Consider the following 57,671-nt stretch of genomic DNA (forward strand, 5'->3'; position numbering starts at 1 on the left):
AGCAGCTGCTTCTTCCATTCGGCAATCTGGTTGGGGTGCAACTCGAACTCACGGCACAGCTCGGCCATCGTCTTATCTTCGCGCAGCGCGGCCAGCGCTACGCGTGCCTTGAATGCCGGATTGTGGGTGCGGCGGGTGCGCCGCGCCGATTTCTTGACCATCAAATACTCCTTCTCGCCAGACCGCTTCCAGTCCAGCATCATGCCCGGAGTTTCCACTTATAGCGCTGTGCAGATTTGCGGGGCAACTTCTAACGTCCCAGGGGAAAGGTGCAATCTTCGACATCCCGGCAACCTGTTCATAACCAGCCCCCGACAAAACCTGCTCGCCGCAAGCCGCTGGCGATATAAGAGCAATCTCGCATCACTCGCCACAACAGACCCGTGCGGTAGTTCTCGATCATCAAAACGATCGGCCCTTGATTCAGGCCGTAATGCCACGGCGATACCCAGCCGTAGGGATTGCTGCCCTTGTTCGGGTAGGTCGGATTGAACGTTGCCTTGAAGCCGCAGGGATTACCCGTTTTCAGGTCGACCTGATGCACCAGATAGTCGATTGCCGGCAACACGATCTCCGGCGCGAACGGTAGCGACGCCACCACCGCCCATGGCGCGACGGTGCCGTCGTCCGGGCCGTACGGTACGCCGCGGCCCAGGTAACCGAAGAACTGCCGCTCGATGCCATTTATCTTGAGGGTGCCGGGGCCGGGTCCGTCGCTTGCGGTGATTCCCCAGCAGTCTTGGCCATACTCTGCAAACTTGAGCGGATTGTCGATCGCGTATTGTCGCTGCGCATAGGTAGCGCGACGGGTGTTCTCGAAGTAATCGATACCTTTTTCGCGCATGAACGCGTCCTGAATGCCACGAAAATCGATCCAGAGATGCGAAATCTGATGCGTGAATAAAGGCCCCGCGTAAAGATAATCGTATCCGCAGTTATTTTTCCACTCGTAAGTAGAAGCCCAGGCTGCATAGCTGCTCTCCGGCAGCGGATGGGTGGGCGAGCCGAGCCCCAGGATATACAGCACAAGCGCCTCGTCGTAGCCTTCCCAGCGGTATTTGAGAAATCCGCTTTCGGGTTTCCAGCCGTGCGTAACCGTCAGGCCACCGTTTTGTGCCCACGGCCAGTCGGCCCGGCAATAAAGAGCGTTAGCGACGTCGCGTATTTCCTTTTCTTCAGCCGTGTCCGCGTCAAAATATGCGCCGGCAGTCAATGCACCGGCGAGCAGAATGGCGCTGTCCACGGTCGACAATTCGCATTGCCACGCGCGCCGTCCGGTCTGCATGTCGAGAAAATGATAATAAAAGCCCTGGTAACCGGTGGCGTCCGGCTCGGGGCCTTGCGGGCTGTCCCGGAAAAACCTCAGTGTGGCGAGGACTGTCGAGATCGCCGCCGCGCGCGTGATGAAGCCGCGCTCGACCGCGACCGGATATGAAGCCAGGGCGAGGCCGGTAGCGGCAATGCTGGCGGGCCAATCGGGCTCGGTCTTGTCGCGCACCAGTCCATTTATCGGATTGGTCCAGAGCAGAAAGTATCTGAAGGTATCGCGCTGAAGCGATTCCAGCTCGGCGTCGACCGTGGGCTTGTCGGTGTTCATGGTTTCACCGGGTCTGCGATTCGGGCGTCAACGCAATCGTGACGGAAGCGACCGCATGCGGCGGTAGCACGGCATCAAGCGAATTTTTTGGTTCGATCATCTTCTTTCCTCAAGAAATTGCCTCTCAGCGGCACCCGTTCAACAGTATCGTTGACGAGGGCCTGCGCCTCATCAAGGTCTAGCCGAGCACAACGCGCAGCGTATGGGTTTGGCCGTCATCCGCCAGGGCAATCGCGTCTGCGGTAGTGAGCGCTTTGGCGTCGAGTTCGACGCGAGTTATCCCGCGACAGACATGGCCTGGATTTTCGACCGTGATGACGTAACGGGTGATGGCGTGTTGCCGGCCGCGCCGCTGGTAGGTGAGCTGGAAGCCGGCCCAATGTTTCGGAATGCACGGATCGATGCGCAGTTGGTCGCCGCGCAACTGGAAGCCGAGTACGGCCTCGAGGCCGGCGCGGTATAACCACGCGGCGGAGCCGGTGTACCAAGTCCAGCCGCCGCGGCCGAGGTACGGCGCAACCGAATAGACGTCTGCGCTGACGACATAGGGTTCCACCTTGTAGCGTGCCACTGCGTCGGTACTGTCGCTGTGGTGGATCGGGTTGAGCAGGTCGAACAGCGCACCGGCGCGATCGCCGTCACCGAGCCTGGCCCACGCAAAGACCGACCAGATCGCACCGTGTGTGTATTGGCCACCGTTCTCGCGTATGCCAGGCGGGTAGGCCTTGATATAGCCGGGATTCTTCGTGCCGTTGTCAAACGGCGGGGTGAGCAGTCGCGCGATCTGGTGCTGATGATCGACCAGCAGGCGATCGACCGAGGCCATGGCCTGCACCGCGTGATGCGGGTTCGCTGCGCCAGCCAGCGCGCTCCACGATTGCGCGATGGTATCGATCTGGCATTCCCCGCTTTCGTGCGAGCCCAGTGGCGTGCCGTCGTCGTAGTAGCCGCGGCGGTACCACTGGCCGTCCCACGCCTGTTCCAATGCAACGCGCATGTCGGCGGCATAGTCGCGCCAGCGTTTGACGCGCTCGGTTTCGCCGCGCTGCTCGGCATAGGGCGCGAACGCCGCGATGGTGGCCAGCAGAAACCAGCCAAGCCAGCTGCTTTCGCCGCGGCCCTGTTCACCGACGCTGTTCATGCCATCGTTCCAGTCGCCGGTTTCGATCAGCGGCAGTCCGTGCGCGCCGCGGGTCAGGCTGGAGTCGAGCGCGCGGACGCAGTGTTCGTACACGCTGACTTTCCGGTCAGACTCGGTCGGCTGAAAGAACGTAGTGGTGGCCTCGGCAGGAATGACTTGCCCGGCAAGGTATGGCAACACTTCATCCAGCACCGCGGCATCGCCAGTCACGTCGACATAGTGTGTGGCGACGTAGGTGAGCCAGATGCGGTCGTCGCTGATCTTGGTGCGGATGCCCTGCCCGCCCGGCGGCAACCACCAGTGTTGCGCGTCGCCTTCGGCAAATTGGCGGCCGGCCGCTCGCAGCAGATGTTCGCGGGCGAGATCGGGCCGGCTTACGCACAGCGCCGTCACGTCCTGCAACTGATCGCGAAAACCATACGCGCCGCTGGCCTGATAGTAGGCGGTACGCGCCCACAAGCGGCAACTCAGCACCTGGTACAGCAGCCAATCGTTGAGCATGATGTCCATCGCCCGGTCCGGCGTGCGTACCTGTACGGTGTCGAGCAGGCCGTTCCACTGGGCGGCCACTTCGCCGAGTACTTGTTCGATGTCGGTCACGCGATATTTCTCGATCAATGTCTGCGCTTCTGTTTCGCCAGCGGCATCACCGAGCAGGAAGACGATATCAATCTGTGTATTCGGCGGCAGTTCGATCCGCGTCTGTAGTGCGCCGCATGGATCAAGACCTGCGCCAAGGCGACCCGACAGCGGCGTGTTGTCTTGCAGCGCGGCAGGTTGGTCGAGCGCGCCGAATGGACCGAGAAACGCGCCGCGATCGCCGCTCATCGAGCGTTGCTGGCCAGCCAGATCGACGAACGCGACGTGTCCGTCAAAATCGCTGCGCCACGGATTGCGCGCGAACAGCGCACCGGTTTGCGCATCGCGCGAGGTGATCACGAACGGCGCCGGTGTGGTGCCGTTTGCGCCCAACGCCCATTCGACATAGCCGGTGACCGACAAGCGCCGCGTGCGCGCCGAGCGGTTGCACAGACGCAGCCGCGACAGCTTGATGGAATCGGCCACCGGCACGCACACGGTCAACTCCGACTCGATACCGTGCGCATCGTTCGTAAAGCGGCTGATGCCCTTGCCATGCAGGGTGTGGTAGGTCGCGCCCGAGACGCGAATCGGCAGCGCAGTGGCGCTCCACAATGCGCCGCTGTCTTCGTCGCGCAGATACAGCGCCTCATGCGGACTGTCGCTGACGGGATCGTTCGGCCACGGCGTGATCGGATTCTGCTGACTGTTGAGCGACCACGCATAACCGCCGCCCTCCGCCGACACGAGGAAGCCGAACGCAGGGTTCGCGATCACATTGACCCACGGCAGCGGTGTGCAGCGCGCGTCGTCGAGATGGATGCGATACGAACGGCCGGCCTGGTTGAAACCGCCGCTGCCGTTGGCGAATTCCAGTGGGCCGTCCGGCGCACCGGCGGCTTGTGCCGGCGTGCTGGCGCGGATGGGCGCGCCAGCCGTGCCTGGCGCCGGTGCGGCAAGATCCGTGGTGCGTCGTGGTTCGTTGGCGTCGATCAGCACGCGCGCCGCCGTCAGCAGGCCGTTGCGCAAGTCGTCGCTGATCGCGCTGTCACGCAATGCAATCAGTTCAGCCTTGACCGCTGCGGTGTCTGTTTTCAGCTGCGTCTGCTGCACACTCACCAACGGCTCAAGCGCACGGTGCAGCGCATCGCCGACGGTGCCGGCAGCCGTATTCAAAAGCACCACATCGACGGCTAACTGCCTGCTGCGCCAGTTGTTTTGCGCCCGCAGCACCTCCTGCACGCGCGCCAGTTCGGCCATGTTGTCGAGGCGCAGCAGCATGATCGGGCGATCACCGGAAATGCCGGCCGCCCACAGCGTGGGCGGGCCGCCGCGACCGCGCGCCAACGCGTCGGCTGCAGCACGTTGGTGCGGATCGCTGATCAGCACCGCACTCAGCCAGTGCGCAGAACGGGCGGCTTGCGCCGTGTCGGTGCCGAGGGGCGCGTATTCGGCCGCGGCGTGGTGCGCGGCGCTGGTGAACAACTCCCCAGCAGCGTTCGCGTTGTCCAGCTGTGCGGTCAATGCCAGCGCACCCTCTCGCGAATCGGCCAGTCGCGTCCACAGCAACAGCCCCGCGCTGGCGCCGGGCGCCAGCGTAACGCGTTGGCGCAGGCTGAAGACAGGATCGAGCACGTAGCCGGTGGTGTTCGACAAGGTGGCGCCCGGCTGCATCGCCTGCGCATTACGCAGCGTGCGGCAGCGGCCGAGAAAACGCGCGCGATCGGTTTCATGTTCAAGCGCGCCGTCGGCCGGCTGGCCCTCGATCTGCAGTGCGTGTGCTGCCCAGATATCCGGCTCACTGTCCGCGCGCCGCCGCCGCGTGGCCAGCAACACGCCATGTCGCGCATCCCATTCGGTTTGCACGAACATCTTGGAGAACGCCGGATGCGCGTTGTCGGGGCCGGCCGGGCCGACCACCAACTCGGTGTAGGAGGTCAGCGATAACGTGCGCGGTTTGTCGCCATGGTTGTTCAGGGTGAGGCGGCGCAGCTCGATATCGGCCTCGCCGGCCACGGCGATTTCCAACGTGCTGTCCAGCGTGCCATCGCGGCGGACAAACTCGGCGCGGCCGGCGCTGAAATTCACCACAAAATCCTGCGATGCCGCGCCCAAGGGTTGCCGCGTGGCCGACCACACCGCGCCGCTGTCCTCGTCGCGCAGCAGCAGATAGCTGCCCCAGTTATCGCGGGTGACATCTTCGCGCCAGCGCGTTACCGACAGGTCGCGCCATCGGCTGAAACCAGAACCGCTGTTGCTGAGCATGACGCTATACGTGCCGTTCGAGAGCAGGCACAGCCGGCGTGTGGCGATGGCGGGAGGAGGCGTGAGAGAGGGCACGGGCGATCCTGTCCGCGGCGATGAAAACCTCAACGTGCCGCAGCGCCAGTACGCACGGCGTCGCTTGAGGCTTCCTGATGGGGCTGTGTCGGAGGGCCGGAGATCGAGGCCAGCAGCGCCCTGGCAAGCGCGACTACATTGTCGACCGTGAAGCCGTATTCGCGCAGCAGGACACCGGCCGGGGCCGAGGCACCGAAGCGCTCGACGCCGAGCATGTCGCCATCGGCGCCGACATAGCGGAACCAGCCCTGGGACACCCCCAACTCGACCGCCAGTCGTGCCCTCACGTCCGGCGGCAACACCTGATCGCGATAAGCCTGTGGCTGGGCGTCGAATAATTCCTCGCTCGGCATCGACACACAGCGCACGGCGATATTTTCGCTTTGCAGGCGCTCGGCAGCGGCGAGAATCAGGCTGACCTCGGAACCGCTGGCAATCAGGATCAGCGCCGGCTTGTGATCTTTCGCATCGCTCAACACATACGCGCCACGGCGCAGGCCATCGGCACCGGCATAACGGCCACGGTCGAGCGTGGGGACATTCTGCCGGGTCAGCACCAGCAGCACCGGGCGGCCGCGGGTTTCCACGGCCACCTTCCACGCCACCGCGGTTTCGTTGGCGTCGGCGGGACGGATCACGGTGAGGTTGGGAATCGCGCGCAGGCTGGCCAGCTGCTCCACCGGCTGGTGGGTCGGGCCGTCTTCACCAAGCGCGATGCTGTCGTGGGTGAAAACGTGCACCACGTGCACGCCCATCAACGCGGCGAGGCGGATCGCCGGGCGCATGTAGTCGGAGAAAATCAGGAAGGTGGCGCCGTACGGGATGAAGCCGCCGTGCGCAGCGAGACCGTTGACGATGGCGCCCATCGCATGTTCGCGCACGCCGAAGTGCAGGTTACGCCCGGCATGACTCCAGCCGCCGCCGTCGGATCCTTCAGTGTCCTCGCCGGATGCCATTGCCGGGTTGAAATCGCCCAGCCCCTTCAGTGCGGTATGGGTGGAGGGATCCAGATCGGCCGAACCGCCGAAAAGTGCAGGCAGTTTCGTGGCGAATGCGTTCATGATTTTGCCGCTGGCGACGCGGGTGGCCATGCCCTTGCCATCGGAGGGGAAGACCGGGATATCGGCATCCCAACCCGATGGCAGTTCGCCGTGCAGTCGGCCTTGCAGTTCCTTTGCCAGTTCTGGAAATGCCCTGGCATAGGTTTCCATTCGGCCATTCCATTCGGCTTCTGCCCTGGCACCCCGGTCCAGTGCCTCGCGGTAATGTGCCAGCGCCGGCTCCGGCACGAAAAACGGTGGGGCGAGAGGCCAGCCAAGCGTCTCCCTGGTTTTTTTCATATCCTCGGCGCCGAGCGGCGAGCCGTGCGCCCGGTAGCTGTCCTGCTCGGGCGAGCCGAAGCCGATGTGCGTGCGCACCAGAACCAGCGACGGCCGGGAAGTGTCGGCGCGGGCGGCATCCAGCGCGGCGCCGATCGCAGCCACGTCGTTGCCCTCGGCCACGCTGATAGTCTGCCAGCCATAGGCTTCGAAGCGTTTGGCGCGGTCTTCAGAAAATGTGATGTCGGTCCCGCCCGACAGCGTGACGCTGTTGCCGTCGTAGAGGCAGATCAGCTTGCCAAGTTTCAGGTGCCCGGCCAGCGACGCGGCCTCGGAGGCGACGCCTTCCATCAGGTCGCCGTCGCTGACGATGGCCCATGTATGGTGGTCGATCACCGTGTGACCGTCGCGGTTGTAGCGCGCCGCCAGATTCGCTTCGCCGATCGCCATGCCGACCGCATTCGCCAGCCCTTGCCCGAGCGGACCGGTGGTCACTTCGACGCCGGGGGTGTGACCGCGCTCGGGGTGCCCTGGCGTTTTGCTTCCCCATTGGCGAAACTGCCGGATGTCGTCCAGCGACAGGTCGTAGCCAGTCAGATGCAGCAGGCTGTAGAGAAGCGCGGATCCGTGTCCGGGCGACAAGACGAAGCGGTCACGATCAACCCAGTGCGGGTTGGCCGGATGATACTTGAGCTGGCGCATCCACAACGCGTAAGCCATCGGCGCGGCGCCGAGCGGCATGCCGGGATGGCCGCTGTTGGCGCGCTGAATCATGTCCAGTGACAGAAAGCGCACGGTGTTGATGCAAAGCTGATCGAGTGGGTCTGACATGGTCACTCCTTGACATATGTGCAAATAGTGCGACGCGCGTCAATGCTCTGTCAGCGCGTGGTCGACGATGGCCTGCGCCTCGCTCAACAGGCTGCGCAGGTGGTCTTCGCCGCGAAAGCTCTCCGCGTAAATTTTGTAAATGTCTTCGGTGCCGGACGGCCGCGCAGCGAACCAGCCGCTGGCGCTGACCACCTTGATGCCGCCGATCGGCGCGTCGTTGCCCGACGCGCGGTCGAGTACGCGGTCGATCTTCTCGCCGCCCAGCTGCGTGATCTGCACTTGTTGTGGCGAGAGTTTTGACAGCATCACTTTTTGCGCCGGCGTGGCGGGCGCCTCGACCCGGTCGTAGGCAGGTTCGCCGAACTCGCGCGCAAGATCAAAGCAAAGCCGGAATGATGCCGTCTTTGTCCGTCGTCCAGACGCTGCCGTCATGACGCAGGAAGGATGCGCCCGCACTCTCTTCCCCGCCAAAGCCAAGCGAGCCGTCGTGCAAGCCTTCGACAAACCATTTAAAACCAACCGGCACCTCGTAGAGCGTGCGATTGAGCCTCGCGGCGACGCGATCGATCATCTGGCTGCTGACCACCGTCTTGCCCACCGCCGCATCCTTGCTCCATTTTGGCCGATGCTGGAACAGGTAGGAAATAATGGTTGGGCGGCAGCAAACCCGCATTACGGGTGACAATGCCGTGCCGGTCATGGTCGGTATCGCAGGCGAAAGCGATGTCGAAGCGGTCCTTGAGTTCGATCAAGCCCTGCATCGCGTAGATTGATGACGGGTCCATGCGGATCTGGCCGTCCCAGTCGACTGTCATGAAGCGGAAGGTCGGATCGACGGCTTCGTTCACCACAGTGAGGTTCAAACCATAGCGTTCGGCAATCGGCCCCCAATAGTGAACGCCGGCGCCGCCCAGCGGATCTACGCCCATACTGATGTTCGCGCCGCGAATCGCATCCATGTCGAGCACATTGCCGAGATCGCTCACGTAAGTGTTGAGGTAGTCGTGCCGGTGCGTCTTGGCGGCACGCAGCGCCTGTTCGAAAGGCATTCTTTTCACGCCCTTCAGGCCGTCTTTCAGAAACTCGTTGGCCTTGGCTTCGATCCCGCCCGTGACGCCGGTATCCGCAGGCCCGCCATTGGGCGGGTTGTACTTGAAGCCGCCGCTGTCGGGCGGATTGTGGGAAGGCGTGATGACAATGCCGTCCGCCAGCCCGGCAACACGGCCGTGGTTGTATGTGAGTATGGCGTGTGAAATCACCGGCGTGGGTGTGTATTCGTCCTTATCCGCAAGCATGACGTCCACACCGTTGGCCGCCAGCACTTCGAGCGCACTGGTAAAGGCGGGCTCGGACAGCGCGTGCGTGTCGATGCCCAGAAACAGCGGACCATCTATACCCTGCTGTGTGCGGTACTGGCAAATGGCCTGGCTGATGGCAAGGACATGTCCTTCGCTGAAACTGTTTTCGAACGCGGAACCGCGATGCCCTGAGGTGCCGAACTTAACCCGCTGCTCCGGCACGGAAACATCTGGCACGTCAGTGTAATAGGCCGTAACAAGTTTAGACACGTCGACCAGCATCGCTGACGGGGCCGGCTTGCCTGCCAGGGGGCTGACTTTTACCGGCACATCTTTTGCGTTACTCATTCGGCACCTGAAATGCTTGCGAGCGGCGTTTGCGATCGACTTGGTAGCGCATATTCATGAACGTTCGTTCTTGAGCCGGCGGTAGTGCCGGATGAGCGCGTTGGTCGAGCTGTCATGTTTGAGCGGCGGTTCGTCCACGCCTTCAAGCTCAGGAGCCACGCGTTGCGCCAGTTCTTTGCCCAGCTCAACGCCCCATTGATCGAATGAATCGATGTTCCAGATCGTTCCTTGAGTGAAGACGCTGTGTTCGTAAAGCGCGATCAACTGCCCCAGCGTCTCCGGCGTCAGACGTTCGGCGAGTATGGTGTTGGTCGGGCGATTTCCTTCAAAGACGCGGTGCGGCGCCAGCCACCCTGGCGTGTTCTCGGCCTTGACCTCCTCCTCCGTCTTGCCGAACGCCAGCGCTTCGGTCTGCGCAAACAGATTCGCCATCAGCAGATCATGCTGATTGGCGATTGGATTCAACGCCTGGCAAAAGCCGATGAAGTCACAGGGGATCAGTCGGGTTCCCTGGTGGATAAGCTGATAGAACGAGTGCTGGCCGTTGGTGCCGGGTTCGCCCCAGTAGATGGGCCCGGTTTGCCAGGCGACGCACGTACCATCGAGCGTCACGTGTTTGCCGTTGCTCTCCATTGTCAGTTGCTGCAGGTAAGCGGGAAAGCGTTTGAGATAACGCTCGTAAGGCAGTACCGCGACCGTCTGCGCATCGAAGAAGTTGTTGTTCCATACCGTCAGCATTCCCATGAGCACGGGCAAATTCTGCGCGAATGGCGCGTTGCGGAAGTGCTGATCCATCGCGTGAAAGCCGGCGAGCATCGCACAGAAGTTCTCCGGTCCGATGGCAATCATGGTCGACAGCCCTATTGCCGAGTCCATGGAGTAGCGCCCGCCGACCCAGTCCCAGAAGCCGAACATATTCGCGGTATCGATGCCGAATCGGGAGACGCCTTCGGCGTTGGCAGATACGGCGACGAAGTGCCTGCGCACGGCCCGGTCGTCACCGAGTTTGCGCAAGTTCCAGGCGCGGGCGGCGTGGGCGTTGGTCAGGGTCTCGAGCGTCGTGAACGTCTTTGAGCAGATGATAAACAGGGTTTCTTCCGGGTCGAGATCGCGCGTGGCTTCCTCAAAGTCGGTGCCGTCCACGTTCGAAACGAAGCGGAATATCATGTCGCGTTGGCTGTAATAACGCAGCGCTTCGTAAGCCATCACCGGGCCGAGGTCGGAACCGCCGATGCCGATGTTGATGATATTGCGGATGCGCTTGCCGGTGTACCCCTGCCACTCGCCGCTGCGGACCTGGAGCGAAAATGCAGCCATCCGTTCGAGAACGGCATGCACCTCGGGCACGACGTCGACACCATCGACGACAACCCGCGCGGTCTCAGGCGCGCGCAGGGCGGTATGCAGCACGGCGCGTTTTTCCGTTACATTGATCCGTTCACCACGAAACATCGCGGCGATACGCTCACGCAAACCGCATTCCTCGGCCAGTTGCACAAGCAGTCGTATCGTTTCATCGGTGATGTGCTGCTTGGAGTAGTCGAGATAAATACCTGCGGCTTCGGCGGTCAGGCGTTCGCCGCGGCGAGGATCTTCGGCGAAGAGCTGCCGCAGATGCAGATGACGCATCGTTGCGTAATGGTCTTCGAGCGCCTTCCACGCCGGGCGCTCTGTCAGGCGTTGCGCCGGCGCGGCCGAACCGGTGGTCAGCGTCGCACTGCTCATGTCTGCCCGGCCTTCGTCAGCACGTCGATTTTTGAGGCGATGCGGTCCATCAGATCGCGCCATGACTTGGCGAAGGCTGCGGTGCCCTCGCGCTGGAGGTCGGCGGCAAGCGCCGCATTGTCGACCCCGGCCCGCACAAACTCGGCGAGCAGCGCTTCGGCATCGCCGCCATCAAGCGGCAAGGCGGCCTTCACTTTGCCGTGCTCGGCGAAAGCGAGCAGCGTTTTCTCGGGGATGGTGTTGATGGTATCCGGCGCCGCCAGCGCCTCGAGGTACAGGGTGTCCGAGGCGGCAGGATCCTTAGTGCCGGTGCTGGCCCACAGCAGGCGTTGCGGCCGCGCGCCGGCGTCGGCCAGTTTTTGCCAACGGGCAGAGGCCAGCAGCTCGCGGTAGGCCATGTAGGTGCGCATGGCGATGGCGATACCGAGGCGGTTGCGAAGGTCCTGCGGAACCTTGTCCTTGATGGCGACATCCCAGCGGCTGACGAAAAGCGACGCCACGCAACTGACCGCCGGATCGAGTCCGGCGGCGATGCGCCGTTCAATACCGCGCATGTATGCTTCGGCGGCGGCGATATAGTGCTCGCGCGAAAACAGCAGCGTGACATTTACCGGCACGCCGGCAAAGATCGTCTCCTCGATGGCGGGTAAACCGGCGCGGGTACCCGGGATCTTGATGAAGAGATTGGGGCGTTGCGCACGCCCATGCAGTTGCGCCGCCGCCTTGATACTGCCTGCCGTGTCGTCCGCCAGCAAGGGCGATACCTCCAGCGACACCCAGCCGTCAACGCCGCCGGTCCCTGCATGGACCGGAGCAAAGAGATCGGCGGCCTGGGTCAGGTCCTCCAAAGCCAGTTCGAAAAAGAGTGCTTCGCCCGACTTGCCGGCCAGCGCCTTTTGGCGAATGGCATCATCGTAGAAATCAGCCTCTTTGATGGCGTGCTCAAAGATCGTGGGATTGGAGGTCAGCCCTGTCACGGAAAGTTCATTGATATAGCGGCCCAGTGTGCCGCTCGTCAGCAACCCGCGCGTAATGTTGTCGAGCCAGAGACTTTGACCGAGATCGTGCAGTTGTTGTGTGGCTTTCATGACGCCTCCTGTTGCGTGCGGCTGACTTTGGGGGTGCCGGGCAAGGTGAGAAAATCGACATTGGTCAACTCGCCGATACGCTCAATCGTTATATCAGCCGCTGGATAGGCGGCGATCTTCCCGGGGTCGAGCGCATAGTGTCCCTGGCGCGGGAAGACGGTTGTCAGACGCTCTCCCCAGATTTTTTTCATCGCCGCCAGAATGCGCAGCTTGTCGTCCACCATGACGTAATGGCGAGCCGGATAACGCTGCTCGATCTCATCGAGCATTTGCTCCTTGTGCAGATAAATCAGCACCCTGCCCTCAACTGCATCCCACAATCCAGATCGCTGCACCTTGCGCGGCTGGAACACCACGTCGCCATCCGTCAGAATCACCGTCGGCCCCCTACGGCGGAGATGCGCAATGACGTCGAGCGCGCCGGGATACAAGCGCTCGGCAAACGGATAGTCCACCAAAAATGAAGACATCATCAGCAGGCGCGGATCATTCATGGCGCCGACACGGTAGCGCTGCAAGGCGCCCAGATAATCCGCATAGCCGAGTTCAACGCGCAGCGCCTCGAAGATTTTCCAATACCGATCGCGGCTCTCAGCGCCAAACGACTGAGCAAGATGCTCGCTCAGGTCGGCGATGATGCGATCGTTGTCGAGCAGCGTGTTGTCCACATCCAGCAGGAATATCATCGGGACCGGCGCCGTCATACGGACCCTTCCAGGATGGGATTGTTCCAGCCACCGTCCGCCGCGATGAGCGCGTCCGCTGCTTTAGGTCCCCAACTGCCGGGTTTGTACCGCGTCGCCTGGTGATGCTTCGTCAGCACAGGATCGACCACTGCCCAGGCGGCCTCGACGTTATTCTCACGGGCGAACAGCGCGCCTTCGCCGGCCATGGCATTGCCCAAGAGCCGCTCGTAGGGCGATTCCTCTTCCAGCTGCTCGTCCAGCAGGAAGAGCTCGTGCTGGACGCCGGTGAACTCCTTGCCTGCACGCTTGACGCGCGCGGCCAGGGCGACGGCGGAGTTGGGAGAGAGCCGGAAGCGCAGATAATTAGCCCGCCCTTCCACCGGCGCCGAGTCGTCGAAGAGTCTCTGCGGCGGCGGTTTCAACTCGACCAGGACCTCGGCCGCCGTAGTGGCCAGATTTTTGCCCGCGCGCAGATACCAAGGCACTCCTTGCCAGCGCCACGAGTCTATGAATAGCCGCATGGCGCAGAATGTCTCGACATCGGAATTCTTCGCCACACCCGGCTCCTTGCGGTAGCCGGCGTACTGGCCGCGCACCAGGTCGTCGGGCTGCAGGGGGCGCATGGCCCGGAACACCTTGTATTTTTCGGCGTGCACGGCGCCGTAGTCCTGATAGCCCGGCGGCTCCATGGCCAGCAACGCGAGGATCTGGAACAGATGGTTCTGCACGACGTCGCGCAGAGCGCCGGCGCTTTCGTAAAACGCGCCGCGACCCTCCACGCCGAAATCCTCGGCTAGGGTGATTTGCACGCTGGCCACGTGGTCGCGGTTCCAGATCGGCTCGAGGAACGAATTGGCGAAGCGGAAGTAGAGGATGTTCATGATCGCCTCCTTCCCAAGATAGTGATCGATGCGAAAGACCGCGTCTTCCGAAAACACCGACCGCAGGATGCGGTTGAGCTCGCGCGCGGAGGCCAGGTCGCGTCCGAACGGCTTTTCGACAATGACGCGCGCCTGCTCGGTCAGGCCCGCGGCGTCGAGCCCCTGGACGACCGTCTCGAACAAAGAAGGCGGGATGGCGAGATAGTGCGCCGGACGACGGGCCTCGCCGAGCGCCTTTTTGAGCGCCTCGAACGTACTCGGGTCATTGTAGTCGCCACTTACGTAGCCGAGCAGGGAGAGCAGATGATCGAGGGCCGGCTTGTCGTCGATCTTGCCGGACTCCCTGATGGCGTCCCTGGCGCGCTTGCGCAACTCTGTCACGCTGAGCTTGGAAGTGGCGACCCCGACCACCGGTACTTTGAGAACACCGCGCTTGGCCATCGCGTAGAGCGCCGGAAAGATCTTCTTGCGGGCGAGGTCGCCGGTAATGCCGAACAGCACCAGTGCGTCGGATTGCCTTGCGGCATCGTCTGTGTGATCCATCTCAGCGTCCCTCTTTCTTCTCATCATGCCCGCCAAACTGCTTGCGCATCGCCGACAGAATCCGGTTGGCATAGTCGGCATTGCCGCGCGAGGAAAAGCGCTCGAACAGCGCCGCGTTGATGACCGGTGTCGGTACGCCTTCCTCAATGGCCGCCAGTGCCGTCCAGCGCCCCTCACCCGAATCCGACACGCGACCCGAGAATTCGCTGAGATCCGCATCCTCAACCAGCGCCGCTGCGGTCAGATCGAGCAGCCATGACGCCACCACACTGCCGCGCCGCCAGACTTCGGCGATCTCGGGCAAGTCCAGCTCATACTGGTAAAACTCCGGGTTGCGCATCGGTGTGGTCTCGGCATCGCTATCGTGCGTGCGCTTGCCGGCGTTGGCATGGTGCAGAATACTCAGGCCCTCGGCATACGCCGCCATCAGCCCATATTCGATACCGTTGTGGACCATCTTGACGAAGTGTCCGGCGCCATGTGGCCCGCAGTGCAGGTAGCCCTGATCTGCGGTGGCGGCGGGTTTGTGCCGGCCCGGGGTCGGGGGGGCCGTGCCTGCGCCGGGGGCGAGCGTGGTGAAAATCGGATCAAGGTGCTGAACGATGTCTTTCTCACCCCCCATCATCAGGCAATAGCCGCGCTCCAGGCCCGCGACGCCGCCGCTGGTGCCCACATCCACATAATGCAACCCATGTGGTTGCAATTCAGCGGCACGCCGAACATCGTCACGGTAATAGGAGTTGCCGCCATCAATGACCATGTCGCCGGCTTCAAGCAGGGGTACCAGCTGCGCCAGCACCTCATCTACCACCGTCGCCGGCACCATCAGCCAGATCGCGCGCGGCTGGGTCATGTGGGCGACAAAATCCCCCAGCGAAACCGTGCCGACGGCACCTTCGCCGCGGAGTGCGTCGACGGCTTCTGCGCTACGGTTGTACACCACACATTTGTGCCCTCCCCGCATCAGGCGCCGCACCATATTGCTGCCCATACGTCCCAGGCCTATCATGCCGATCTGCATCTTGTACCTCCTGCTTTGTAGGGGGTGATCCTGACGCCGCGAATCGCTCATCGTGAAAGACTCAGCTCGCTTTAACGCACAAGAAACTGGAACTTATTCTTAATCTTTGCCCACTCATCGGCAGCGGGAAGAGCGGCCTTCGTATCAATGATCGGCTTCCAGCCTCGTGCCAATTCGAGATTGAGCGCAATGAAATGCAGCTGGTCTTGCGGAACGTCACACTGCGCGAAAATCGCGTCAACCGGACATTCGGCAACGGCGCATTCAAGTCTGAAGTGCAACAGTCTGGTTGCTTGCCCGGAATTTCTCAAGGCATGGTGAAAACAGGATTCGCACCCGTCCAGCTTAGACGCTGGCGCCAGGCTTCCGGATCGTCATTGCCGCAGTGCATCAGCAGCACGGTCTTGCCATCCATGATCGCCTGATGAAGGATCTTCAGTTTGTCATCGGGAATACCAAGACGATGCAGGGCAATGGTCAGGTGCGTTGCAGCGGCGCCAGCGGTCATCAGACCGGCACCCACTGCCGCACCCGCGATGGCATCGATCAGGGGTCCGGCGATAAGCACAGGCCCGATGCCGGGCAGCATAAGCAGGCCGACAGCGCCGACCAGCAGTCCGCCCAGCGATCCCCATAGCGCGCCCTTGGCGCCCCAGACCTTGAACCGTTCTTTTTCATTGGTATAGGCGATGCCGAGAAAGTCATCGCCCTCGCCGCCTGCCTTGTGCAGGAGGGAGACCTGATCCATCGGAAAATCATGTTTGATCATCTCCTCGACCTGCGCCTGTGCGTGGTCTGGGTTGTCAAACACGGCACCTACTAAATGATCGGTATGCGTGTTCATGCTTATCTCTCCTTGCCGAAATCAGAATAAATTCGCTTCTCGATGAGGCGCAAATCGTCATCGAATGTATACAGATGGGGGGCGCCGGTCGCCATCTCATAATCGATAATCTGCTGCGGTGTCATCTGCTCGATGTGCATGATGATGGATCGCAAGGAATTCCCGTGGGCGGAAACCAGCACGCTCTCACCGTTCTGAAGATGCGGGACAATGCGCTCCCTGTAATAAGGAAGCGTTCTTGCAGCGGTCATTTGCAGGCTCTCGCCATTGGGCGGGGGAATGTCGTAACTGCGGCGCCACAAATGCACCTGCTCTGCACCGTAGTGCTGGCGGGCCCAGTCCTTGTTCAGGCCTTGTAGGTCGCCGTAATACCGTTCATTGAGTTTGTCTGACACGAATATTTTCAACTCGTTCACATCGCCTTCGGCCGGGGTGAAATGTTCGTACCATTCGCTGTTTTGCTCATGCACGCGCGCGTACTGCGCGCAGTGACGATTCCGCCTGAGTATCTCGTATAGGCTGTCCTGTGCCCGCAGCAGGGTGGAAGTAAAAGCCACATCAAAGGCCTCATCGATCAACCATGCCGCCGCCTGTTGCGCTTCAATCACGCCCTGCGGGCTAAGGGAAACATCCACCCAGCCGGTAAAGCGGTTTTGCAGGTTCCAGACCGACTGACCGTGTCTGACCAGGAACAACCGGCTCACGTCGCTTGCTTCCACGGTTTACGCACACAGGTGACCGTGCCTGCAAAAGTGTGCGCTGCCCCGAGGTGCGGTTCGATGCGTAAAAAGGGATGGGCTTTATCAACCCATCCTCTACACGCAGCCACACCAATCTTGAGGCGGCTCATGATGACTTGCCCTTGCGTAATGCCCAGCCGATCATAACCAGCGCCCATCCATCGAAAAACAGGCTGATCCCGACATACAGGCCCACCAGCCACAGGGAACTGGATGGCCACCCGATCAGAAACAGCAAGGCCATCAGGAACGAGAGGACGCCATTGAAGGTCATCCAGCCCCAGCCTTTGGCAGGGTGGAGCGTCTGGGCGAGCGCGAAGCTGCCATAGGCATCCAGCAACAGATAAATGGCCAGCAACAAGCCCACAGCCGCCACGCCGGATGCGGGATAGACGAGCATCAGACCGCCGGTAATGAACAGCAGGGCCGGTTTGATCCAGTCGATGACGTGCGTCGGATTGTGTTTGTAGGTGTGAACACCCCATATGGCGCCGCCGGCCAGCAACAGCCAAGCGACAAAGATCGCGGTGCCCAGGGACATCAATCCGGGCAGGACAATACCCGCCATGCCCAGCACGATCAGCAGGATCCCCGTGATCAGGGTATAGGGCCCGAATTTATCGAGGATTTTTTGATTCATGGGCAGGGTGTTCATTTTTTTCCTTTATTCGGTTTTGGAAGGGGCGCAACGGTGTTCCACCGACATGACGTTTCCATGGCTTGTAACGATTCTGACCTGCTGGTTCATGATGCGTTTCCGCGCTAACCGGTTTTACGATTTGGGCTTAATGGACAGACGTTTTTCCACCTCCAGTACATGTCGGGTGGTGGCGAGGACCGAGTCCGGATTGAGGCTCATTGCATCGATTCCGATCTCCACCAGGTACTCGGCCATCTCGGGATAGTCCGATGGCGCCTGGCCACAGATGCTGGAGTGGCGCCCGTTGCGTTTTGCGCCCTCCACGGCCAGCCGGATCATCTCTTTGACGCCGGCGTCGCGCTCATCGAAATCGAAGGCGACGATTTCCGAATCGCGGTCCACGCCCAGGGTCAACTGGGTCAGGTCGTTGGAGCCGATGGAGAAGCCGTCGAACAACTTGGCGAAGGCGTCGATCAGGATGACGTTGTTGGGAATCTCGCACATAACGTAGACCTCCAGTCCATTTTCTCCGCGCTTGAGTCCATGGCTGGCCATCGCCGCCAACACCTTTTCGCCTTCCTCCACCCGACGGCAAAAAGGGATCATCAATATCACATTGGTCAGTCCCATCTCGTCGCGCACCCGTTTCATCGCCGCGCACTCCAGCGCAAAGCCTTCGGCATAGGCTGGGTGGGCATAGCGTGATGCGCCGCGAAAACCTATCATCGGGTTGTCTTCATCCGGCTCAAAAAACGTACCGCCCAGCAGGGTCGCGTATTCATTGCTCTTGAAGTCGCTCATACGCACCACGCAGGGTTTCGGATAGACCGCAGCGGCAATCGTGGCGACGCCTTCGGCCAGGGTCTTGACGAAGAAATCCGCCGGATCATCGTAGGCAACACTGAGTGCGGCGATTTTTCCGCGCGTGGCTGCGTCGACTTTTTCCGGATGTATGAGCGCCATCGGGTGCACCTTGATGTATTCGTTGATAATGAATTCCATGCGTGCCAGTCCAATTCCATCCACCGGCAGCGAGGCGAAACTGAAGGCCTGATCCGGATTACCCAGATTCATCATGATCCTGGTTTTGGGGTGTCCCAACTGGCTCAGATCGGTTTGCTGAATATCGAAGTCCAGCACGCCCTCATAGACATTTCCGGTTTCGCCTTCGGCGCAGCTGATGGTGATCGGCGTATCGGTTTTGATGACTTCTGCTGCGTTCCCGGTTCCCACGATGGCGGGAATGCCCAGTTCGCGTGACACGATGGCGGCATGGCAGGTACGGCCCCCCCGGCTCGTCACAATCGCGGCGGCGGTTTTCATGACCGGTTCCCAGTCCGGTGTCGTGGTATCGGCGACCAGCACCTCTCCCGGCTGGAAATCGCTGAGATGTCTGGCATCGTTGATGACCCGCGCCTTGCCGGCGCCAATCTTGGTGCCCACCGCCTTGCCTCTGAGCAGGACAGTCGATCTTTGCTTGAGATGGTAAATCTCCAGCACGCTGCCTTTCTTCTGCGACGCTACCGTTTCCGGTCGTGCCTGCACCATATACAACTGCCCATCGATCCCGTCTTTGGCCCACTCCATGTCCATGGGCTTGTAATAATCGGCTTGCTTGGAATAGTGGTTTTCAACCTTGATGGCATAGTCGGCCAGCACCATGACATCTGCGTCGGAGATGCAAAACCGGTTTCTTTCCTCGGCGGGCGTGTCGATATTCTCGGTGTATTCCACCGCGATATTGCCGATGTTGAGCGTGTCGGTAAAAATCATCTTCTTTTCTTTGCTGCCGAGGCTGCGTTTCAGCACGGCCCGATACCCTTCAACGAAGCTGGGTTTGTGCACATAGAAGCTATCGGGATCGATCGTGCCCTGCACGACGTTTTCGCCCAGCCCCAAGGCGGCATTGATGAAGACGACGTCCCTGAAGCCTGTTTCCGTGTCCAGCGAAAACATCACGCCACTGGCCCCGATGTCGCTGCGCACCATTTTCATGACCACGACGGAGATATGCACCTTGTAGTAATCGAAGCCATTGTCGAATTTGTAGTGGATGGAACGGTCGGTAAAGTTGGACGCCAGACAGCGTTTGTAGGCATCGAGCAGGGCGTCACCGCTGGCGATGTTGAGATAGGTGTCGTTCTGGCCGGCAAAAGAGGCCTCCGGGGAGTCCTCGGCGGTCGCTGACGAACGCACCGCCAGTGAAATGCTTTCGCCGTATTCCTGTTTGAGCTGGGCATAGCTTTGCAATATCGCCGTCTTCAGGTCTTCCGGCAGTTCACAGCCGTATACGACCGCCCTCGCCTTCTCACCTCGCGCCTGCAAATCCTTGATGTTGTCGGGGTCGAGTCCGTCAAGTACCGCATGCAGGCGCTGCCAGGCCTTGTTGTGTTCCAGCACATAACGATATGCCTCAGCGGTAACGGCAAAGCCGTTAGGGACGCGTACACCCTCAGCCGTCAGGTTCTGGTACATCTCCCCCAGCGAGGCGTTCTTGCCGCCGACCAGCGGCACATCGTCGATGTCAAGCTCGTTGAACCAGCGGATGTGTGTGATCTTGTTCATGTTTTTCTCCTTATGTAATAGGGGTATCCGTGATCAACTCAGCTTGCTGTGCATTTCATTCAGCATCTCCATCTGGATCTGCTGGATTTCCATGAAACGGCGCATTTCCTGATGCAGCAGCTGATCGAGCTTTTCACTGATGATGCGGACTTCCATCTCGGATTTGAGATTGACCTGATAGTCGTTTTCCGCCCGAATGCGATCTCGGTCTTCCTGCCGGTTCTGGCTCATGAGGATGATCGGGGCCTGGATTGCGGCCAGCAGCGATAACAGCAGGTTGAGAAAGATGAAGGGATAGGGATCAAGCGGCCTGAGAAACACGAGCACCGTATTGGTGAGGATCCAGACAGCAAAAAAGACAAAGAACCAGATGATGAATTTCCAGCTGCCGCCAAAGGCAGCCACCTTGTCGGCGATGCGATCACCGAAGGTCAGGGTTTTTTCGTATTCCTCGTTGAGGTTTTCGGAGAGCAAAGCATTGTCCTGCAGGCTCTTGACGACTTCCTGCTCCAGCTCATCGAGCTCGCCCAGGTCCTTCTCCATCAACTGCTGGACATACGCGGTACGGTATTGGTTGAGGCAGGTGTAACAGATGTAACCGTCATTTTTCCAATCCGGATGCTCCTTTGAAATCAGGTCCAATACGCCGCCACGCACCATTCTGGCAGGCAGGAGCTGGCTCAATACCTTGTTCTGTTGACAGACCTGGCAGGTGCCGAGGCTGTGTGGGTCTTTTTTCGTCGTATTCATTTATTGATCGCTGGCTGCATCGAGAAGGCTGCCCTGTGGGTCATCGAGTAACTGGGACAAGCTTGCGAGAAAGCGCGCCGCATCGGCGCCAAATATCACCCGATGGTCGCAGCTCAGGGTGAATTCAGCCTTGCCGTCTTGTTCCGCGCCCAGCGAGAGAATCGCGGCAGCTCCCGGCGGCACGAGGGCGTCAAAATGGCTGACCTGTTCAAAGACGCCCAGGTTGGAGAGATAGAAGGTGGCGCCCTGATAGTCATCCGGAGCCAGGCGATTTCGTTTGATCTTGTCACGCAGGATGCGCCAGTCCTCGGCCAGTTCATCGAGGGGGCGCCGGGCGGCGTCGCGCAGTACCGGCGTAAGTAACCCACCCGGGACATCCACGGCAATGCCGATGTCCACCTGTTCACGCACGGCCAGCGCGCTCGTGGTATAGACGGCATTGAAATGCGGGTGCTTCTGCACGCACAGGGCGCAGGCCCTGGCCAGCAGCAGCGTGAGCGATTGCTGTTGCGCATGCGCCAGCGCCTTGAGCGGCGCCAGCGGCAAACGGGCACTGACGCGGAAAGTGGGGGTGCCGAGGGTGGCGATCATATTGTTCGCCACCGCCTTGTGCATCGAGGTCAAGGCCTCAAGGCGGTAGACCGGACCAGCATCCAGATTGGGAATCGGTCCCGCCAGCGCCGCAGCGAGCACCTGAGGTGCATGGATCACCCCATCGCTGGAAGCGCTGATCTGATGCAGCTCAATGCCCAGTTCGCGTGCCAGGCCGCGCGCGTAGGGCGAGGCCTTGATGCCCTGCTGGCCGATGGGCGCTGGTGCTGGTGCTGGTGCTGGTGCTGGTGCTGGTGCTGGTGCTGGTGCTGGTGCTGGTGCTGGTGCTGCTGCTGGCGCAGGCGCAGGCGCAGCTGCTGCTGTGTCTGGCGCCGGAACAGAAGGAACCACGGGCGCGGCCGGCTTTTCCTCCGTCACGGATTGATCCGCTGGCGAGGTTGGGCTGCGCGCTTTGTTTTCTACGCCCTCTTCTTCGCTCTCTTTTTCTTTTGGCGCAATGGGCGTCTTTTCACTGCTCGTTTTTTCGGGGACGCCGGCCTGATCCTCGTCCGCTTGCTGCGGGGAATCACTGATATAGCCGATCACGGTGCCGACCGGTATATCAGCGTCCACCTGTGCCAGAGGGCCGAGCAGGTAGCCGCTGTGGAACGCCTCCAGATCCATGATGGCCTTGTCCGTTTCGACTTCGGCCAGCACGTCGCCCTTTTCGACCGGATCGCCCGGTTGTTTCAGCCACTGAACCAGGCGACCGGTTTCCATGGTGTCCGACAAGGTGGGCAGCGTAATGGGTTCTCGCATGGTTTCCGCTCCGTTCAGATTCAGTGGGCGCACAGCTTTTGCGCGGCGGCGACAATATCCACCGTGCGCGGGATGCTGGCCGCTTCCAGCGCGGCATTAAAAGGCGTGGGCAGTTCCAGCGCCGCCACCCGTTGTGGCGCGGCATCCAGGTTGTAGAAACAGCGCTCGGTCAGGCCGGCGGCAACCTCGGCGCCCGCGCCGGCAAAGCGTGAGTCCTCCTCGACCACCAGCAGGCGATGGGTTTTTTCCAGCGAAGCACCGCAGGTGTCCCAATCGATGGGGCGCAGGCTGCGCAGGTCGATCACCTCTGCCGCGATGCCCTTTTCGGCAAGCTGCTCCGCAGCGCGCAATGACAGATCCAGCATGTGCGAGTAGGTCACGATGGTGAGGTCATTGCCTTGACGGCGTACCTGGGCGCGGTGCATGGGGGGCGCTTCGAGGCTTGTGTCCAGCGTCCCCTTGCCGAAGTAGAGCAGTTCGTGCTCCAGCACGATGATGGGTTCGTCGCTGCGGATTGCCTGGCGCACCTGCCAATAGGCATCCTGCGGCGTGGCAGGCACGGCGATGCGCAGGCCGGGCACGTTCATCAGGGTCTGCTCCAGACGCTGGGAGTGCTGGGCGGCCAGCTGTTTGGCCACTCCGCCGGGCATGCGCACCACCAGCGGCATGGGAAACTGTCCGCCGGACATGAAGGGGATCTTGGCGGCCATGTTGATAATCGCATCCAGTGCCAGTAAGGCGAAGTTGATGGTCATGAGTTCCACCACCGGGCGCAGGCCCACCATCGCCGCACCAACAGCCAAGCCGGTAAAGCTGCCCTCGGAGATGGGCGTGTCGCGCACTCGCCATTCACCATACTTGGCGTACAGGCCTGCCGTCACACGGTAGCTGCCGCCAAAAAGACCCACATCCTCGCCCAGCGTGATGACCGATTCATCGGCGGCCAGCTCGGCATCCAGGGCGCGATTCAGCGCCTGCCAGTAATAAACCTGTTCGGCCATCAGACCAGCACCTCTTCATGACGGTTGCAGTTCAGTGCCGCCTCGGCGTCGGCCAGCGTGGGCTGGGGACTTTCGCTGGCGAAACGTACGGCCGCTTCCACCACCTCGGCGACTTCAATCCTGATGGCATCAAGTTGCCCGGGGCTGAGATGGCTGCTGCTGTCGACATGGCCCATCAGGCGCTCAATGTTGTCGGGGCCTGCGGCGGCGATCTGTGCGGCGCTGGGATACGCTTCGACGGTCTCGGCAATCGCTACTTTGACCGGGTCCTCGTTTTCAAAGGCTTGCAGTTCCACCTTCGGGCGATAGCTGCCGGGATCGGCCATGGAATGGCCACGGAAACGATAGGTCTCGAATTCGAGGAACTGCGGGCCATTGCCGGCGCGGATCTGTGCCAGTGCCTCCTGCGTGGCGCGATGCACCGCCAGCACATCCATGCCGTCGATTTTTCTCGCCGGGATACGATAGCCGCCAGCGCGCTTGTAGACTTCTGCCACCGCCGAGTGGCGATGGATTTCGGTCCCGATCTGGTAGTGGTTGTTCTCGCACACGAACAGCACGGGCAACCTCCACAGCGCGGCCATGTTCAGGCTTTCGTGGAAGGTGCCCTGATTGACCGCACCATCGCCGAAGAAACAGATCACCGCCTCCGGCAGTTCACGCATGGCGATGGCATAGGCAATCCCCGTCGCCACCGGAAAGGTCTCGCCCACGATGGCATAGCCCCCCATGAAGCGGCGCTCGCGATCAAACAGGTGCATGGAGCCGCCCATGCCGCCGCTGCATCCGGTCTTTTTGCCGAACAACTCGGCCATCACCACGTTCGCCGGGATGCCCCGCACCAGGGCATGCACGTGCTCGCGATAGGTGGTGACAATGTAGTCGGCCGGCTCCGCCGCGTGCAACACGCCCACCGCCACTGCCTCTTCACCGGGGTAGAGATGCAGAAACCCGGCGATGTTACCCTGGGTGTATTCCTGCGCGGCACGCTCCTCGAAGGCGCGCGCCAGCAATATGTCACGCAACATTTTCTTCAACAGGTCCGATTCCATTTAGCGCTTCCTCAATGTCTGTTCCAGCGGTAACCGGGGGGATGGCGACGCCAGTAAAGCAGCAGGATGTAACCAAACAGCATGCCGCCAAGATGCGCGAAATGGGCCACGCCCGCCATAGTGCCGGTGACGCCGGCCCATAACTCGATGGCACCGTAGATCAGGACAAACCATTTCGCTTGCAGCACCACCGGTGGAAAGATCAACATCAGCCTTTCAGTGGGGAAGGTCAGACCGAAGGCCAGCAACAGACCGAACACCCCGCCCGAGGCGCCAAGGGTTGGATAAATTCCACCCTCGCCTGTGCCCAGGGTGGCGACGAACAACTGCACCAGCCCGGCACCGATGACACAGACAAAATAATAGAGTGTGAAAGCCTCCGAACCCCACACGTTCTCCATGCGCGATCCAAACAGCCACAAGGCATACATATTCAGCAACAGATGCATGATGCCGCCGTGCAGGAATGAATAGGTCACCAATTGCCATAACTGGAAATGAGGCGCGGCCAGCCCAAACGCAGCCGTACCTGACAACCCTAAAGGCCAGAGCGCCAGCGCGTCGATTAACGGGGCGCCGGAATATAGCTCCAGTAAAAACAGGGCGCCATTCATGACCAGCAGCGCCTGAACCATGGGTGGAATCGCGGAATAAGGTCTAACTCTCGCCACCTGTCACAGTTTCTTTTGACGCTGTAGCGGGAAGAAACTCGTCCACCGCCTCTACCAGCGGGGTCATGTACATCAGGGCCGGCCCACCATGCATCACCACCGCCATGAAGCCGGCTTCGATTACCTCGTCGCGGCTGGCCCCGGCCTCGATGGCATGCTGAACGTGTATGGCGATGCACCATTCGCACTGCGCCGCCACCGCCAAGCCCACGTTGATCAATTCTTTTTCACGTACCGTCAATGCCTTGCCGCCCTCCGCCTTGCTCATGAAGCTGAGAAAGGCGTTGGTTTCAGCGGGATAATCCGTCCGCAGTTTCCCGATCAAACTTGATATTTCGTTGAGTTTTTCGCGTGTATTACCCATGGCATCGCTCCCTGGGTTCATGATTCATCTCCTGCGATAGGTGTAGCAATAACCGATACGCCATCACCGTCCCAATGCTGGTGCAACAACACGGCAATGGCGGCGGAGATCAGACGGGCGGTGGGTGGATCGGAGCGGGAGGTGAGCATCAGCGGTACCTTGGCGCCGATTACGATGCCTGCCAGGGTTGCCCCGGCGAGGTATTCAAGATCCTTGGCGAGAATGTTGCCGGCATCCAGATCCGGCGCCAGCAGAATATCTGCATCTCCCGCCACCGTGCTGTTGATCTCTTTGATTTTGGCCGCGTCGCGCGAAATCGCGTTGTCGAAGGCCAGCGGGCCGTCCACCTCGGCGTCGGTGATCTGGCCGCGCTGGGCCATCTTGCTGAGGCAGGCGGCGTCCAGCGTGGAAGGGATACTGGGTTTAACCAGTTCTATCGCCGACAGCGCTGCTGCTTTCGGCCTGTCCACACCCAGGATGCGCGCCAGATCGATGGCGTTTTGCAGGATCGCCGCCTTGGTGGCGAGATCCGGCGCGATATTGATGGCTGCATCGGTGATGAACAGCAGTTTGTGGTAACTGGGCAGATCAGCGATGAAGACATGGCTGACGCGCCGCGCCGTGCGCAACTCGCGCAACACCGGGTGCATCAGCTCGTCGGTGTGTATCCAGCCTTTGACCAGGGCTGCCGCCTTGCCTTCCAGCACCCGCCGCACACCCGCCTCGGCTGCTTCCGAAGCCGGCGCGATATCGAGGATGGAAAAACGGTCGATGGGGCAACTCAGTTGCCGGCACACGGTTTCGATCTGCGCCCGCGGCCCCAGCAGCACCGGCTCGATCAAACCGTAATCGCTGGCCTCCACCACCCCGGCCAGCACATGGGCCTCTTGCGCATCCACCACCGCCACCGGCAAGGGAGGATGGCTGCGCGCCTGGTCAAGAATCGCGGCGAGGCGGGGCGACAATCGTGCTATCTCATTCATTGTGATTCATTGCCTCGGCCGCCAGCGCGGTACGCGCGGCCATTACAAAAGATTCAGTCAGGGTAGGATGGGGATGAATCGCCCCGGCAATGGCCTCCAGCGGCAACCCGGCCCGAACCAGCAGCGCCGCCTCGCCCATCAGGTCCGCTGCCCCTTCCACCAGCGCGTGGACACCGATCACCCGCCGGCTGCTTTTATCGTAGATAATTTTCAGCAAGCCGTTGTCATGACCGCCGATCTGGGCGCGGGCATCCTGGGCGAAATCGTAACGGGCCACCCGCACCTCAATCCCGGCCTTGACAGCCTGGGCTTCGGTCAGGCCCGCCATACCCAGTTCCGGGGTGCTGAAGATGGTCGCCGTGTTGTGTTCGGATTTTGGAAATGGGCCGGGCAGGCCAAGCAGGTGCCGCGCCAATGCCAGACTCTGAGCGGTGGCCCAGTGGGCAAACATGGGCTGGCCGATCACATCGCCGACGGCGTAGATGCCAGGTTCGGCAGTCTGCAGCGTTTCGTCCACTTCGATGCCGTGAGGTCCGGCCTTCACTGCGGTGTGCTCCAGCCCCAGGCCTTCCACCCGCGGGTGGCGACCCGCAGCGGCCAGCACCGCTGTAGTAAAGATCTGATCAGAGCCCGCCTCGGTATCGTATTCCACAAACACGCCCTGACCGCTGTGACTAATACTCTTGACCTGACATTTGACGTGCAGATTGATTCCCTGTTTGATCAGATGCTGTTCCAGAGCCAGCGCCATTTCTTCATCCACGCCACCGAGAATATGCGGTCCCCGCTCCATCAGCGTGACCTGGGCGCCCAGGGCGTGAAATATCTGCGCCAGTTCGACGCCAATGGGCCCACCACCGATCACGACCAGTTGGTCTGGCACGCAGTCGATATCGAGAATGCTGTCGCTGCTGTAGACCTGGCGCAAATCGACACCCCGCACCGGCAACGCATTCGGTGCGGAACCGGTAGCCAGGATGCATTGTTCGAATGTGATCTCGACACCATCATCCCCAAATGGCTCGACGAATGCCGCGCGGGCACCACGCAACTGCGCCCGGCCAAAGAGTAGATGGAAGATGCTGAACTGCTCTGCCTTGTGGATCGCCGCATCACTGCGGCGCTGCAATATGGCCCGCTTACGCGCCTGCACCTGCCGCCAGTTGAGGTGCACCAGTTCGTGGGGAAGCTGGATGCCAAACGCCTCCGCATGGGAAATGTCGCGCAGGCGCTGGGCTGTCTCACGAAAAATCTTGGAAGGGATGCAGCCCTCGAACAGGCAGGTTCCTCCCAAGCCCGCACCCGCTTCCACCAGCAAGACCTTTTTGCCCGCCTGGGCCAGCGCCATCGCAGCCGGGGTGCCGCCTGGGCCGCCGCCAATCACCAGTACATCGTAGTGCTTATCCATGACCTATCCATTTTGATTGCATTGAGAATGATCTTCACTGTTTCATCACGAACTCCGCAAGGTTCCAGCCAACTCGCAAGAATCCGCGATCGTGTAATGGATGGTGTCGAACTTGCGGTTGTTTATGATATGAAGGCTAGCACTTGGTGCTGTGTAGTGTTTATCGGTGCGAGAGCAGGCCGCGTCAGACAACGAAACGGGAGTGACTAAAACAATGCTATTTGGAATCATTTTTATGTGGCTGATCACTGCCATGGGACTGTGGGTGGTGACCTTGGTCGTCCCCGGGGTGCGGGCGCGCTCGACAGGCGGGCTGTTATGGGCAGCCTTTGTGCTGGGCCTGGTCAATGCCTTCATCCGTCCGCTGCTATGGCTGCTGACCCTGCCCATCACCGTACTCACCTTTGGGCTGTTTGCGCTGGTCGTCAACGCCTTCACTCTGTGGCTCAGCGCGGCAATGGTCAAGGATTTTGAAATCGACGGCTTCGGCAGTGCCTTGCTGGGGGCGCTGGTGATGGCCGTGCTGGGTGCGATTGGCTTCGCCTTGATGGTCTGGCTCATGATGGGAGAGGTGCAGTGGATGTTCCATCAAAGTGGGCCGGGGATTTATATTTGATCGAAGCCAATACTGCTAGCGGACGCAGACCGCCGGTTTGCAGGGTCCTGACGATAGAACAACACCAGCTGGTCATAGACCGCCGAGGATTGGTGGTGCAGCGTTTGCGGATCGGTGAAGAAATATTCACTCGCCACTGCAAAAAATTCTGCCGGAGCGGTCGCGCCATAAGAATTGATGCCAGGGCGATGATGATGCGCCAGCTGTTGCTGCAAGTGATCAAACGCATTGCTAAAAGCCGCCGTCCATTGCTGCCGCACCATGTCAGCGTGCAGAGGAGGCATGCCGTTAGCGCTGCCGTTAAGCATGTCCAGCTTGTGGGCGAATTCATGCACCACCACATTGTGGCCGGGATGGGACGCCGCCAGGTCGGCGGCGATATCATCCCAGGAAAGAATCACCGGCCCCTTTAACCAGGATTCGCCGCTCAAGGCGTGCTCCTCGTGCGAGACCAGTCCGGTTGCATCGGTACGGTCTCTGTCCACCCGGAAAGCGCCGGGATAGATCACCACCTCAACCCAGCCGTCGTAATAACCCAGCCCGAGTTTCAAAATCGGCAGGCATGCTTGGGCGGCAACAGCCGCCGCCATCTCGATGGACACGGCCAGGCCCTGAACCCCGCTGAGGTCCTTGCGGTGCAGGAACAAGGTAGCCAGCTCCCGCAAATGGGCTCGCTCCACGGCGCTCAGGCCTCTGAAGATATCGGCCTCGTGCATCAAGCCTTCCCACGCCTCATGAGGAATGGGGTGATGACTGAGCGTATAACGAACACGCTGATGTTCGAGCCACTTCATGCTATACGGATGTTGTCCACACCCAACAAAAAACCACCTCGTTCGCTGCGGTCATTTTGTCGCCTTCCCCAGTATCGGGTCGTGCCGATTTCCGCCTGCGGCGATGAGTGCATCAGCCTGTTTCGGCCCCAACCGCCAGGCTTGCAGGCGCGAGTCTGGTGGTGCGTATCAAGGACAGGATCGACCACCGCCCAGGCGGCCTCAACCGCGTCCTCACGGGGAAGGAGGGCGCCGAAGCAGGCCGTGCCTGATCGGCCAAGCGCAGAAGCACCGAGTCCTCTGACAACCGTGGCGAACAGCGCAAGCGGGATGGCGTGGCAGGGCGCCGGGCCGTTTGGCTTGCGCATTGCGCTGGGCGTGTCCTTGCTGGCTACGCGCCTCACTTCTTCGGCGTGCCCTTCCAGTGGAAATACAGGTCCTTGCCTTCCTTGCCGCGCAAGGTAACTTCCTGCGACTCGGTCAGGCCCTTGAACCGGGCGCTCACCTTGTACTTGCCGTTGGGCAGCATCACATAGAGCATCGGGCCGGCCTTGGACAACTCGAATACCGGATTGCCGCGCGCATCGGCGATGACAACCGGAACGTCGACGATGAACTCGCCATCCTTGTACACGGAGAACGTGAGGCGTAACGGGAACTCTTTGGCAATGCGCCGCATGGCATCGGCTTCGTCCTTGCCGATACCGCCGTTGAGGTAAGTCGTTGCGCTGATGGTCTCGACAACGATGATTTCCTGCGCGCTGGCCGCAAGCGGCAGTGAGGCAAGCAAGCTGGAACCGGCCAGCACGGCAGTTAGAAGGGTACGGCTCTTTATGATGAAGGTCCTTTGGAAAAGTGGAGAAATGATTCAGTTGCGATCGATTGCGGCATTGATGACGCGGCCACCCGGGAGTTGACACTCTCCCTGGCCGCCGCCCGACATGCCGCCCGCCGGGTCGACGAGATGGAAGCGACAGCACATGCGTTGACCGCCACTGGTTTCAAGATTGGCTACGACCTTAGCGCTATCGCGGATTGTTTTTATCAATTGCAAAAGCGGTAAGCAAATCAGGCGCTCACGTTCCCCCGTTTACCGGGGCCGCCTTCTTGCCGCTGCCAATCTTCTGGCCCAATGCATTGATGGCATTGCCCAGCGACTCGAAGCCTTTGGCGACTTCATCGCGCGACCAGGCCGCACCGGAGACGATCTTATCGCCCAGTGCCCGTGTGCCGGCAACAGCTGCGGAAGCACCTGCCTTCGCTTCCTGTCCGGCCCAAGCCGCAGCGCTTTCCAGCCCGTGGGCTGCTGCCTTGAGTTCGTAACCGGCCTTGTTGTACTCCTTGCGCGCCCACGATTCAGTCGCCTTGGTGCGATGCGCCAGGGCGAGCGCGTGGTTGGCATTGGCGAACGCCTTGTCCATGATCTTCTCGCCCTTGATCGCGCCCTTCTCGACGGAAGCAGCGAGCTTGTCGAGTTCCACCACGGAGCTGTCGAGCGCCTGCTTGGCGTCACCGGTTGCGCGGCCGGCTTCCAGACGCAGGTAGCCAGTCGCTTTGCGGATCTCGGTGGCCACCGCTTTGTAGTCTTTCTTCGCGTAGGCTTCGACGGCGCTGCCGAAATGCCGTTGCGGCTCTTCGGTCACCGGGTACCAGGTGGTCACGTCCGTCACCAGCCAACGCTGCTCCATGTCGGCGCGGGTGGCCTTATCGATGGCTTTGTCCAGATCCGCCTTGGTCTTGATTTTGCCGTTCTCGATGCCGGCGGCGGCGGCACTGACCTTGCTGGCCACCGCATCCATGCGCTTGAAGGTGTTATGCGCAAGCTCCATTTCGGACTTGGTGCGGGCCTTTTCGGCCTTGGCGGCTTGGGCGGCCTGCGCCTTCAGCTCGGCGGCCACGGCGCGCATCTCTGCTGCCGCTTTCTTATTGTCCTTGGCATCGAAAGCTTTGCGTGCTGCATCCAGATGAAGGCTGATCGAATCCGCGACCGGGGTGAAGGTCGTTTCGTCATAGATAATCCAGTCGGTGGGGGACTTGATCGCAACCGGTGCCTTCGCCTCAGCAGGTGCTGCTTGCGCAGTGGGCATTTTCGGGGTTTGTGCGAACGCCACGCTGGAGAGTTGCGCGCTGGCGACCAGGACGGCTACGGTCAGGTGCCTGGGGGTGAGTTTCATTTCCGTTCCTTTTAGTGATGTGAGGCCGATTGACGAAGGAAGAAGTAACTGCGCATATGCTCATATGCGCAGAAACAAACCTGTCTACAGGCTGGTGCGTGGGAATTGCAGAACGCCAAACCGCCAACCAGAAAAGTCTCCCTTTTACTGTAGGTTATTTGTAGCCGCAAACGTGCCTATATCAATTCTTGGTTCGACTGACTACAAGGGAAACGATTGATTCAGCTCAGGCATGATCACCTCGGTGTCATGCAACTGCGGGGCAAAGGACTGCATGACCTCTTCTTCGCCATGGACCAGGAAGGTGCGTGCCGGGTTACCCACCTGCCGGTGCCAGGCCAGCAACTCGTCGCGGTCGGCATGGGCTGAGAAACCGCCAATGGTGTAGATGCGGGCACGTACCTGGATTTCCTCACCGAAGAGTTTCACCATTTTTGCGCCATCGATAATGATTCGCGCCAGGGTGCCCTTGGCAGCAAAGCCGACAAACACCACGCTGCAGTTTTCTTTCCACAGGTTGTGCTTGAGATGATGGCGCACGCGACCGCCCGTGCACATGCCGGAGCCGGCAATGATCACTGCGCCGCCACTCACTTTATTCAGCGCCATGGAGTCGGCGGTCTGCCGCGTAAAGTGCAGACCCGGCAGGTTGAAGGGATCCGTTCCGCTGCGAAACACCTTGCTGGTCGCTTCGTCATAGCATTCCGGGTGATGCCGGAATATTTCGGTGGCGGAGATGGCCATCGGTGAATCCAGAAATACCTGCATGGAGGCAGGCAATTTGCCGGCATCCACCCCTTCGCGCAGGTAGTAGAGAATCTCCTGTGAGCGTTCCAGCGCAAAGCTGGGGATGATGACATTGCCGCCGCGGCGGAAGGTGTCGGTAACGGCCGCGTACAACTCTTCGATCGAGGGTTGCAGCTGTTTGTGCGCCCGGTCGCCGTAGGTGGTCTCGATTACCACGACATCGGCATCAGGCGGCGGGGTCGGGTCACGCAAGATGGCCCGTCCGCTGTAGCCAAGATCGCCGGAGAACAATACCCGCCGCTGTTGGACACCTTCTTCCAGTTCCAGCAGGATGCAGGCGGAACCAAGGATGTGCCCGGCGTCCAGAAACGTGGCCTGAATGCTGCCGTCCAGCGTCAGCGCCTTGCCGTATTCTGCTTTGCGGCCGAAATAATCCAGGCTGTTGAGGGCATCCAGCGTGGTGTAAAGCGGCGATATCTCTTCTGCCTTGTGGGTGTTCTTGTAGCCGTGGCGCGCCATCTTGCGGGATTGCCACTCCGTCTCCTCCTCTTGCAGATGGGCGGCATCCAGCATGACCAGTTTAGCCAGCTCGCGGCTGGCGGCGGTGGTAATGATCTCGCCCTGGAAGCCTTGCTTCACCAACAAGGGAATGCGGCCACAATGATCGAGGTGGGCATGGGTGAGCAGCAGATAATCCACCGCCGCGGGATCGAAGCCAAAAGGTTCGTGATTTTCCTCCGCCAGTTCGCGCCCGCCTTGATACAGTCCGCAGTCGATCAGTATTTGCTTGCCGCCGCAGCTCACCCTATGGCAGGAACCGGTGACGTTGTGATCGGCGCCGTGGAAGGCAATTTTCATGGTCTATTTCTTGTTGTCGTTCAGCAGGGGTTTACCGCTGGCCCGGTGCCAGTTCTGGATACCCTGCCAGATTTCCGCCGCAGTCTCGGCGTACCAGAACAGCTCCCGGTCCTCGGCGTCGATGACGCCCTCGGTTACCAGGAAATCCATATTCACAGCCTGTCGCCACCAGGCCTCGCCCACCAGCACCACCGGAAGCGGCGCAATGCTGCGGGTCTGGATCAGGGTGAGGGTTTCAAACAGTTCGTCCAGGGTGCCATAGCCGCCGGGGAAAGCGACCAGCGCTTTGGCGCGCTTGAGAAAGTGCAGTTTGCGCATGGCGAAATAATGGAAGCTGAAACAGAGCTCAGGGGTGACGTAGGGGTTGGGATACTGTTCCTGGGGCAGGGTGATGTTGAGGCCGATTGATTTGACGCCCACATCGAACGCCCCCCGGTTGGCGGCCTCCATGACGCCGGGGCCGCCCCCCGTGACCAGGGTTACGCTGCAATCCTCCGGACCTTTGCCTGACGCTGCCACTAGGCGGCCGAATGCCCTTGCTTCTTCGTAATACCGGCTCTTTTCCTGGATGGACCGCGCCACGTTCAGGCGCCGCTGCAGTTCCGCATCCGCAGGGTCGCCGGCCAGCGCATGCTGTATGGCCTCTACCTTGCGTCGCGCAGCCCCCGGTTCCTGCAGACGGGTGCTGCCGAACACCACGATGGTATGTCCTACCCCATGTTGGCCCAACAGCAGTTCGGGTTTCAGGTAATCAATCTGGAGCCGTACCCCGCGCGTTTCGTCCTGGTTCAGAAACGCCACATCCTGATCCGCCTGGCGATAGCCCGGGCTGGCCATGATGGCCTGCACTCGCGCCATGGCCTGGGGGTCATCCTCGAGCGCCTTGGGTGTCTGCCAGGGCAACGGTTCCCGCCGTATGCGGGGATGGGCCGGGGCTGGCATTAGCGGTGATGAGAAGCCGTTTTTTGACATGCTCACTCCGTTACCTTTAGTTTGTTATGGGCATCCGCACCTATGCATGACTAGCGTTCAATGCGCTCAAGCAGTTTCTCCAACTGCTGGGCAAGCGCATCCCACACACCCATAGGACCAGCGTCCTCAATCATTTTTTCCTGCATGTCGGCAGTAGACCCCTGTTTCAGCGTGTCAATGTGCTTGGCGAGCTGATCGCGTTCATTTTTCAGGGTCGTTATCTGTGCGTGGATTTCAGCGTGCTCCGGACGGTTCGTAACGCCTTTGCTGGATCGTTCCAAAAGCTCATCGATATGCTTCAGATGTGATGCGTAGAAATCGATTTTCTGTTCGATACGCTGGTTTTGGGTCATGGGTCGACTCCTGTAGCTGATTTCATTATTTAGAATAGCCTACGAAATCTCACATTGATTTGTCCAGCGTCAATCAGCATTTCCATACAGGGTGCGCACTCAAGCCAGCACAGGAAACATTCCCTTGATGCCGGTGGCGATGAACTCAACTGCAATCGCTGTCAGGATCAATCCCATGATGCGGGTAAAAATATTGATCCCCGTGGCGCCGATGTGACCGGCTATCCACGGCGACAATCGCAACACGCCCCACACCACCAGACTCAACACGACGATGCCCAGCGCGATGACCAGGTAGTGGACGACGCCGCTTGACTTGTGCGCCGCCAGAATCACGGTGCTGATGGCGCCCGGGCCGGCCAGAAGCGGCATAGCAAGCGGGACGATGGCGACCGACTCCTTGTCGATCGACTCGCATGCCTCTTCATCGGTCTGCCGGATCAGGCTGGTTTTGGCATGCAGCATGGCGATCGCCATCAGCAACACCAGGATGCCGCCGCCGATCCTGAACGAATCGATGGTGATGCCAAAAAACTGCAGTAGCAACTCGCCGAAGAACAGTGCAACCAGCAGGATGATGGTGACGCCGACGGCCACCAGGTTGATCGTCTTGCGGCGTTGGCGGGCACTCTCGTCGACGGTCATGCTGATGAATAGCGGGATGGCCCCGAACGGGTTGACGATCGCCAGCAGGCCGACAAACATTTTGAGGTATTCCGCATAATGCAGCATGGCGTGTGTTCTCTGACGTGCGATAAGAAATGTGATGGGCCAAGCCGGAGCGAGACGGACTCAATGCGCCAAAAGAATGGTGCTGGATCGGGTCTCCAGACGGTAAGTGCGTGTGTTTTCCAACAGGGTGGTCCCGCTCACTTCGAACAGGTCCTGCGGGGATTCGCGCGCGGTATCGACGGCCAGACGCCATCCCTTCTTCGCTGCGAGTTGGGGCAAAACAAAATCAACTGCCTCGGCACCCGCATTGAACATCATGAAAAGCGCGCGTTGACTGTCTTCCTGGATCAGGCAGCCGAACTGCTTCGCTTCCGGGTTGGCCCAGTCGGGCAAACCACCTTGCGGGCCAAACCACTGGACCTCGGCGTCCGTGTAGAAGTGCTCCGCACTCAGCACAGGATGGGCACGGCGAAAGGCGATCATGCCGCGCGTGAAGCGGAAGATGTCCTGGTGTTGTGCCAGACTACGCCAGTCAAGCCAGCTCGTTTCGTTGTCCTGGCACCAGGCGTTGTTGTTGCCGCCCTGAGTGCGGCGCAATTCGTCCCCGCCGAGCAGCATCGGCACCCCGCGCGAGATCAGCAGCGTCAGCAGGAAGTTCTTGATCTGGCGTTTGCGCAGGGCCTCGATTCCGGCATCCGCCGTCACGCCTTCGACGCCGTGGTTGTCGCTGTAGTTGGCGTCGGTCCCGTCATGGTTGCTTTCACCGTTGGCTTCATTGTGCTTGGTGCCATAGCTCACCAGGTCGTTGAGCGTGAAGCCATCGTGGCAAGTGATGAAATTGATGCTGGCCTCGGGGCCTTTGCCCGACGCGGTGTAGATGTCGGCACTGCCGCAGATTCGGCTGGCAAACACCCCGAGCATGCCCGCGTCGCCGCGCCAGAAACGCCGGACATCGTCCCGGTAGCGGCCGTTCCACTCCGCCCAGCGCTGCTCGGAGAAACTCCCCACCTCATAGGCGCCGGCGGCGTCCCACGCCTCGGCGATGATTTTTACGTCTCTTAGAATCGGGTCCTCGGCGATCTGTTCGAGCAGCGGGGCATTGGTCAGCAGCTTGCCGCTGCTGTCGCGTCCGAGCACGGACGCCAGATCAAAGCGGAAGCCATCCACATGCATCTCCACCACCCAATAACGCAACGCAGCCAGGACGTGATCCCGCACCACAGGGTGATTGGCGTTGATAGTGTTGCCGGTGCCCGTGTAGTCCTTGTAGTGGCGTTTGTCGTCCGCCAGTGTGTAGAAGATCGCGTTATCCATGCCGCGAAAGCACAGCGTCGGGCCCAGCTCGTTTCCCTCTGCGGTGTGGTTGAACACCACATCCAGGATCACTTCGATCTCGGCATGATGGAGTGCCCGCACCATTTCCTTGAACTCCAGCTTCTGCTGGCCGAGTCCGCCCGCACTGCTGTAGGAGGCTTTCGGCGCAAAGAAGGCCACGGGATCGTAGCCCCAGAAATTGGTGCGTGGCTCGCCGGTTTGCGGGTTGATGCCCGGCGCCTGGTATGCGTTGAACTCGTGTACCGGCATCAATTCCACCGCCGTCACGCCCAGTTCGTTCAAGTAGGGAATCTTTTCAATCAGGCCGCGGTAGGTGCCGGGATGCGCCACGCCAGCGTTGGGATGAACGGTAAAACCACGCACATGCGTTTCATAAATCACCGTCTTCGACCATGGATGCCGGAGCGGGCGGTCGTCATGCCAGTTGAAATGCTCATGGGTGCACACGCATTTCGGCATGGCACCGGCATCATCGACTTTTGAACAAACCAGGTCTGGCTCCGGCGCCGCTGGATCGTATCCCCGCACCGCGCCAAAATCCCAGGCAGGCAACGGCGAGATCGCTGTCGCAAAGGGGTCAAGGAGCAGCTTGCTGAAATTGAAACGATGGCCATCCCGGGGCTGGTACGGGCCGTCGACACGATAGGCATACAGCTGGCCCGTTTGTATCCCCTGGACCCAGACGTGCCACACGTCGCCCGTGCGGTTGCTCGCCGGATCCAGATCGATGGACCGGGCTGGCGCAGCGTCGCCCGCCTGTTCGAACAGTTCCAGCCGGACGCGGCTGGCGTGGCGACTGAACAGGGCGAAGTTGATGCCGCCTTCGGCTTCATGGGTACCCAGTGGCAAAGGTGCGCCTCGCCGAACTTCGGCGCGTTCGCAAACCTTGGTCATATACGCATGCAGTGGACGTTCAGGAGTCTTCATGCTATTGCTGCCTTGTTGCCATCATTCCTGTGTCAGGATTCAACTAGATTACGATCCGCGGCGCGCGCGCCGAGGTAGCCTTTGACCACTGCGATCACCAATGGCACGGTGCCCAATACGATGAACACCAAGTCGCCTGGCATACGCAGCCATTCGATCAGGCGCGATCGATCACTCCCGATATAGTCAAGGCTGCGAGCGCGCCAGTACCCATTCTGCATCACGTCCCAGACTTGCAGCACGCCGCCGGGGAACAGGCTCATCGTCACCATCATCGCCAATCCGATGTTGGTGCCCCAGAAGGCGACCTTGATGTATTTCTCGATGCCAGCCCAGTGCGCATCATCGTTGGTCTGGCGCAACACGAACACCATCAGCGCGATCGCCAGCATGCCGAAGACGCCCATCAGCGCAGCGTGGCCATGATTCGGCGTCAGCAGGGTACCAACTTCGTAATAGCTCACGATCGGCAGGTTGATCAGAAAACCGAACATGCCGGCACCCAGGAAGTTCCAGAAGCCCACGGCGATCAGGAAATAGAAGGTCCATTTGTGTGGTATCGCGATCTTTTTTCCACAGACGTCGCATTCGCCGCGGGTGGTTCGAACGAAATCCCAGGCATCCAGCGTGAGCAAGGTCAGCGGGACGACTTCGAGCGCAGAAAACAGCGCCGATAGCGCCATGTTGACGTTGGTTTGGCCGGTGAAATACCAATGGTGACCGGTGCCAATCAACCCGCCGAGGAAATACAGGATGGCGTCGAGATAGATCACGCGCAGCGCGACATTGCGGCGCGTCAGACCAAGTTGATAGAACGTCAGTGCCACCACCGTCGTGGCGAAGAATTCAAAGAAGCCTTCTACCCACAGGTGGATGATCCAGAAGCGCCACGTATCGACCACCGTGAAGTTGGTCCTGGCGCCAAAAAACAGGGTGGGCACATAGAAAACCGGAATTGCCAGCGCTGCCACCAGGAACATCTTGACGACCGGCTTCGCCGCCGGGTCCGCCAGCGTGTTCGGCCGTACCAATGTCCATAGCAGCGCAAACCACATCAACAAACCCGCCACGAGCAGGTATTGCCACAGCCGACCGAGTTCCAGGTACTCCCACCCCTGGTTGCCCAGCCAGAACCACCACTGACCGAGCTGTTGCGAGATGCCCAGCCACTCACCAATCAAGCTGCCGCCGATCACGACCGCGAACGCGGCGAACAGTACGTGTACCCACCCTGCGAACCCGCGTGGTTCGTCGACCCGCAGCGAGCGGCCAAGGAACAGTGCCGCGGCGACGTAGGCGGTGGCGATCCAGAAGATCGCGAGTTGCAAATGCCAGGTGCGCAGCAGATTGCTGGGAAAAATACGCTCCAGCTGGAAGCCGTAAAAACTGCCGGGATCGGCGCGGTAATGCGCCACTGCGCCGCCCACCAAGGACTGCGCCAGCAACAGCAGCGCTACGACCACGAAGAATTTCACCAGCGCGTTCTGTCCCAGGCTGGATCGCCCCGGCAGCAGGTGCGGGTGCACGTGATGGCCGCGCGTAATCCAACCCAGGTAATCGAATTTCCCGAATGCCAGCAGTACGGTCGCAGTACCGGCCAGCAACACCAGCAGGCTCAGCGCGCTCCACAGCAGGGCGCTGGACGTGGGCAGGTTGCCCACGCTCGGATCGTACGGGAAATTGTTGGTATAGGAATAGTCTTCGCCCGGACGAACGGCCACCGACGCCCAGGCCGCCCAGGTGACGAAGGCGGTGAACTGGCGCAGCTCGGTCGGGTCGGTGATGAGGTCGGCCTTCAGACCCGCATTGCGCGACGGATCCCGGAAGTACTCGGTCCAGTAGCCGATCTGCTGGCGATAGGCCGCAGTTTGCGGCACGGTCAATCGCAGCGTTTGGGTGGCGCTGTCATACCGATTGGTTTTGAGTTCGACCGCTGTTTCTGCTCGGACTGCAGCCTGCTGCGACGGTGTCAACGCGGCCAGGGGCTGTTGATAGTGTTGTTGTGCGATTGCCTCGGCGGTGTCCATCCCGATGCGGTGCAGCGCCTCGGCCGAATAATCCGGGCCAAGATAGGCGCCATGGCCCCAGATGCTGCCGTTGTCCATCAAACCGTATTTGAGAAAAACCGTCTGGCCGTCGCGGACGTCGTCGCCGCTGAATACTGTGTCACCTTGTGCGTCCACCATCAGCGCCGGGATCGGCGGGGCATTGCGGTAGGAGAGCATCGTGATCGTGATCAGGCCGGCAAAACCTAATACCATCACAATCAGTACAGCGCGTATCCACCAGGGCGAAAGCGAGTCATCGTCTTCGGCGGCCAATGCTTGCGTCTCAACACTCATGGATGCACTTCCTCAATCGATTGTTTCGCGAGCCATGCGGCAATGTGATTCGGTCGGTCACACAGGCATCGTCCGCAATCGAATCAGCGCTGCCACAGGATGTGGGACGCTTCCAGGGGAACCGCTACGCCGTCGCGGTGCGGGATCACGCGCGCCGTATAGTCGGTTGCCGGGCGGATTGAAGGCACCTCAGCGCGATAGACGTAGCCGTTTTTTGCGCCCACCAGTTGCCGCACGCGCTGCATCTCCACCCGCACCGGTAGCGCACCGTCAACACCATTGGCATATAGCTCGACCCGCACGGCCTCCGGGTCAAGGTCATCGAGATACACCTGCGCTTCGAAACCGTGCTGCTCGGCCCTGGTTTCAAGCTTCACTTCGCCGAAGCGGAGCGCGGCCCATTTTTGCGCCAGCGCATGCCGCCAATCAACCAGTTCCACGCCAATGGCGCCCTGGTTGGCCGCCCGCTCCCGGTAGGCTGCGGCGGCCGGGAGGTAGTGTTGTTCGGTGTATTCGCAAACCGCGCGGTTGGTGGAAAAACGCGGCGTCAATTGCGCCATGCTTTCCCGCATCCGCGCCACCCAGGCAGTGGGAATCCCTTGCGCGTCGCGGGTATAGAACTCGGGGATCACCTCGCGTTCGAGCAGGTCATAGAGGGCTTCCGCTTCGATGGCGTCCCAGGCGGGATCGCTATCGTGTTCCTGACCATCTCCCAACGCCCATCCGACTTCAGGCGTGTAGGCTTCGGCCCACCATCCGTCCAGCTCGGACAGATTGATGCCGCCATTGACCAGCACCTTCATGCCGCTGGTTCCGCACGCTTCCCAGGGACGACGCGGCGTGTTGAGCCAGACATCCACGCCCTGCACCAAATGCTCGGTCAGATGCATGTCGTAGTCGCTGAGGAAGATCACATGCGGACGTACCTCGGGCCGCCGGATGAAATGCGTCCATTGCTGGATGAGCGCTTGTCCCGCCCGGTCGGCGGGATGCGCCTTGCCGGCCATGATGATCTGTACCGGGCGTTGCGGATTCGTCAGCAGGCGCAGCAATCGCTCAGGGTCATGCAGCAGCAGGTTCGGTCGTTTGTAGCTTGCAAAACGACGTGCAAAGCCCAGCGTCAGGGTGTTGCAGTCAAACAGATGTCTCGCCGCTTCAACCGCCTCGGGCGTGGCACCGGATGCGGCCAGTTGCCGGGACAAGCGTTCGCGGGCGTAATCAACGAGCGTCCCGCTGGCGGCGGTCCGAAACTGCCAGAGCCGGGCGTCGGAGACACGGCGTATGTCCTGCTCCAGTGTGTCCACCATTCCCAGCCAGCGGTTCTTGCCGCAGGCCTCCGTCCAAAGCGCATCGGCCGGGGCCGAGTCCCAGGTCGGCATGTGAACGCCGTTGGTCACGTGTCCGACCGGGACTTCTTCGGTCGGCCAGTGAGGGAAGAGCGGCTCGAACAGGTGCCGGCTCACCCTGCCATGCAGACTGCTTACGCCATTCACCGCGCCGCTGCTGCGGATCGCCAGATGGGCCATGTTGAAAGCTTCCGTTGCGTCGTTCGGATTCTGGCGACCCAGCGCCAGCAAATCGTGACGGCTTATACCGAGACGCTGCTCGGCATACCCCCCGAGGTATTGCTCGATCAAAGCCGGCGCGAAACGATCAAAGCCGGCCGCCACCGCCGTGTGCGTGGTGAAGAGGTTGCCCGCACGGGTGACGGCCAGCGCGGCTTCGAAGCTCAGCCCGTTTTCCTCCATGAAGCTGCGCGCGCGTTCCAGCACGGCAAAGGCCGCATGCCCTTCATTCAGGTGGCAGACTTCCGGTGCAATGCCGAGTGCGGCGAGCAGCCGCCAGCCGCCGATGCCGAGCAGCAGTTCCTGTTTGAGGCGCAACTCCGGCCCGCCGCCATACAGCTCGCTGGTAATGCCGCGATGCGCCGGGTAATTCGCAGCGTCATTGCTGTCCAGCAGGTACAGCTTCACGCGCCCCACCTGCACCTGCCAGGCACGGAGCCAGACCGAGTAACCGGGCAAGGCAATTTCCAGGCGCAACCACTCGCCATTCGGTTTGCGCAGCGGCGTGATCGGTAACTGGCCAGGGTCGTTGTATGGGTAAAGGGCCTGTTGCGCGCCATCCTTGTCGATCACCTGGCGAAAATAGCCTTGCTGGTAGAGCAGCCCCACACCGATCACCGGGACGCCCAGGTCGCCGGCGGCCTTGAGTTGATCGCCCGCCACGTTGCCCAGTCCGCCCGAATAAATGGGTAAGGCCTCGCTCAACATGTATTCCATGCTGAAATAGGCAACACAGTTGAGGGGAGATTGCGGGTGGGCTTGCTGGAACCACGCAGGTGCCTCCGCCGCGTCACGCCGGGCTTGCACCAGATCGTCAAGGTGTGTGCGGAAAGCGGGCTCGGCCAATACCTGCTGGAGTTTCTCCCGCGACACCGTCTGCAACACGACCCAGGGATTCTGGGTCAGCGCCCACAACACCGGATCCAGCTGTCGCCACACCTGGTCGGTGGCGTGATCCCACGACGAGCGCATGTCCAGGGCCAGTTCGGCCAGCGAATCGAATCCCTCGACGTCCGTGGGCAAGAGGAGCTCCTTCGGGTGGCCGATTGATGGGGGTTCACTCATGTTTGATCCTTCATTTATCCTGGACGCCATGCCCGGCATCGCGGGGAGACGTCGATATCCGCATTTCCCCTCTGATGCTACTGCGATAAGTTTAGGAAATTTTGGGGGAGTTTTCACACATTCTCGCCGAGTAAGAGACGGCCATACAGCAGAGCTTGCACTTCCGCTCTCAGTACTTTCCGGACAAGTTGGTTCTGTCAGATTGAACGCATGGAGATGGCCGGACTGCGACGATTTCAGAAATCTCGCTTCCCCCCAATGGTCAACACCAGTGAATGTCTTTGCAGTGGTCAGCGCTTTCCGGCACAGGCACTCAACGCGACCGGAATACGCAATCAAAGCAGTGCCTGTGTCGTGATGACCTTCATGGACGGTGGCAGCAGTGTCGGCGTGTGCGACTCGCCGGCCACCCAGGCATCAATCATGTCAGCCCATTCTTGCAACATGTGCCGGCGTAGCTCGGCATATTCGGCCTTGTTGTATATGCCGCGTGATGAGCGACCGTCTCCTTGCAGGACGAGTATCTCGGTCGGCGACAGCGCCCGATTCCTCGGCACGAAAGTGGCGATCGACGATGGCCCCACGTCGTCAGCGGGGTTGGCCACCTTCTCGCCATGCAGGATGGCGAAGCCGTAGATTTGTTTGATGGATTTGTTTGATGATGTCGCGGACGTGGATCGCCGTTTCTCGCGCTGCTTTTCCTGCGCCGGGGACTGGCCTTCCGAAACAGCCCGCTTCGCGTCGATGCACTTCTCGCGTGCCCGAGCCAGCGATAGACCATCCGGCCCGTAGCGCCCAATCGTCAGCGTCTCGCGTCTGCCGTTTATCCGATAGTTATAGGCTTGAGGTTCTTCAGAGCGGTGTCGGTCAGCATCGGTGTTTCCCCCTGATAACGGAGGTTTTACCGTCAACAGCTAAAAAGTAACAATGTGCTATGTAACCCGCATGAATACTAGCTTTTAACTACTTTTTTTACCGTCACCACCAAAATCAGTCAGACGGTAAATATTTTCGGTTGGCAGGCCTGGATTTCCTTACCGTCAGAATTACCGACAAAAAGTTTTGCTTGTCATCGATAGATGCCAATAGTTATAAGCATATAAACTTATACAAATCAACAAATTAAGTAACTTTTTCGATGGTCCGCGAAAGCTGCCGAAAGGCCTAAAATCATTCCCATTCTATCGTCGCTGGCGGCTTGCCGCTGATGTCATAGACGACGCGGTTGATGCCTCGCACTTCGTTGATGATGCGGTTGGAGACCTTGCCGAGCAGGGTGTAAGGGAGTTCAGCCCAGTGGGCGGTCATGAAGTCGCTGGTGACGACGGCACGCAGCGCCACCACGTAGTCGTAGGTGCGGCCGTCGCCCATGACGCCGACGGATTTCACCGGCAGGAAGACGGCGAAGGCCTGGCTGGTTTTGTCGTACCAGGAGACCTCTCCGTCGCCATGGGCGCGCAGTTCTTCGATAAAAATGGCGTCGGCTCGTCTGAGCAGTTCGGCATATTCACGCTTCACTTCGCCGAGAATGCGCACGCCGAGACCGGGGCCGGGGAAGGGGTGGCGGTAGACCATGTCATGCGGCAGACCCAGCGCGACCCCCAGTTCGCGCACTTCGTCCTTGAACAGTTCGCGCAGCGGTTCCAGCAGCTTCAGGTGCAGGGTGTCTGGCAGGCCACCGACGTTGTGGTGACTCTTGATGGTGTGCGCTTTCTTGGTTTTGGCGCTGGCCGATTCGATGACGTCGGGATAGATGGTGCCCTGTGCCAGCCATTTGGCCTTGGGCAGTTTTTCGGCCTCTTCCTGGAACACGTGGACGAATTCGCGGCCGATGATCTTGCGCTTCTGCTCGGGGTCGGTGACGCCGGCGAGTGCGTCCATGAAGCGGTCGCGCGCGTCGACGTGGATGACCTTGACGCCGAGGTTGTCGGCGAAGGTCTGCATCACCTGCTCGGCCTCGTTCAGCCGCAGCAGGCCGTTGTCGACGAAGACGCAGGTGAGCTGGGTGCCGATGGCGCGGTGCAGCAGCGCCGCGACCACCGAGGAGTCGACGCCGCCGGACAGCCCCAGGATGACTTCGTCGCCGCCGACTTCGCTGCGCACGCGGCCGATGGCTTCATCGACGTAATCGGGCATGTTCCAGTCGCCCGCGCAACCGCACAGGTCGCGCACGAAGCGATTGAGAATATTTTTGCCCTGCAGAGTGTGGGTGACTTCGGGGTGGAACTGCACGCCGTAAAAGCGGCGGTCCTCGTCGGCCATCGCGGCGATCGGGGTGGCGGCGTTGCTCGCCATCACCCTGAAGCCGGGCGGCAGTGCGGTGACCTTGTCGCCGTGGCTCATCCACACGTCGAGCAGCCCGTGGCCTTCGTCGTTGACGCGGTCCTGGATGTCTCGCAGCAATGCAGTGTGGCCGCGCGCACGGATTTCGGCATAGCCGAACTCGCGCTTGGCAGCAGACTCGACCTGGCCGCCCAGCTGCGCCGCCATGGTTTGCATGCCATAGCAAATCCCCAGCACGGGCACATTCAGTTCAAACACGATCTGCGGCACCCGCGGCGTTTCCTCCTCGTACACCGAACTGGGACCGCCGGAGAGAATAACGCCGGCGGGGTCAAAGTCGCGGATGAACGCTTCGGCCACGTCGTGGGAATGCAGTTCGCAATACACTCCGGCTTCGCGCACACGGCGTGCAATGAGCTGGGTGTACTGGGAGCCGAAATCGAGGATGAGGATTTTCTGGTGCATGGCTGGCCGGGTTCGCCCGGTGAGGATTAATCGATGAGGCGGTATTCGACCGATGACACCACGCGTACTTTCTTGATATAGGGCGTGCTGGCGTCGCGGTCTTCGATGGAGAACTGGCCCTGATTGGCTCGCCGGATCTTGCCCAGCCGGCTATCCGAATCCTTGGCGAATTTCTCGGCCGAGATACGCGCGTTCTTGGTCGCTTCCTCGATCATGGCCGGTTTCAGCGCATTGAGACCGGTGAACAGGAACTGTGTACGGTTTTCATAATTGTCGGACGACAGGGCGATACCCTGCTTGCCGAGTTCGCCCAAGTGCGCCATTGCCTCACGCACACGGTCGATCTGCCGGGTATAGACGGTGAGCGCCGATTTGCCGCTATACCGCAGGCGTTCTGCCAGCTCGGCGTTGCCGTAGTCCTGAGCCTGACGATCGGTGATCGACGGTGCGGAAATCGAAACTTCGTCAGGCGTAAAACCGCTGGCCTGAAGGAAATCAGCAATTTTCGCGTTCTTTTCCTGCAGGGTCTGATACAGCCTGGGTAAATCGTTGTCTGCTTCGCTGAATGCGACCGGCCAAATGGCGATATCCGCCGGGACTTCGCGTTCGGCAAGCCCCTTGACCTCGACGCCACGATCGGCCTGCTTGAATTGCAGCAAAGCCTGCCCCAACACCCAGGCAGCCACGATCATGCCAACGGAAAGCAGCAGCGCCTCAATTATCCGGCGTGAATTCATGTCAATCGACGCGGTAGTTCGGCGCTTCCTTGATGATCTGCACGTCATGCACGTGCGATTCACGCACGCCGGCCGAGGTGATTTCGACGAACTCTGCCTTGGCATGCATGTCGGGAATGGTGGCAACGCCAAGATAGCCCATGCTGGAACGCAGGCCGCCCATCAGCTGGTGGATCACCGCCAGCACGCTGCCCTTGTAGGGAACACGGCCTTCGACGCCTTCGGGAACCAGTTTCTCGGCGCTTTTTTCGTTGTCCTGGAAGTAGCGGTCTGAGGACCCCTGCTGCATGGCGCCCAGCGAGCCCATGCCGCGATAGGATTTGTAGGAGCGGCCCTGGAACAATTCGATTTCGCCCGGCGCTTCCTCGGTGCCGGCCAGCAGGCCGCCGAGCATGACACAGCTGGCGCCGGCGGCCAGCGCCTTGGCGACGTCGCCGGAATAGCGGATGCCGCCGTCGGCGATGACGCCTACGCCGCTGCCTTTGAGGGCATCGGCCACGTTCGCCACCGCAGAGATCTGCGGCATACCGACACCCGCGACCATGCGCGTGGTACAGATGGAACCCGGGCCGATGCCGACCTTGACCGCGTCGGCGCCATGCTCGGCCAGCGCAGCCGCCGCCGATGCGGTGGCAATGTTGCCGCCGATGACCTGCACATTGGGGTAGTTCTGCTTGACCCAGCGCACCCGGTCGAGCACGCCCTGGGAGTGGCCGTGCGCGGTATCCACCGTAATGATGTCAACGCCGGCGGCCACCAGCGCGGCCACCCGTTCTTCGGTGCCCTCGCCGGTGCCGACCGCAGCGCCCACGCGCAGGCGGCCCATCGCGTCCTTGCACGCCAGCGGATGCTCGCTCGACTTCTGGATGTCCTTGACGGTGATCAGCCCGCACAGCTCGAAGGCGTCGTTTACCACCAGGACGCGTTCCAGCCGATGCTTGTGCAGCAGCGCCATCGCCTCATCGCGGTTGGCGCCCTCCTTCACCGTCACCAGCCGCTCTTTCGGCGTCATGATGTTGGCGATCGGCTGGTCGAGGCGGGTTTCAAAGCGAAGGTCGCGGTTGGTGACGATGCCGACCACCCGGCCGCCATCGATCACCGGCAGGCCGGAAATGCGCTTCGCGCGCGTGATCTCGAGCACCTGGCGCACGGTCATCTGCGGGGTGACGGTAATGGGGTCTTTAACGACGCCGGATTCGAACCGCTTGACTGCGGCAACCTGCGCTGCCTGCATCTCGGTGCTCATGTTCTTGTGGATGATGCCGAGGCCACCTTCCTGCGCCAGTGCAATCGCCAGCCGCGATTCAGTCACCGTATCCATCGCGGCGGACAAGAGGGGCAAATTCAGGGCAATCGTGCGGGTCAGCTGCGTGGACAGGCTGACTTCGCGTGGGAGGACGGAAGAGTGGGCGGGAATAAGCAGAACGTCATCGAACGTCAGCGCTTTTTGCAGAACACGCATGGGCTTTACCTTAACGCAAAGCGGAATTATACGCGCCCGCCCCCGCCCCGCACAAACCGGTAGCGCCCCAAATTCCGCGATTGAAATCCCCGCATTCCGATTTTGCGGATTTTTGAGTCATTCTGCGATGCAAACCGGGACGTCTGCGCAAAGCAGTTCCCATTAAGCAGTGGAATCGCGTCAATGTCCAGCGGATGCGCGGTCGTACCGGTCTGGCGGATATGGGTGGCGACGATGCGCCGGTTGATGCGATCAAGGCCGCTCAGCCCCGCGCCCGCACCGGTGCGGCGCAGCCCAGTCGCCGACGGCATCCGCCGCCGGTGAGCATGAGCACCAGCGGGTTGACGCAGGCCGATGCCGCATAGCCGCGCCCACTGCCGGGCTTTGGCAGAGGTGAGCGTCTCGATAACGGCACTCTATCGAAGATCAAGGCGCGCCGCGGTGCTTACGGGTTCTGGGTGAATTCAATCGCGGAACTTGGGATGGAAGATGACTGGCGTGCGCCCCCCGAAGCACTGCCTACCAGTAGGGCTTCAATTTCAGGAACGCGCACATAGGCCCTGCGCTTTCGCCGTCCGCCGCCTCCACCTGTTTTGCGGCGAGCCAGCCGAGAATGAAGTCCTGCATCGGCCCGGCACCCGCCTGCCCTGAGAGACTCCGATCCACTACCCGTTGAAGAACGTATGGAGCCGTATGTGCCGCCGCCAGCAGCCCCCACGCCACCCGTGCATCGTTTCTACGCCCCAGACTATCCTGCGCGTCGCGCAGCACAGCCAGATAGCGCGCCTGCCGGCGCCCACCAAACAGGGTCTGGAAAAACTCGGTCGCGTAGCGTTGGCGCTTGACGGCAATGCGCAGGGCATGGCGCTGCGCCGCCTGCAACCGCCCAAAATCGCGCGCACCACGGACGATGGGGCGATGGCCTTTCTGCAGCGCCCGGCCCGCCCATTTTTTCAACGGCGACAGCTGGATGAAGCGCTGCGCTTCCGGAGCGGCACGCCAGCCGCGCAGCAGCAACCAGCGTTGCAGCGCCAGCAGCCACACGCCCGGGCGCGCCTGGATCAGCGCTGCCCGCATGGCCGCGCGCACTTCGGCCCGCTGCGCCTGCAACGCCTGCATGCCGTGCTGCCAGGCATCGGCATCGGGGTAATGCGGCGCAATCGCGGGCAGGGTTTCGTCGCACAGCACGTCCCAGTCGCGCGCTGCGCCGAGCGCGGCCGCCAGCGCGCGCAGGCCGTCCATCGATTCATCCGGCAGCACGCACACCCGGCGATATTGGCGCAGCGCCGCACGCAGGCGCCGCAGCGCTATTCTCGCCTGGTGCACATATTCGATGTCGTCGGAGGCCAGCACCCCCGGTAGATTGGCCTGGAACTGCGCCAGGCAGGCCTGAACAATCGCGGCAAAACCGTCTTCCACGCTCATCGCGCGATCCAGCGCCAGCGGCACGGACTTGACCGGTTCCGCGCCCTCGCCATGCGCCAGGCGCACGCCCCGCTCGGCCTTGCTGACATCGAACGGCAGGCAATCGAGCCGCCCGGCCCACACCAGCGCCAGAGCAAACAGCGCATCCGGCTGGCCGGCCTTCAGTTCGAGCTCGATCTCGCAGATCGGCTGACTGCGCTCGCCGGCACGCACCTCACCCACATCCAGCGCCACCTCGATCTGCGCGCCGCCACGGCCCTTGATAAGCCAGGCGGTACGGTAAAAACGCGTTTCGAACGCCGGCGCCAGCTGCGCGCGTAGCGCCTCGGGTACCCACGCCTGCGCTTCGGGCGGAAAACGCGTCCAGTCCGGGCTGCCGCGGGTGACCGCCATTTCATATTCGGCGCGGTGTGATAGCCCGCCGTGCCGCTCGCCCTCGGTTTTCAGCGTTTGCAGCCAGCGCCGGCCGATCCGCCGCACTCTCAGCGCCACACCCTGCGCGCTCAAGGCAAAATTCGGGGTATCGAAATAGCGGGTGACCAGCAGCTGCCGCACGGGCGTGCTGCGGCGCCGCGCCATCAGCTTGAGGAAGGCTTCGGCCTGCCGCGGGGGCAACGCAAGCTTGAGTTCGATTTCGACTGGATCGGAAGTTGTCATATTTCTGTCGTGCCAGGATAAGCGCGGGCGTTTATCATTGAAGCACACCACGAAAAAACAATCATGAACCTGCCAAGCCCCGACACCCTCATCAACCGCGAACTCGGCATCCTCGAGTTTCAGCGCCGCGTACTGGCGCAGGCTGACGATCCCGATGTGCCGCTGCTGGAACGACTGAAGTTTCTCTGCATCTTTTCCAGCAACCTGGACGAGTTCTTCGAGGTGCGGGTGGCCGGGCTGAAGGAACAGCTCCGCGCCAACACCTCCCAGCTATCCCCCGATGGCATGACGCCAGGCCAGCAATACCGCGCGGTATCGGAAACCGCCCATGCGCTGGTGGCTAGGCAATACGAACTTTTCAACAAGGACATCATCCCCGAACTGGCCACCGAGGGGATTCACTTTTTCCGGCGCACCCAGTGGAACGAAGTCCAGGCGGCGTGGATCCGCGACTATTTCTTCCGCGAGCTGATACCGGTGCTGACGCCAATTGGGCTCGACCCCTCGCACCCCTTCCCGCGCGTGCTCAACAAAAGCCTCAATTTCGCGGTCGAGCTGTCCGGACGCGACGCCTTCGGCCGCAATTCCGGCGCCGCCGTAGTGCAGGCGCCGCGCTCCTTGCCGCGGGTGATCCGCATGCCGGAAGATGTCGCCGGCTGCGAATATGGCTTCGTCTTCCTGTCGTCGATCCTGCATGCCCACGTCGGCGAGCTGTTTGCCGGGATGACGGTGGAAGGCTGCTACCAGTTCCGCGTCACCCGCAATTCCGACCTGTTCGTCGACGACGAGGAAACCAAGAACCTGCGCCAGGCCCTGCAGGGCGAACTGCCGCAGCGGCACTACGGTGCGGCGGTGCGGCTGGAAGTGGCCGACAACTGCTCGGCTTCGATGGCGGCCTTCCTGCTGGAACAGTTCGAGCTCGACGCCGATGCCCTCTACCAGGAGCGCGGCCCGGTGAACCTGGTGCGCCTGATGCAGGTGCCCGACTGGGTCGATCGCCCCGACCTCAAATTCCCCCCTTTCGTCCCTGCCCTGCCCGCCCGCCTGTCCAAGCATGAGGACATCTTTGCACAGATCCGCAAGGGCGACATTTTGCTGCACCATCCGTTCGAATCCTTCCAGCCGGTGACCGACTTCATCGAACAGGCCGCCGCCGACCCCAACGTGGTCGCCATGCGGCAGACGGTCTACCGCACCGGAACCGACTCCAAGCTGATGCAGGCGCTGATCCGCGCCGCGCAGTCGGGCAAGGAAGTCACCATGGTGGTCGAGCTGATGGCACGCTTCGACGAGGAGGCCAACATCAACTGGGCCGCCAAACTGGAGGAGGTCGGTGCGCACGTGATCTACGGCGTGGTCGGCCACAAGACCCATGCCAAACTGGCGCTGGTGATCCGCCGCGAGGAAGGTGGGCTGCGTCGCTACGCGCACCTGGGCACCGGCAACTATCACGCCCGCACCGCACGCCTGTACACCGACTTCGGCCTGCTGACCGCCGACGAGACCATCACCGCCGACGTCGGCAGCCTGTTCAACCAGATCACCGGGCTGGGCAAGGTGGGTAAGCTCAAACGCCTGTGGCAGTCGCCATTCACCCTGCACAGCGAAGTCGTCGCCGCGATCAATCGCGAGGCCGAACACGCGGCAGCCGGCAAACCCGCCGCCATCGTCGCCAAGATGAACGCGCTGCTGGAGCCACAGGTCATCGCCGCACTCTATGCCGCCTCGCAGGCCGGGGTGAAGATCGACCTCATCATCCGCGGTGTATGTGCGCTGCGCCCGGGCATTGCCGGGCTGTCCGAACACATCCGGGTGCGCTCGATCGTCGGCCGATTTCTCGAACACTCGCGTATCTTCTATTTCAAGAACAGCGGCGACGAGCAGGTGTATCTCTCCTCCGCCGACTGGATGGACCGCAACTTCTTCCGCCGCATCGAAACCGGCTTTCCCATCCTCAACCCCAAGCTGAAAAAACGCGTCATCGCCGAAGGCCTCAAGCCCTACCTGCGCGACAACGTGCAGGCCTGGGAGATGCAGCCCGACGGCAGCTACCGCCGTCGCAAGTCCCATCGCGCCAAACCATACAGCGCTCAGGACGTGCTGCTGGCGCTGATTTCGCGCTGATCCTGTCGCCACCCCGGCCCGCGGGGTGAGCCGTCAACAAAGCTTCATCAGAATGCCACGTCGCTGTCACATGGCGGTGGCCTGATGGCGGCATGTTGAATCGCGTCACGAACCTGCTCCGCGCGCGTCCGGGTAGCCAGCCCTGGCAGCCGCCCGACCCCACCCTCCTGCCCTCCCGGCAGACTGGGCACCCGACCTCCGACTCTCCTTCAACTGACGCTCGCTCGCCCCGCCACTACCGCACCCTGTGGATATCCGATATCCACTTGGGTACAGCCGGCTGCCAGGCCCGTTATCTGCTCGATTTTCTAAAGCACAACGAATCCGACATGCTGTATCTGGTTGGCGACATCATCGATGGCTGGCAATTGCGCCGCGGCTGGTATTGGCCGCGCTCGCACAACGATGTGGTGCAAAAGCTGTTGCGCAAGGCGCGCAAGGGCACGCGGGTGATCTACGTGCCCGGCAACCACGATTCGATGGCGCGCCAGTTCATGGGGCTGGCCTTTGGCGACATCGAGGTGGCGGACGAGGTGATCCACGTCACCGCCGACGGCAGACGCTTCCTGGTCACCCACGGCGACCTCTTCGACGGCGTGATGCAGCACGCGCGCTGGCTGGCCTATCTGGGCGACACGGGCTACACCCTGATTCTGGCGCTGAACCGCTGGTTCAACGGCATGCGTACGCGCATGGGCTACCCCTACTGGTCGCTGTCGCAATACATCAAGCACAAGGTCAAGAATGCGGTCGGTTTCATCACCGCTTTCGAGAAAGTGATGACGGATGAAGCGCGACGACGCGATTGCGACGGCGTCATCTGCGGCCACATCCACAAGGCAGAAATTCGTACCCTCGACGGTCTCCTGTACTGCAACGATGGCGACTGGGTAGAAAGCCTGACCGCGCTCGCCGAAACCGCCGACGGCACGCTCGAAATCATCCACTGGCCCCACTGTCTGGACAAATCCAGCGCCCCCCGCAAGGCAACCGTAATGGAGACACCATGAAAGTCATGATCGTGACCGATGCCTGGTCACCGCAAGTCAACGGCGTGGTACGCACGCTCACCACCACCCGCCGCGAAATGGAAGCCATGGGCCATCAGGTGGATATCCTCTCCCCACTTGAATTCCGCACCCTGCCCTGCCCGACCTATCCGGACATCCGCCTGTCCGTGCTGGCGGGCAGCGTGGCCCGGCAGCGAATACGGAAGTACGCGCCGCACGCACTGCACATCGCCACCGAGGGACCGCTCGGCCTCGCCGCGCGCCGCTATGCCCTGGACAACAAGCTGCCTTTCACCACCGCCTATCACACTCGCTTTCCCGAATACGTCAAAGCCCGCACCGGCATCCCTATCGCCTGGACCTACCGCTTTTTGCGCTGGTTTCACGGCCCCGCCCGCGCGGTGATGGCGCCCACCCCCGCAGTCAAATCCGACCTCGAAGCATTCGGCTTCAACAATGTCGTGCTGTGGTCGCGTGGAGTCGACCTCGACGTATTCAAGATGCAGGACTCGCATCGCCTGAACAGCGAACATCCGATCTTCCTGTATGTCGGCCGGGTCGCGGTCGAGAAGAACGTCGAGGCCTTTCTGAAGCTGGACCTGCCCGGCTCCAAATGGGTGGTGGGCGACGGCCCGGCCCTGGCCGGCTTGCGCGCCCAGTATCCCGATGCACATTACCTCGGCGTGATGAAGCAGCCGGAACTGGCCGAAGTCTATGCCGCCGCCGACGTCTTCGTGTTTCCCAGCAAGACCGACACCTTCGGTCTGGTGCTGCTGGAAGCCATGGCCTGCGGCCTGCCCGTCGCCGCCTACCCGGCCACCGGCCCCATCGACGTCCTCGGCGACTCACCCGCCGGCGTGATGCACGAAGACCTGCGCCAGGCCTGCATGGCCGCGCTCGACATCGACCGCCGCACCGCGCGCACCCATGCGGAAAAATTCTCCTGGCGCGCGGCAACCGAACAATTCGTTGGCCATTTGCATCCCGCCACGCACAGATCAAGCCGCTAGCGGACGCGCCAGGAGCGGCGTCCACGCCGCGATTTTCGTGCCCATGCAACCACCCCAGCATCGGGCCGTGAACGGCCCTTCCACAAAAGCTTGCAAGCAGAAACAACTGCACCGGGGCACCGCACATCCCCACAGGCACCCGATGCAGCCTAACGCGGCTTCACCCGCGTGCCGTCGCTGATTTTGTCGTCCGGGTGGCTGACCACGCGGGTGCCGGCATCCAGCCCGGACAGCACCTGCGTCGCAAGCCCTGCGCGCTGGCCGGTTTCGAGCGGGGCGAGGCGGGCGCGGCCGCCTTCCACCACGAACACGGCCCAGCCCTCGCCATGGCGGAACAGTGCGCTGGTCGGCAATTGCAGCACATCCTTCCCTTCCCACAACACGAAGCGCGCATCCACCCGGTAGCCGTCTCCGAGGCGCTGCCACGCTTCGCGCGGCGAGCTGAAATCGACGATGACCCGCACCCGTTGTTCCTCGACGCCGAGTGCCGACACCTTGGTGAAGCCGCTCGGTTCCACCACGCGTACCGTGCCCTGTACCGGCCGCCCACCGCCCCAGCGGTCGAGTATGACTTTGGAGCCGGGTGCGATTTTCACCGCGTAGGTGGACAGCACTTCGACTTCGACCTCCAGGCTTTTGGGGTCACCGATTTCGAGCAATAGCTGACCGGCGCTGACCGGCCCCTCGCTTTCGTGCAGCAGTTTGAGTACGCGTGATGTCACGGGCGCACGCACCAGAAACTGTTCAGCGGCCCCCCCGGCTTGCAGCCGTGCTGCGCTGGCAATCGCGGCGCGCGCCATGTCCAGTTCAAAACGCGCCACCTTGACTGCATTTTCCGAAGCCTGCTGCGCGGCCTGGGCGCGTGTCTCCGCGCTACGCGCCGTATCCAGCGCCTGAGCAGACAAAAAATTGGACTGCCGCAAGGATTCCGCACGACTGCGTTCCTGTTGCGCCAGCTCGGCAGCCGCCGTGGCGGCACGCGCGTTTTGCTGCGCAACGGCCAGCGCCGCCTCGGCTGCACTCGCCTGCGCCTGCGCCTGGGCGCGCGTACGCGGATCGAGCGCCACCGAGCGGGCAGGCTCGATCGCCGCGAGCACCTGCCCAGCCGCAACGGCATCGCCTGCCTTGAGATCGATGCGGCGCACATAGCCGGACACGGGTGCCGCCACCTGGTAACGCTCGCTCACCTGGGTCTTGCCTTCTTCTTCCACGGTTACCGTCAGCGGCGCGCGCACCACCGTGGCGATATCAACCGGCACCGCACGCGGCATGAAGCCCAGCACGAGGCCCGCTGCAATCAGCGTCACGACAATCCCCATCCCGATTTTTGCGCGTAACTGCATGCCGCTTGTTGTCCTATTCGCGTGTTTTCAAAACCGCCACCAGATCCAGCCGGCCCAGGTGCCGCCACAACAGCAGACCGGAGAGTACTGCGGAGGCGACGACGAGCGCCGCGCCAGTAGTGTAGTTGAGTGGCGTCAGCATCATCGGCAGCCGGTAAAGTTCACTGTCGTAAGCGAGCACCAGAATACCGACCAGCCCCGCGCCCACCAGAAAGCCGATCGGAATGGCAACAAGCGTCAGCAACGCCAGTTCTCCCAGCAAAATATAAGCGATCTCGCCCTGGGTGAACCCCAGCACTCGCAGGCTGGACAGTTCGTGTCCGCGCTCCGACAGCGTAATGCGTGCACTGTTGTAGACCACGCCGAATCCAATCGCGCCGGCCAGCAGCGTGGCCACCATGTTGTAGAACAGGATGAACTCGCCCATGGTGGCGTAGAAGCTCTTGATCGCCATGGCATTGGCCACCATGCCCAGCACACGCGGGCGATCGTGCAGCCGGGCATAGAGTGCCGTTTCCGCACCCCGCTCCACCGCCAGATAGGCGCCCGTCACCGCATGTCCCTCGCGCATCAGGGTGTTGAGGGAATCCTGCTGCATGTAGGCCGACACCCCCATATATTGCTGGGTAATACCGAGCACCGGCACCTGCCGCACCGGACGGCTGCCTTCCAGCACTTCGACCGTCAGCATGTCGCCCGGCGTCACGTGGAGAATGTGGGTGGCCAGATAGTCGGTCAGCACCACACCGCCCGGCGGCACTGCAACCGGATGCAGGCTGCGGTCGAGCGCGCGATGCAACCTGCCTTGCGGCTGAATACCGAACAGCGCGCCGCGATAATGATATTGCTCGAAGCGCAGGATTACCGGCACATCGCGAAAGCCCTCCACGTAATCGACGCCCGGCAACGCAGCGAGTTCGTAGAGCGCCCGGCCCGAGGTCGGTTCGATGAAAGTGAGCGTCAGATCCTCGCGCGCAGCCTGGCGAAATTGCACATCCACCATGAAGTCGATTGCACCCTTCTGATAGTTGCCCACCATCATCAGGCCGCAGGCGCAGGCGATGCCCAGTACCGTCAGCAGCGACTTCAGCGGCTGCCGCTCGATGTGGCGCAGGATCATCCGCGTCGGTGCGGAGAGCCAGCGCTGCAGTCCGATGCGCTCGATCAATGTGGTGCGGTAAATCACCGGCATCTCCGGGCGCATGCCCTCGGCCGGCGGCAATCGTGCCGCGCGTATCACCGAAAATAGCGTGCCGCTGACTGCCGCCACGCTCGCCACCGCAAACGCAATCAGCACGATTTCGGGGCTGACGCGGTAGTCAAGGTAAGGAAACCGAAACGTCGTTTCCGTATACACGTTCGACAGTCCATGGCCAAACCAGGCGCCCAGTGCAAGCCCGGCACCCACCCCCAGAACCGTCATCAGCAATACCAGCTTGACGTAGTGTGCGCCGATCGCCAGCGTGGAATAGCCAAAGGCCTTGAGAATGGCGATCTGGTCACGCTGCAGCGCAATCAGCCGGCTCAGCACCACATTAAGCAGGAACGCAGCGACGCCGAGGAAGATGGCCGGAAAAACGGTGGCCATGGTCTTCAGGCCTTTCAGCTCCTCGCTGAGAAAACGGTTGGAGAACTGATCGCGCCACCCATAAGCGCCGGTGCCGCCGTAATCGGCCAGTATCGCATCGACACCGTCGATCACGTCCTGTTCATGGGCGTCGCGCGCCAGCATCAGACTGACCTGATTGAACGCACCTTCCATGTCGTAGGCCGCAGCCAGCGCATGGCGCCCCATCCACAGCACGCCATAGCGCTTGAAATCGGGGAACATGGAACCGGGGGCGATCTGATAGATGTACTCCGGCGACACTGCGACGCCCACCACGGTCAGCTGCTTGTACTTGCCATTGATGATGGCGGCGAGCGTGTCGCCCGGTTGAAAGTGATGGGCATCGGCAAAGGTGTCGGATAGCACCACCTCATCCGTACTCCAGGGCTGCACCGTGCGCCCGCGTTTGAGGTGCAGCCGGTTGAGTTGCGCCTCGCCGACATCCGGCAGCGACAGCAACAGGCCGGTGACAGGATCGCTGAATCCTTGCACCTCCAGCTTCACCCCCGCCCGCACCCGCGTCTCCATCCGTTCCACCCCGGGCAGTGCGGCGATGCGTTCGGCCACCGGTTCAGGTGCACGCTTCAGGCTGGCGAACACCTCGGCAAAACGATATTCACTGTAAAAACGGTCGCGCGTGGTGACCAGAGAATCGTAGGTGGAAAGCGACATCACCATGGTGGCGACGCCGCCCATGATCACCGCGGCGATCGCCAACACCTGGCCGCGCAGGTGCCAGAGGTCACGCAGGAGCTTGCGGTCGAGGGCTTTCATGGCGACATGCCGCCTACCAGCTGAGCTCGCTCGCCCGCTTCTTCACGGCGTTGGCGCGGATCTCGGCGATGCGGCCGTCGGACAGCCGGATCACGCGGTCGGCCATGTCGGCGATGCCGGCATTGTGGGTGATCAGCACGGTCAGGGTGCCGAGTTCGCGGTTCACCTTTTCCAGCACCTCCAGCACCACCACGCCGGTGGCCGAATCGAGCGCGCCGGTGGGCTCGTCGCACAGCAGTACCGCCGGGTTCTTGGCGACGGCGCGGGCGATCGCCACCCGCTGCTGCTCGCCGCCGGAAAGCTGCGCCGGGAAATGGTCGAGCCGGCTGCCCAGACCGACCAGGGCCAGCGCATCTTCGGGCCGCATCGGCGACCTGGAAATCTCGGTCACCGCGGCAACGTTCTCGCGCGCGGTCAGGCTGGGGATCAGATTGTAGAACTGGAACACGAAGCCGACGTGCTCACGGCGGAAGCGGGTGAGCTCGGTCTCGGAGGCGCCGGTCAGCATGTGGTCGAGATAGCGCACCTCACCGCCGCTGGGCGCGTCGAGCCCACCGAGGATGTTCAGCAGCGTCGACTTGCCGCTGCCCGAGGGGCCAAGCAGCACC

At 61.5% G+C, this 57,671-nt stretch carries 48 protein-coding genes and 1 pseudogene (2 of these 49 cut by a window edge); 6 read left to right on the forward strand and 43 right to left on the reverse strand.

Annotated elements, in window-relative coordinates:
* The 25 genes and pseudogenes from ACZ41T_RS02485 to ACZ41T_RS02605 all read right to left on the reverse strand — a co-directional run.
* A pseudogene (locus ACZ41T_RS02485) lies at positions 1-161 on the reverse strand (IS3 family transposase); it reaches 980 nt to the left of the window's first position.
* Positions 162-298: 137 nt separating this feature from the next.
* Positions 299-1,597: a glucoamylase family protein gene (locus tag ACZ41T_RS02490; protein ID WP_464922903.1), complete on the reverse strand. Its 1,299-nt coding sequence runs from the start codon at positions 1,595-1,597 to the stop codon at positions 299-301.
* Between the two features lie 178 nt (positions 1,598-1,775).
* Complete coding sequence (locus ACZ41T_RS02495; RefSeq protein WP_464922904.1) at positions 1,776-5,657, reverse strand: GH36-type glycosyl hydrolase domain-containing protein; 3,882 nt, start codon at positions 5,655-5,657, stop codon at positions 1,776-1,778.
* Between the two features lie 29 nt (positions 5,658-5,686).
* Positions 5,687-7,807, reverse strand: coding sequence for a transketolase (tkt, locus tag ACZ41T_RS02500; protein ID WP_464922905.1), 2,121 nt, complete (start codon positions 7,805-7,807; stop codon positions 5,687-5,689).
* A 39-nt stretch (positions 7,808-7,846) separates the two neighbouring features.
* On the reverse strand, positions 7,847-8,113 hold the full coding sequence (locus tag ACZ41T_RS02505; protein ID WP_464924014.1) for a hypothetical protein: 267 nt from the start codon (positions 8,111-8,113) through the stop codon (positions 7,847-7,849).
* 70 nt (positions 8,114-8,183) lie between these two features.
* Complete coding sequence (locus ACZ41T_RS02510) at positions 8,184-8,405, reverse strand: hypothetical protein (RefSeq protein ID WP_464922906.1); 222 nt, start codon at positions 8,403-8,405, stop codon at positions 8,184-8,186.
* The gene (locus ACZ41T_RS02515; RefSeq protein ID WP_464922907.1) at positions 8,317-9,453 is read right to left on the reverse strand and encodes a phosphohexomutase domain-containing protein; all 1,137 of its coding nucleotides are present in this window, start codon (positions 9,451-9,453) and stop codon (positions 8,317-8,319) included. Before ACZ41T_RS02515 ends, ACZ41T_RS02510 begins: the two co-directional genes overlap by 89 nt.
* Before the next feature lie 54 nt (positions 9,454-9,507).
* The gene (gene pgi, locus ACZ41T_RS02520; protein ID WP_464922908.1) at positions 9,508-11,178 is read right to left on the reverse strand and encodes a glucose-6-phosphate isomerase; all 1,671 of its coding nucleotides are present in this window, start codon (positions 11,176-11,178) and stop codon (positions 9,508-9,510) included.
* Complete coding sequence (gene tal, locus ACZ41T_RS02525) at positions 11,175-12,266, reverse strand: transaldolase (protein ID WP_464922909.1); 1,092 nt, start codon at positions 12,264-12,266, stop codon at positions 11,175-11,177. Before tal ends, pgi begins: the two co-directional genes overlap by 4 nt.
* A complete protein-coding gene (locus ACZ41T_RS02530; RefSeq protein ID WP_464922910.1) occupies positions 12,263-12,952 on the reverse strand; it encodes an HAD family hydrolase in 690 nt (229 codons plus the stop codon). The genes tal and ACZ41T_RS02530 overlap by 4 nt, the downstream gene beginning before the upstream one ends.
* Before the next feature lie 14 nt (positions 12,953-12,966).
* Positions 12,967-14,376 carry a glucose-6-phosphate dehydrogenase gene (gene zwf, locus ACZ41T_RS02535; protein WP_464922911.1) on the reverse strand — a complete coding sequence of 470 codons (1,410 nt, stop codon included), beginning with the start codon at positions 14,374-14,376 and terminating at the stop codon, positions 12,967-12,969.
* 1 nt (position 14,377) lies between these two features.
* On the reverse strand, positions 14,378-15,397 hold the full coding sequence (gene gnd, locus ACZ41T_RS02540) for a phosphogluconate dehydrogenase (NAD(+)-dependent, decarboxylating) (protein WP_464922912.1): 1,020 nt from the start codon (positions 15,395-15,397) through the stop codon (positions 14,378-14,380).
* A gap of 71 nt (positions 15,398-15,468) precedes the next feature.
* Entirely contained in the window at positions 15,469-15,678 is a 210-nt protein-coding gene (locus ACZ41T_RS02545) for a DUF3470 domain-containing protein (protein ID WP_464922913.1), read from the reverse strand.
* Positions 15,679-15,704: 26 nt separating this feature from the next.
* Positions 15,705-16,241: a hypothetical protein gene (locus ACZ41T_RS02550; RefSeq protein WP_464922914.1), complete on the reverse strand. Its 537-nt coding sequence runs from the start codon at positions 16,239-16,241 to the stop codon at positions 15,705-15,707.
* 2 nt (positions 16,242-16,243) lie between these two features.
* Positions 16,244-16,960, reverse strand: coding sequence for a 2,3-bisphosphoglycerate-dependent phosphoglycerate mutase (locus ACZ41T_RS02555; protein WP_464922915.1), 717 nt, complete (start codon positions 16,958-16,960; stop codon positions 16,244-16,246).
* Positions 16,961-17,087: 127 nt separating this feature from the next.
* A complete protein-coding gene (locus ACZ41T_RS02560) occupies positions 17,088-17,636 on the reverse strand; it encodes an HdeD family acid-resistance protein (protein WP_464922916.1) in 549 nt (182 codons plus the stop codon).
* Positions 17,637-17,753: 117 nt separating this feature from the next.
* Positions 17,754-20,186 carry a phosphoenolpyruvate synthase gene (gene ppsA / locus ACZ41T_RS02565; RefSeq protein WP_464922917.1) on the reverse strand — a complete coding sequence of 811 codons (2,433 nt, stop codon included), beginning with the start codon at positions 20,184-20,186 and terminating at the stop codon, positions 17,754-17,756.
* A 33-nt stretch (positions 20,187-20,219) separates the two neighbouring features.
* Positions 20,220-20,936: a DUF1003 domain-containing protein gene (locus tag ACZ41T_RS02570; protein ID WP_464922918.1), complete on the reverse strand. Its 717-nt coding sequence runs from the start codon at positions 20,934-20,936 to the stop codon at positions 20,220-20,222.
* Positions 20,937-22,286 (reverse strand): dihydrolipoamide acetyltransferase family protein, encoded by a 1,350-nt coding sequence (locus ACZ41T_RS02575; protein ID WP_464922919.1) that lies wholly within the window; start codon positions 22,284-22,286, stop codon positions 20,937-20,939.
* Between the two features lie 20 nt (positions 22,287-22,306).
* A complete protein-coding gene (locus ACZ41T_RS02580; RefSeq protein WP_464922920.1) occupies positions 22,307-23,287 on the reverse strand; it encodes an alpha-ketoacid dehydrogenase subunit beta in 981 nt (326 codons plus the stop codon).
* Complete coding sequence (locus ACZ41T_RS02585) at positions 23,287-24,339, reverse strand: thiamine pyrophosphate-dependent enzyme (RefSeq protein WP_464922921.1); 1,053 nt, start codon at positions 24,337-24,339, stop codon at positions 23,287-23,289. Before ACZ41T_RS02585 ends, ACZ41T_RS02580 begins: the two co-directional genes overlap by 1 nt.
* Positions 24,340-24,350: 11 nt before the next feature.
* Positions 24,351-24,974, reverse strand: coding sequence for a rhomboid family intramembrane serine protease (locus ACZ41T_RS02590; protein ID WP_464922922.1), 624 nt, complete (start codon positions 24,972-24,974; stop codon positions 24,351-24,353).
* Positions 24,975-24,996: 22 nt separating this feature from the next.
* Positions 24,997-25,395 (reverse strand): carboxymuconolactone decarboxylase family protein, encoded by a 399-nt coding sequence (locus ACZ41T_RS02595; protein ID WP_464922923.1) that lies wholly within the window; start codon positions 25,393-25,395, stop codon positions 24,997-24,999.
* A complete protein-coding gene (locus tag ACZ41T_RS02600; protein ID WP_464922924.1) occupies positions 25,392-26,357 on the reverse strand; it encodes a bifunctional enoyl-CoA hydratase/phosphate acetyltransferase in 966 nt (321 codons plus the stop codon). The genes ACZ41T_RS02595 and ACZ41T_RS02600 overlap by 4 nt, the downstream gene beginning before the upstream one ends.
* Positions 26,350-27,765 carry a dihydrolipoyl dehydrogenase family protein gene (locus ACZ41T_RS02605; protein WP_464922925.1) on the reverse strand — a complete coding sequence of 472 codons (1,416 nt, stop codon included), beginning with the start codon at positions 27,763-27,765 and terminating at the stop codon, positions 26,350-26,352. Before ACZ41T_RS02605 ends, ACZ41T_RS02600 begins: the two co-directional genes overlap by 8 nt.
* A 235-nt stretch (positions 27,766-28,000) precedes the next feature.
* Between ACZ41T_RS02605 and ACZ41T_RS02610 the strand changes: the two genes are divergently transcribed.
* Positions 28,001-28,381 carry a phage holin family protein gene (locus tag ACZ41T_RS02610; protein ID WP_464922926.1) on the forward strand — a complete coding sequence of 127 codons (381 nt, stop codon included), beginning with the start codon at positions 28,001-28,003 and terminating at the stop codon, positions 28,379-28,381.
* Here ACZ41T_RS02610 and ACZ41T_RS02615 read toward each other — a convergent pair.
* Positions 28,372-29,175, reverse strand: a complete 804-nt coding sequence (locus ACZ41T_RS02615; RefSeq protein WP_464922927.1) for a M90 family metallopeptidase — start codon at positions 29,173-29,175, stop codon at positions 28,372-28,374. The two genes, ACZ41T_RS02610 and ACZ41T_RS02615, sit on opposite strands and share 10 nt — an antisense overlap.
* Positions 29,176-29,554: 379 nt before the next feature.
* Entirely contained in the window at positions 29,555-29,962 is a 408-nt protein-coding gene (locus tag ACZ41T_RS02620) for a hypothetical protein (RefSeq protein ID WP_464922928.1), read from the reverse strand.
* 39 nt (positions 29,963-30,001) lie between these two features.
* On the opposite strand from ACZ41T_RS02620, the gene ACZ41T_RS02625 reads away from it, so the two are divergent.
* The gene (locus ACZ41T_RS02625; protein WP_464922929.1) at positions 30,002-30,217 is read left to right on the forward strand and encodes a hypothetical protein; all 216 of its coding nucleotides are present in this window, start codon (positions 30,002-30,004) and stop codon (positions 30,215-30,217) included.
* A gap of 13 nt (positions 30,218-30,230) precedes the next feature.
* Here the strand turns inward: ACZ41T_RS02625 and ACZ41T_RS02630 are convergent, their stop codons facing one another.
* From ACZ41T_RS02630 to guaB, 12 genes are all read right to left on the reverse strand, one after another.
* A complete protein-coding gene (locus ACZ41T_RS02630; RefSeq protein ID WP_464922930.1) occupies positions 30,231-31,328 on the reverse strand; it encodes a hypothetical protein in 1,098 nt (365 codons plus the stop codon).
* 201 nt (positions 31,329-31,529) lie between these two features.
* Positions 31,530-32,933, reverse strand: a complete 1,404-nt coding sequence (locus tag ACZ41T_RS02635; protein ID WP_464922931.1) for an MBL fold metallo-hydrolase RNA specificity domain-containing protein — start codon at positions 32,931-32,933, stop codon at positions 31,530-31,532.
* A 3-nt stretch (positions 32,934-32,936) separates the two neighbouring features.
* Positions 32,937-33,836, reverse strand: coding sequence for an LOG family protein (locus ACZ41T_RS02640; RefSeq protein ID WP_464922932.1), 900 nt, complete (start codon positions 33,834-33,836; stop codon positions 32,937-32,939).
* Between the two features lie 119 nt (positions 33,837-33,955).
* The gene (locus tag ACZ41T_RS02645) at positions 33,956-34,258 is read right to left on the reverse strand and encodes a hypothetical protein (protein ID WP_464922933.1); all 303 of its coding nucleotides are present in this window, start codon (positions 34,256-34,258) and stop codon (positions 33,956-33,958) included.
* Positions 34,259-34,357: 99 nt separating this feature from the next.
* Positions 34,358-34,990: a YchE family NAAT transporter gene (locus ACZ41T_RS02650; RefSeq protein ID WP_464922934.1), complete on the reverse strand. Its 633-nt coding sequence runs from the start codon at positions 34,988-34,990 to the stop codon at positions 34,358-34,360.
* Positions 34,991-35,050: 60 nt separating this feature from the next.
* The gene (gene glgX / locus ACZ41T_RS02655; RefSeq protein ID WP_464922935.1) at positions 35,051-37,192 is read right to left on the reverse strand and encodes a glycogen debranching protein GlgX; all 2,142 of its coding nucleotides are present in this window, start codon (positions 37,190-37,192) and stop codon (positions 35,051-35,053) included.
* A gap of 32 nt (positions 37,193-37,224) precedes the next feature.
* Positions 37,225-39,534 carry a nitric-oxide reductase large subunit gene (locus ACZ41T_RS02660; protein ID WP_464922936.1) on the reverse strand — a complete coding sequence of 770 codons (2,310 nt, stop codon included), beginning with the start codon at positions 39,532-39,534 and terminating at the stop codon, positions 37,225-37,227.
* 83 nt (positions 39,535-39,617) lie between these two features.
* A complete protein-coding gene (gene glgP / locus ACZ41T_RS02665; RefSeq protein WP_464922937.1) occupies positions 39,618-42,164 on the reverse strand; it encodes an alpha-glucan family phosphorylase in 2,547 nt (848 codons plus the stop codon).
* 335 nt (positions 42,165-42,499) lie between these two features.
* Entirely contained in the window at positions 42,500-43,075 is a 576-nt protein-coding gene (locus ACZ41T_RS02670; RefSeq protein ID WP_464922938.1) for an Arm DNA-binding domain-containing protein, read from the reverse strand.
* A gap of 259 nt (positions 43,076-43,334) precedes the next feature.
* Positions 43,335-44,912 (reverse strand): glutamine-hydrolyzing GMP synthase, encoded by a 1,578-nt coding sequence (gene guaA / locus ACZ41T_RS02675; protein WP_464922939.1) that lies wholly within the window; start codon positions 44,910-44,912, stop codon positions 43,335-43,337.
* Between the two features lie 26 nt (positions 44,913-44,938).
* Entirely contained in the window at positions 44,939-45,649 is a 711-nt protein-coding gene (locus ACZ41T_RS02680) for an SIMPL domain-containing protein (RefSeq protein ID WP_464922940.1), read from the reverse strand.
* Between the two features lies 1 nt (position 45,650).
* Positions 45,651-47,111 carry an IMP dehydrogenase gene (guaB, locus tag ACZ41T_RS02685; RefSeq protein ID WP_464922941.1) on the reverse strand — a complete coding sequence of 487 codons (1,461 nt, stop codon included), beginning with the start codon at positions 47,109-47,111 and terminating at the stop codon, positions 45,651-45,653.
* A 194-nt stretch (positions 47,112-47,305) separates the two neighbouring features.
* On the opposite strand from guaB, the gene ACZ41T_RS02690 reads away from it, so the two are divergent.
* Positions 47,306-47,476, forward strand: coding sequence for a hypothetical protein (locus ACZ41T_RS02690; protein ID WP_464922942.1), 171 nt, complete (start codon positions 47,306-47,308; stop codon positions 47,474-47,476).
* 154 nt (positions 47,477-47,630) lie between these two features.
* Here ACZ41T_RS02690 and ACZ41T_RS02695 read toward each other — a convergent pair whose 3' ends face one another.
* Positions 47,631-49,193: a CYTH and CHAD domain-containing protein gene (locus ACZ41T_RS02695; protein ID WP_464922943.1), complete on the reverse strand. Its 1,563-nt coding sequence runs from the start codon at positions 49,191-49,193 to the stop codon at positions 47,631-47,633.
* Positions 49,194-49,256: 63 nt separating this feature from the next.
* Between ACZ41T_RS02695 and ppk1 the strand changes: the two genes are divergently transcribed.
* The 3 genes from ppk1 to ACZ41T_RS02710 all read left to right on the forward strand — a co-directional run bounded on the left by ppk1 (position 49,257) and on the right by ACZ41T_RS02710 (position 53,337).
* Entirely contained in the window at positions 49,257-51,317 is a 2,061-nt protein-coding gene (gene ppk1 / locus ACZ41T_RS02700; RefSeq protein WP_464922944.1) for a polyphosphate kinase 1, read from the forward strand.
* Between the two features lie 92 nt (positions 51,318-51,409).
* Positions 51,410-52,327, forward strand: a complete 918-nt coding sequence (locus ACZ41T_RS02705) for a UDP-2,3-diacylglucosamine diphosphatase (RefSeq protein WP_464922945.1) — start codon at positions 51,410-51,412, stop codon at positions 52,325-52,327.
* Positions 52,324-53,337 carry a glycosyltransferase family 4 protein gene (locus tag ACZ41T_RS02710; RefSeq protein WP_464922946.1) on the forward strand — a complete coding sequence of 338 codons (1,014 nt, stop codon included), beginning with the start codon at positions 52,324-52,326 and terminating at the stop codon, positions 53,335-53,337. Before ACZ41T_RS02705 ends, ACZ41T_RS02710 begins: the two co-directional genes overlap by 4 nt.
* A gap of 149 nt (positions 53,338-53,486) precedes the next feature.
* On the opposite strand, the gene ACZ41T_RS02715 is transcribed toward ACZ41T_RS02710, so the two are convergent.
* The 3 genes in view from ACZ41T_RS02715 to ACZ41T_RS02725 are tightly spaced (at most 13 nt apart) and all read right to left on the reverse strand, a layout consistent with a single transcriptional unit that may run on beyond the window.
* Positions 53,487-54,680 carry an efflux RND transporter periplasmic adaptor subunit gene (locus ACZ41T_RS02715; protein WP_464922947.1) on the reverse strand — a complete coding sequence of 398 codons (1,194 nt, stop codon included), beginning with the start codon at positions 54,678-54,680 and terminating at the stop codon, positions 53,487-53,489.
* 13 nt (positions 54,681-54,693) lie between these two features.
* Positions 54,694-57,063 carry an ABC transporter permease gene (locus ACZ41T_RS02720; protein ID WP_464922948.1) on the reverse strand — a complete coding sequence of 790 codons (2,370 nt, stop codon included), beginning with the start codon at positions 57,061-57,063 and terminating at the stop codon, positions 54,694-54,696.
* Positions 57,064-57,076: 13 nt separating this feature from the next.
* Positions 57,077-57,671, reverse strand: the 3' portion of a protein-coding gene (locus ACZ41T_RS02725) for an ABC transporter ATP-binding protein (RefSeq protein WP_464922949.1). Its footprint extends 137 nt past the window's final position; 595 of the gene's 732 nt are visible here — the last part of the coding sequence; the start codon falls outside the window, past its right edge; its stop codon occupies positions 57,077-57,079.

The sequence above is a fragment of the Thiobacillus thiophilus genome, from assembly GCF_055378705.1.

Coding starts and splice junctions, on each gene's coding strand:
- ACZ41T_RS02490 (WP_464922903.1), bottom strand. CDS start 1,597: ATGAACACCGACAAGCCCACGGTCGACGCCGAGCTGGAATCGCTTCAG.
- tkt (WP_464922905.1), bottom strand. CDS start 7,807: ATGTCAGACCCACTCGATCAGCTTTGCATCAACACCGTGCGCTTTCTG.
- ACZ41T_RS02505 (WP_464924014.1), bottom strand. CDS start 8,113: ATGCTGTCAAAACTCTCGCCACAACAAGTGCAGATCACGCAGCTGGGC.
- ACZ41T_RS02515 (WP_464922907.1), bottom strand. CDS start 9,453: ATGAGTAACGCAAAAGATGTGCCGGTAAAAGTCAGCCCCCTGGCAGGC.
- pgi (WP_464922908.1), bottom strand. CDS start 11,178: ATGAGCAGTGCGACGCTGACCACCGGTTCGGCCGCGCCGGCGCAACGC.
- tal (WP_464922909.1), bottom strand. CDS start 12,266: ATGAAAGCCACACAACAACTGCACGATCTCGGTCAAAGTCTCTGGCTC.
- ACZ41T_RS02530 (WP_464922910.1), bottom strand. CDS start 12,952: ATGATATTCCTGCTGGATGTGGACAACACGCTGCTCGACAACGATCGC.
- zwf (WP_464922911.1), bottom strand. CDS start 14,376: ATGGATCACACAGACGATGCCGCAAGGCAATCCGACGCACTGGTGCTG.
- gnd (WP_464922912.1), bottom strand. CDS start 15,397: ATGCAGATCGGCATGATAGGCCTGGGACGTATGGGCAGCAATATGGTG.
- ACZ41T_RS02550 (WP_464922914.1), bottom strand. CDS start 16,241: ATGAACACGCATACCGATCATTTAGTAGGTGCCGTGTTTGACAACCCA.
- ACZ41T_RS02560 (WP_464922916.1), bottom strand. CDS start 17,636: ATGAACACCCTGCCCATGAATCAAAAAATCCTCGATAAATTCGGGCCC.
- ppsA (WP_464922917.1), bottom strand. CDS start 20,186: ATGAACAAGATCACACACATCCGCTGGTTCAACGAGCTTGACATCGAC.
- ACZ41T_RS02570 (WP_464922918.1), bottom strand. CDS start 20,936: ATGAATACGACGAAAAAAGACCCACACAGCCTCGGCACCTGCCAGGTC.
- ACZ41T_RS02575 (WP_464922919.1), bottom strand. CDS start 22,286: ATGCGAGAACCCATTACGCTGCCCACCTTGTCGGACACCATGGAAACC.
- ACZ41T_RS02580 (WP_464922920.1), bottom strand. CDS start 23,287: ATGGCCGAACAGGTTTATTACTGGCAGGCGCTGAATCGCGCCCTGGAT.
- ACZ41T_RS02585 (WP_464922921.1), bottom strand. CDS start 24,339: ATGGAATCGGACCTGTTGAAGAAAATGTTGCGTGACATATTGCTGGCG.
- ACZ41T_RS02590 (WP_464922922.1), bottom strand. CDS start 24,974: ATGGTTCAGGCGCTGCTGGTCATGAATGGCGCCCTGTTTTTACTGGAG.
- ACZ41T_RS02595 (WP_464922923.1), bottom strand. CDS start 25,395: ATGAACCCAGGGAGCGATGCCATGGGTAATACACGCGAAAAACTCAAC.
- ACZ41T_RS02600 (WP_464922924.1), bottom strand. CDS start 26,357: ATGAATGAGATAGCACGATTGTCGCCCCGCCTCGCCGCGATTCTTGAC.
- ACZ41T_RS02605 (WP_464922925.1), bottom strand. CDS start 27,765: ATGGATAAGCACTACGATGTACTGGTGATTGGCGGCGGCCCAGGCGGC.
- ACZ41T_RS02610 (WP_464922926.1), top strand. CDS start 28,001: ATGTGGCTGATCACTGCCATGGGACTGTGGGTGGTGACCTTGGTCGTC.
- ACZ41T_RS02615 (WP_464922927.1), bottom strand. CDS start 29,175: ATGAAGTGGCTCGAACATCAGCGTGTTCGTTATACGCTCAGTCATCAC.
- ACZ41T_RS02630 (WP_464922930.1), bottom strand. CDS start 31,328: ATGAAACTCACCCCCAGGCACCTGACCGTAGCCGTCCTGGTCGCCAGC.
- ACZ41T_RS02635 (WP_464922931.1), bottom strand. CDS start 32,933: ATGAAAATTGCCTTCCACGGCGCCGATCACAACGTCACCGGTTCCTGC.
- ACZ41T_RS02645 (WP_464922933.1), bottom strand. CDS start 34,258: ATGACCCAAAACCAGCGTATCGAACAGAAAATCGATTTCTACGCATCA.
- ACZ41T_RS02650 (WP_464922934.1), bottom strand. CDS start 34,990: ATGCTGCATTATGCGGAATACCTCAAAATGTTTGTCGGCCTGCTGGCG.
- glgX (WP_464922935.1), bottom strand. CDS start 37,192: ATGAAGACTCCTGAACGTCCACTGCATGCGTATATGACCAAGGTTTGC.
- ACZ41T_RS02660 (WP_464922936.1), bottom strand. CDS start 39,534: ATGAGTGTTGAGACGCAAGCATTGGCCGCCGAAGACGATGACTCGCTT.
- glgP (WP_464922937.1), bottom strand. CDS start 42,164: ATGAGTGAACCCCCATCAATCGGCCACCCGAAGGAGCTCCTCTTGCCC.
- guaA (WP_464922939.1), bottom strand. CDS start 44,912: ATGCACCAGAAAATCCTCATCCTCGATTTCGGCTCCCAGTACACCCAG.
- ACZ41T_RS02680 (WP_464922940.1), bottom strand. CDS start 45,649: ATGAATTCACGCCGGATAATTGAGGCGCTGCTGCTTTCCGTTGGCATG.
- guaB (WP_464922941.1), bottom strand. CDS start 47,111: ATGCGTGTTCTGCAAAAAGCGCTGACGTTCGATGACGTTCTGCTTATT.
- ACZ41T_RS02690 (WP_464922942.1), top strand. CDS start 47,306: ATGCGCGGTCGTACCGGTCTGGCGGATATGGGTGGCGACGATGCGCCG.
- ACZ41T_RS02695 (WP_464922943.1), bottom strand. CDS start 49,193: ATGACAACTTCCGATCCAGTCGAAATCGAACTCAAGCTTGCGTTGCCC.
- ppk1 (WP_464922944.1), top strand. CDS start 49,257: ATGAACCTGCCAAGCCCCGACACCCTCATCAACCGCGAACTCGGCATC.
- ACZ41T_RS02705 (WP_464922945.1), top strand. CDS start 51,410: ATGTTGAATCGCGTCACGAACCTGCTCCGCGCGCGTCCGGGTAGCCAG.
- ACZ41T_RS02710 (WP_464922946.1), top strand. CDS start 52,324: ATGAAAGTCATGATCGTGACCGATGCCTGGTCACCGCAAGTCAACGGC.
- ACZ41T_RS02715 (WP_464922947.1), bottom strand. CDS start 54,680: ATGCAGTTACGCGCAAAAATCGGGATGGGGATTGTCGTGACGCTGATT.
- ACZ41T_RS02720 (WP_464922948.1), bottom strand. CDS start 57,063: ATGAAAGCCCTCGACCGCAAGCTCCTGCGTGACCTCTGGCACCTGCGC.